This window comes from Streptomyces sp. NPDC001513 (genome assembly GCF_042894695.1).
Taxonomy (GTDB): domain Bacteria; phylum Actinomycetota; class Actinomycetes; order Streptomycetales; family Streptomycetaceae; genus Streptomyces.
Genome location: NZ_JBIAVU010000010.1, coordinates 115,343 through 173,013, shown reverse-complemented (window position 1 = coordinate 173,013; position 57,671 = coordinate 115,343). Strand labels below are relative to the sequence as shown.

Here is a 57,671-nt window from a genome sequence, read left to right as displayed (position 1 = left end):
CGCCTCGGCGTCGGCCAGCTGCGGAACCCACTTGGGGTGCACGAAGCTGGTGGCCTCGACGGTGGTGAGCCCGGCGGCGGCCAGGCGGTGGATGAACTCCGCCTTGACCTCGGTGGGTACGGCGCCCTTCTCGTTCTGCAGCCCGTCGCGGGCGCCGACCTCGTGGATCCGGACCCGGGCCGGGAGGCCGGCAGCCGGGACGGTCATGGGCAGCCTGTTCACGCGGCCCCCTCCTCGTCCTCGTCGGGGGTGACGACGGCCAGGACCTGGTCCATCGCGACCGTGGTCCCGGGGGTCACGTCGAGCTCGGTGACGGTGCCGGCGTGCGGGGCGGAGATGACGTGCTCCATCTTCATGGCCTCGACGACGAGCAGGCTCTGCCCGGCCGTCACCTTGTCGCCGACGGCCACCTTGACGACGGTGACGGTGCCGGGCATGGGGGCGGCCAGTGTGTCGGCGCCGGTCCTGCCACCGCCGCTGAGGTTCGCGGCGACGGGGTCGTACGCCTGGACGTGCCAGCTGTCGCCGTCGCGGCCGAGCCAGGTCCCCTCCGGGGAGGTGGCGTGGCTGAAGCGGTGCGTGACGCCGTCGAGTTCGACGGTGACGAGGTCGGGGGTGCGGGTGAGGATCCGGCCGCGGGCCGGTGTCCCGGGGGCGCTGCCCCCGGACCCCCGCGCCTCAAACGCCGGCGGGGCTGGATTCGGCCCGGCCGAGTCCGAGATCAGCAGCTCGGAGTCCGTCCCCAGAGGGCGAGTACGAACCTGCACCGGATCCTGGCCGGGCAGCCGGAAGTGGTGGACCGTCCAGGCGGGCGTGCCGCCGAGGCGCCAGCCGTTGGCGGCGTCGAAGGGGTCGACCCACCCCTTCAGCCCGTCCGTACCTCCCAGCCCCTCCGGCGTTTGAGGAGCGGGTCCGGGCAGAGCCCGGGGGCCCTGCGCCAGCAGGGCTGCCGTGGCGTACACCTCATCCGGGACCCCCTCCGGCAGGAGGGACGGGAGGTCGCGCTCGACCAGGCCCGTGTCCAGGTCGCCCGACACCACGTCCGGGTGGGCCAGCAGACGACGCAGGAACCCCGCGTTGGTCTGGACACCCAGGATCACGGTGTCCGCCAGCGCCCCCCGCAGCAAGCGCAGCGCACTGGCGCGGTCGGGCCCGTACGCGATGACCTTCGACAGCATCGGGTCGTACGTCGACCCCACCGGCACGCCCGCCGTCAGCCCGGAGTCCGTGCGCACGGCCCCGCCGTCCGGCTCCGAGAGGGCCAGGACCGTGCCGCCGGACGGCAGGAACCCGCGCGCCGGGTCCTCCGCGCAGACGCGGGCCTCGATCGCGTGCCCGGTCAGCGTCACCCCGGACTGGTCGAAGCCCAGCGGGGCGCCGGCCGCCACCCGGAGCTGCTGTTCCACCAGGTCCAGCCCGGTCACCAGCTCCGTCACCGGGTGCTCGACCTGGAGGCGGGTGTTCATCTCCATGAAGTAGTAGGAGGAAGGGTCCACGCCCGGGACGATGAACTCCACCGTGCCCGCGCCGACGTACCCGCAGGAACGGGCCGCGTCGACCGCCGCCGCGCCCATCGCCGCACGGGTCTTCTCGTCGAGCAGGACCGACGGCGCCTCCTCGATCACCTTCTGGTGCCGGCGCTGCAGCGAGCACTCGCGCTCGCCGAGGTGCACCACGTTCCCGTGGGCGTCGGCCAGCACCTGGATCTCGATGTGCCGCGGCCGGTCGATCCACCGCTCCACCAGCAGGGTGTCGTCGCCGAACGAGGACTTCGCCTCGCGGCGGGCCGCCGCGATCTCCTCGGCCAGCACCGCCTCGTCGCGGACCAGCCGCATGCCCTTGCCGCCGCCGCCCGCCGAGGGCTTCAGAAGCACCGGCATGCCGATCTCCTTGGAGGCGGCGACCAGTTCGGCGTCGGTCAGGCCGCTGCCGGAGGAGCCGGGAACCACGGGCACGCCCGCCGCCTTCACCGTCTCCTTCGCGCGGATCTTGTCGCCCATCAGGGAGATGGCGGAGGCCGGCGGCCCGATGAAGGCCAGTCCGGCGTCCGCGCAGGCCTGGGCGAAGGCCGCGTTCTCGGCGAGGAAGCCGTAGCCCGGGTGGACGGCCTCGGCGCCCGTGCGCCGGGCGGCGTCGAGGAGCCGCTCCACGGACAGGTAGCTCTCGGCGGCCGCCGCCGGGCCGATCCGGACGGCCGTGTCGGCCTCCCGTACGTGCCGGGCGTCCGCGTCGGCGTCGCTGAAGACGGCCACGGAGCGGATGCCGAGCTCCCGCAGCGTGCGGATGACCCGGACCGCGATCTCGCCGCGGTTCGCGACCAGAACAGTGCTGAACATCGAAGAGGTCCTCACGTCACATGCGGAAGATGCCGAAAGCGGAGTCGCTCAGGGGAGCGTTCGCGCAAGCCGTCAGGGCCAGCCCCAGCACCTGCCGGGTCTCCATCGGGTCGATGACCCCGTCGTCCCACAGCCGCGCCGTGGCGTAGTAGGCGTTGCCCTGCTCCTCGTACTGCGCGCGGACCGGGGCCTTGAAGGCCTCCTCGTCCTCGGCCGGCCACTCCTGGCCCGCGCCCTCGATCTGGTCGCGCTTGACGGTGGCCAGGACCGAGGCCGCCTGTTCGCCGCCCATCACGGAGATCTTGGCGTTGGGCCACATCCACAGGAACCGCGGCGAGTACGCCCGCCCGCACATCGAGTAGTTGCCCGCGCCGTAGGAGCCGCCGACGACCACCGTCAGCTTCGGCACCCGGGTGCAGGCCACGGCCGTCACCATCTTGGCGCCGTGCTTGGCGATGCCGCCCGCCTCGTAGTCCTTGCCGACCATGAAGCCCGAGATGTTCTGGAGGAAGAGGAGCGGGATGCCGCGCTGGTCGCACAGTTCGATGAAGTGCGCGCCCTTCTGCGCGGATTCGGCGAACAGGATGCCGTTGTTGGCGATGATCCCGACCGGGTGCCCGTGGATCCGGGCGAAGCCGGTGACCAGGGTCTGCCCGAACTCGGACTTGAACTCCTGGAAGCGGGACCCGTCCACGATCCGCGCGATGATCTCGCGGGCGTCGTACGGGGTGCGCGAGTCGACGGGGACCGCGCCGTACAGCCCGTACGGGTCCACCTTGGGCTCCTCCGGAGCCTCGACCGACCAGGGCAGGGCCCCGCGCTCCGGGAGGGTCGCCACGATGTTCCGTACGATCCGCAGCGCGTGCGCGTCGTCCTCCGCGAGGTGGTCGGTCACGCCGGAGATCCGGGAGTGGACCTCGCCGCCGCCGAGCTCCTCGGCCGTGACCACCTCACCGGTGGCGGCCTTCACCAGCGGCGGGCCGCCGAGGAAGATCGTGCCCTGGTTGCGGACGATGACGGCCTCGTCGCTCATGGCCGGTACGTACGCCCCGCCCGCCGTGCAGGAGCCGAGGACGGCGGCGATCTGCGGGATGCCGGCCCCCGACATGCGCGCCTGGTTGTAGAAGATGCGGCCGAAGTGCTCCCGGTCGGGGAAGACCTCGTCCTGCATGGGGAGGAAGGCGCCGCCCGAGTCGACCAGGTAGAGGCAGGGGAGACGGTTCTCCAGGGCCACCTCCTGGGCGCGGAGGTGCTTCTTGACGGTCATCGGGTAGTACGTGCCGCCCTTGACGGTGGCGTCGTTCGCGACGATCACGCACTCGCGGCCGCTGACCCGGCCGATGCCCGCGATGACCCCGGCGGCGGGGGCGGCGCCCCCGTACATGCCCTCGGCGGCCAGCGGGGCCAGCTCCAGGAAGGGCGATCCGGGGTCGAGGAGGGCGTCCACGCGGTCGCGGGGGAGGAGCTTCCCGCGGGCGGTGTGGCGGGCGCGGGCCTTCTCGCCGCCGCCGAGCCGGGCCGCGTCGAGCCGGGCGCGCAGGCCCTCGGTCAGCTCGCGGTGGGCGGCCTCGTTGGTCCGCCAGGCCTCGGACGCCGGGTCCGCGGCGCTCGTCAGCACTGGTGCCTGCTGCATCGGTCGAGCTCCCTTGCTCGGTGCACGCTGTTAATAAGCGTTAACGCATGTACGGCCTAGGTTAACGAGCGCTAACGGCCCTGTCTAGAATGGTTTCCCATGAGCACCAGAGCGGCCGCCCCCACCCGTCGCGAGCAGATCCTCAGTGAGGCCGCCCGCCTCTTTGCCGCGCGCGGATTCCACGGTGTCGGCGTCGACGAGATAGGCGCCGCGGTGGGCATCAGCGGCCCCGGCCTCTACCGGCACTTCGCGGGCAAGGACGCCATGCTCGCCGAGCTGCTCGTCGGCATCAGCGAGCGGCTGCTGACCGGCGGCCGCCACCGGGTCGCGGAGGCGGCGGGCGCCCCGGAGCGGGTCCTGTCCTCCCTCATCGACGGACACATCGACTTCGCGCTCGACGACCGGGCGCTGATCACCGTGCACGACCGGGAGCTCGACCGGCTGCGGGAGGCCGACCGCAAACTCGTACGGCAGCTGCAGCGCCAGTACGTGGAGCTGTGGGTGGAGGTCGTACGGGAACTGCACCCGGAGGTCGTCGAGGCCGAGGTGCGCGTCTCCGTGCACGCGGTCTTCGGCCTGCTGAACTCCACCCCCCACCTGGCGGCCCTGGGCCGGGAGGCGACGGAATCGCTGCTCCGCCGCCTCGCGCACGGGGCGTTCGGGGCGCTGTCGGCATGACCCCGGGCGTCCGCCGACCGGAATGGACGCGCCGCCTCCGCCCCGGCGGCGGCAGAATGGCCCGTATGCCGAAGCCGATAGAGACGCCGAGCCGTGCCGAACTCATCGACCATCTGGTCCGTACGCGGATCGCCGGGCAGGTGGCGACCCCGCGGGAGAACAACCTCTCCCACTACCGCAAGCTCGCCAACGGCGACCGGCACTACTGGCTCGGGCTTGAGCTGGGCGATCGGTGGACGGACGAGCAGGACGTCCTCGCGGTGATGGCGGAGCGGTGCGGTGTCGTGGACGACCCGGCCTTCCGGTACGGCCAGGACACCATCGACCCGGAACTGACCGTGGCCGGCCTGGACCGGCTGGCGGCGCGGCTGCGCAAGGCGGCGCTGGACCGGCAGAGCGTGCTGTTCGCCACCGGCCACCCGGGCGGGCTGCTGGACGTCCACCGGGCCACGGCCGCGGCCCTGCGCGCCGCGGGCTGCGAGATCGTCGTCATCCCCTCGGGCCTGGTCGCCGACGAGGGCTCGGTGTGGCAGTTCGCCGACGTCGCGGTCCTGGAGCGGGGCGCCACGCTCTGGCACACCCACTCCCCGGAGCCGATGGCCGCGATCCTGGACGGCCTGACCGCCGAGAACCGCCCGCAGCCGGACCTGGTGGTCGCCGACCACGGCTGGGCGGGCTGCGCGGCCCAGCGCGGCCTGGACGCGGTCGGCTACGCCGACTGCAACGACCCGGCCCTCTTCCTCGGCGAAGCCGAAGGCACCCTCCAGGTCGCGATCCCCCTGGACGACCACGTCCGCGACCCCCGCTTCTACGACCCGCTGGTCGCGTACCTCCTCAACGCGGCGGGCCTGCAGGGCGCGTAGGGGGCGGCCACGCGAAAGCCCCGACCGGGATTCCCGGCCGGGGCTTTCGGGTTTGCTACTCGGGCCTCCTGAGATCCGTTGAGAGATCGGAGCTACTCGCGTGGTGAAATGCCGGGCCGGAGAGCCTGCCAGATATGTCCCGCGGCCGCCACAATGCACTCCCTCGTTGAGCTCGCATGCGCCAGATCAACTCCACCATGTCTGACACCGCACTGCTCCGCCAACGCAGCGCCCGTGACGGCCCCCGTTCTGCGCGTCACCGTTCCCCGGCATTACCGTCAGCTACTGTCCAGACGCCCCTTAGGTCCTATCAGCCGCGGCTGATAGGACCTAAGGTTTATGTCAGGAGATTTGTGCAGCTCGGATGGAGATCCAATGTCGAAAGGATCGGGCCATTAGATCGCTCAGCGTGAGAATCTTCCCGCCCTCGATAGCCTGGCGCGAATCCCTTTCGTGGCATTCGGCGAATTACGAAATGATGGAACTGTTGACGCTTGACCAATAGATGCGAGCTGCCTGAATGATGGAATCATACTCGGCAGATGCTACGACGGCGACCAATGTAGGGCCTGTCAATGATCCATCCTCGTCGCCTCGCGCCACCACGACTGTGTTCCCCTTGTGTGTATATCCGTGGATCAACCAGTCGTCCAACGACTCCGCGATAGACAAGGTTGTGCGGTCATGGAGCTCTTCCTCGGTCAGCAACGCTGAGAGGATGATGTCCCTGTCCGAGGCGAAGAGGTTAAGTCGATCATCTTCCAGATGGGTCAAGCTTCCCAGCCTGGCCATGGCTGTGCCCAGAATGCATGGTTCGGTGTCGCCGATCAATTGACTGTCGATGATGAGCTGGAACCGGAACATGCCGCGGCCCTTCAGCGGGGAAACAAGAAATCCGAATCGACCGTCGTCGGTCAAGAACCTCACGTCTAGCCTCTCTTGACCTGAATGGGAACGCGGCTCATCGGAATCGGGACCGAGGTGCCCGACTTCGTTACGCCGTTGGTACTGCCACTCCAGTGCCACTTACCGTTTCCGTCGTCGAAGTACCGGTAGTACTCGGCACTCTTGCCGGAGCCGACCTTGGTCCACCTGGTGCCGTCGACGAGGACACTCTTGCCGAATTGTGCCTCAGCGTCATCCGGCAGTACTGCCTTCTTCGGAACATACGGGTTCGGGCCACCCGTCGGGTCATGGTGCCCCGGGTTCTCATACTCAGGGCATGGGCTGCTGTTGTGAACGAGTGTCGGTGTCGAGCCGGCCAGCACATAGTACGTGTGGAAGTCCGCCACGGTGAAGTTGTAGGTTTTGACGTGGTCCGTGAACGCGCGGTTGGCCGTGACGACTGAGGTCGTCCCCTTGTCGGTAGCCAGGGTCATCCCCGGCAGGAGATCGGCAGCATCCACCCAGGACTTCTCGGAAGGTGACCAGAAGGGGTGCTCGTGCGTCGCCGTAATTTCGTCGATGCCGTCGGATGTGGCGATGGAGAGCGCGTTCAATTCGCGATCGCCCTCTGTCCGGATCAGCTTTTCGACAGGTCGGGCTGTTGTCTCTCCGGATATCGGGTCGGTGGCGAGAACGCTGTCACCGACTTCGATTTCCTCGATCTTCTTTCGTGAACCGTCCGCCATCAGGACCAGCGTGCCGGCGAGGAAGCAATTTCCCCCCTTCCTGCCCAGTTTCAGAAACCTGGGGCCGGGCATCAAGAATGTAGCGATGCCGGCTCCGATAGCCTCCGGTGATTCGAGATCGATCCCCTGGTCCGTAACCCAATCGTCGAATTTGTCACCCTCGTTGCAGTCAGGTGAGGTGTTGAGGAAGCATTCGGGGGACATTGTTATTTCGGCACTGAATTCGGCCCCGTGGAGGGCCGAGCTTGCGAATCCTGCGGCCGCGTTTGCAATCGGTTTTCCGTCGATATTTTTCGGCGGGCAGAATCGGACACCGGTGCAGCGTGTGGGCTTCTTCGTCGGCTTGGGGTCTCCGCAGTTCTTGCGGCATACCTTTTCGGTTTTTCCGTATCCCTTGATGTACCTGGTCGAGGCCTCGACGACGCTCTGGGGCGCGGCCTGGAAGCCGGGGTCCTCGTTGCCGCCTACGAAGTACTTGAGGCCGTCCGGGTCGGAGAAGGTGAAGGGGTTGTTCGCGGCGTAGGTGTAGCCGTGGAGCTGCTGAGAGTCGGTGAGGTCCATGATCGGGTCGACGGAGATGAATCGGCCGATCAGCGGGTCGTACTCGCGGGCTCCGATGTGGGTCAGGCCGCTGTCGTTGTCCTTGGTTCCTCCGACGAAGGTCTTCTCGCCGGTCCACGTCGTCGGCTGGGTGCCGCGGGCTTCTCCGAAGAGGCCGGTCTTGCGGCGGGTGACCGTCTGGGTCGTGTCGGCGGTGATCTGCGTGGTGCTGGTGTTGTGGTGGTCGGCGAGGGTGAAGGTGAGCTTGCCACCCGTGCGCATCGCGATGTCGCCGTAGTAGCGGGTCCCGGTGAGCGTCCCCGTCTTGTCGAGCTTCAGCTCGTTGCCGGACGGCAGGTAGAGGGTGGTGGCGTCCTTCTCCTTGCGCAGGATGCGGTTACCGGTCGTGTCGTAGGTGAACGAGTCGGTGGTCGTGCCCTGGATGAGGGACTTGAGGTGCCCTTCGGCGTCCCAGTCGAGGTACTGGGTTTCACCCGTGCCGCTCTTGCGGGTCTTGGTATTGCCGGTGGCGTCGTAGGTGAAGGTCTCCTCATGCGGGTCGGTGCCGGTCTGGGCGACCTTGGGCAGGTCGTGCTTCCCGGCGGTCGACGGCGCGTACGTGCGGACGGTGTCCGCAGTCGGGCCCGAGGCGGTCTTGTGCTTGGTCTCCGTCTTGCGGTTACCGACGGCGTCGTAGGTGTACGTGGTCCAGTACGGGTCCTCGCCACCGATGACGGTCGCCGACGGAGTGGCCGCGCAGGTCTCGCCCTTGTTGGTCCAGGCCTGGGTGATGCGGCGCAGGGCGTCGAGGTTGACGCACTGGGTGTCGGTCGTCCGGGTGACGTCCTGGCCGTATGCGGTGGCGATGGCGGTCAGGTTGCCGACGGGGTCGTTCGTGTACTTGGTGTCCTCGATCCGCTGAGGGGCGAGGTCACGGTCGGCGTAGGCGCGGGTGAGGGCGCCGGTGTGTTCGTCGAACTCGTTGGACCGGTACAGGCGCTGGCCGGACGCGCCGAGCTCCTGGCGGATCGTGCGGCCGTAGTGGTCGTAGGTCATCGCCGACACGAGGCGGCTGTTGCCGGCACCCATGTTGTTCAGCAGGCCGGAGACGGACTTGTAGGTGCTGCCGACCGTCTCGGCCGGGAGACCGCCCATGGCCGGGTGCCTGGTCGTGAGGACCTGGCCGGCGATGTTGTAGGTGTTCGTCCACTTGTACGTGCCGGCCAGGGCGCCGGTGTCGGGGGTGGACGGGACGGTGACCTGGGATTCGAGAGGCTGGTAGAGGTCGTTGTAGGCCAGGACCTCCGAGGTGTACGCCTTGCCGTCTACGTAGCGCGTGGACTTGGCCGGCTGGCCCTTGGCTACGGTGTCGTAGACGGACGAGGTCAGCGTTGTCGCGCCCTGCGTGGTGGCGACGGGTCGGCCGAGGTCGTCGTAGTCGGTGTGCAGGGTGACGCCGCGGGCGTCGGTGACGTCGCTGACGCGGTCACCGGCGTCGTAGGCGGTCTTGGTGACGCCCTTGTCCGGGTCGTTCGCCTCGACCTGGCGGCCGCGGACGTCGTAGGTGTACGTCCACTTGGCGTTGCCTGGGTCGGTGACCTGGCTCAGCTGGCCGAGCTTGTTGTAGGTGTACAGGGTCGACTGCGAGGCGGTGCGAGCCGGGTCGGTGTACTGCCTGGCCTCGACCGTGCGACCCAGCGCGTCGACGACGGTGGTGGTCGTGGTGCCGCCCGGGGGTGGGTTGACCGTGGTGGTGTCGCCGGTGTAGCTGGTCGTGGTGCGCTTGGTCTCGGTGCCGAACTTCTTGGTGATTGCCGCGGTCGGGCGGCCGGCACCGTCGAAGAGGATGTCGGTGGAGGCAGGGTAGTTGAGCTCCTGTCCCGTAACCAGCTCGGGTGAAGGCGTTCCGTCGGCGTAGTACGTACCGGAGGAACGCCACGCCAGGCCGCGGGTGTCGTAGAAGGTCTCCGTGACCAGACGGCCGGCCAGGTCGGGGGACTGGGTCTGTGTCTGGCGTTCGCGCAGCAGACCGTCCTGGATGGAGTGGACGACGGCGTACTTGTAGTCGTGGGTCAGCGTCTTGGACGTGACGACGTTGGGACCGCTGTTGCGGACGGTGTACTCGAACACACGGCTCGGCAGGTCCGGGTTGGCCTCCGCGGTCCAGTTCGGCACCCAGACCTTCGTCACCCGGCCCAGGGCGTCGTACGCCGTCGTGACGACCTTGCCGTTGGGGTCGGTGACCTTGGTGGCCTGACCGCGCAGCGGGTCGAGCTGGCTGGTGACGGTGTGGCCGAGCGCGTTGGTCGCCGTCATCGCGGTCGGGACCTCGCCGGTGGCCGGCGTGTATGCGGTGGAGGTGACCTTTCCGTAGGCGTCGGCGGCCGACAGTGCCCGGCCGTACATGTCGTAGCAGAGCTGGTTCTTGGCCGCACCGCAGGTGGACGGGATGCTCGACGTGGTGTCGTAGCCGTCCCCCTTGCCGTTGATCTTCTCGGTCTTCGTCACCAGACCCGTGCCGGGTACGGTGCCGAGCGTGCCGTTGTCGAAGTAGGTGCGGGTGTCGCTGATGACGTCGGCCGGAGTGCTGCCGGTGGTTTCGCAGGGCAGCGCGACGGTTTCGACGTGGCTCTGCCGGTCCAGGATCCAGGTGGCGGTGTTGCGTGCGTAGGTGGTCCTCGTGCAGGACTCGTCGCCGGTCTTGGCGGAGTCACCGGTGCTCGACTGCCAGTCGGCCATGCCGTAGTCGTCGAAGTGACGGCTGGTCTCGGTCGTGCGGGTGCCACCGGTGACGGTGGTGCGGCTCGACTCCTTCTCGACATTCGTCTTGTACGAGACGAGGTTGGGAAGGCCGGGGCGAAGACGCTTGGCCACCTCACCCGAACGCCACGGCGTGCTGGACGTCGCGCTCACGAGCTTGCCGGTGTCGTCACCCTCGTAAGTGGCCGACTCGCGGACCATGCCGGCGAACTCGGGACGGTCGGTGACCGCGGTCCCGGTGCCGTCCTTGACCGCCTTGCCGTCGAGGCCCCGGAAGTAACGGGTCTCCGAGAGCGTCTTCGGGTCACTGGCCGCACCGGTGCGCGTCTGGACCAGTTCATAGCCGCGCGGCACGGAGTGGACACGGTCCTCGGCCTTGGTGAACTCGCTGGTGTCCTTGTCCCAGGCCGCTACCCCGACGTAGCTGTACGAGGTCACCTTGTCGGGCGTCGCAGCCAGGTTGTCGCCCTCCACGATCTGGGTGACGACGTAGGTGTTGAACCAGTCGATCTTGGCGTCATCGCCCTCCCACGCCCACTTGACAGGGAAGCAGCGTGTGGTGTTCGTCGCATCCGCGGCCGGGAGCGTGGTGGGCGTGCAGTCCTGCTGGGAGTAGGTGACACCGATGGTGCCGCCGGTCTCGGTGTTGACCTGGGACATCCGCAGCCGGATGTACGGGGCCAGGCCGTCCCCGGTCTTGTCCACCCGGTTGGGGCGCGGCTCACCCGCGAAAGTGACGGGATCGAACGGGACGTCCGTGGCGGCGCCCGCCTTGGCGGTACGGGAGATGGACTTCAGCCACATCGGGGTCGAGATGCCGTCGCCCGCCGGCGGGAAGTTCTGGTCCAGGGTCCAGGAGTCGACGTCCTGGTACGCGCCGCCGGTGAGGATCTTGGTGTTGATCCCGGTGAGGCGCATCCGCGACCAGAACGTCGGCGAGAACTGGCTCTTGCACTCCGTGGACCCGTCCTTGCAGAACATGTCGTACGGAGAGTCCGGCCAGTTCGTGGCGTTGGCTTCGTCGAAGGTGCCGCAGGCAGTGAGACAGCGCTCGTTGACGTCGAACTTCACCTGGGCCATGGCCTTGCCGGTGTAGACCGTGTCGGAGCGCAGGCCGTAGTCGATGTGGTCGAGCCAGCCGCCGCGGATGTACGGCGTGACCGTGGCCTTGCCGGTCGTCTCCGAGAAGTTGCGGCCGTAGTTGTTGGTCTCGGTCTTCCAGTAGTACGCCATGGCGCTGCCGCCGGGGGCGACGACGTAGTCGAGCTGCCAGCGCCAGGCCTGCTGGCACCACGCACTCGCGAACGAGGCGTTGTAGCAGGGTTCGCCCGTCTGGTTGCCGAAGACCGGCGCGGTCCAAGTCGAGTTGGTCGTCGGGTCGTCCGGGGCCGTGCCGTTGTCCTTCCAGCCGGGAAGACGGTTCAGGCCGAAGAAGTACTGCGTGCCGTCGGTCGTGGTGATTTTCCAGTGCTCACCCACACCATCGACGCCCGCAGTGCCCTTGTCGCCGTTGGTGGCACCGGTGAGCTTCTCGACCTTCTCGCCCGAGTCCGTGGCCGGGTGCCAACCCTTGCCCTGCTCGTATACGAGTTCGGTCGACTTGCCACCCAGCGACATCGTGGCGTTGTCGTTGAACCAGCACTGGTCGCCGACCTTGGTGGTGTTGGTACCACCGGCCTTGTCGTCGTTGCAGGGCTTGTACTTGCGCTCGATGAAGCCGGGCTCCCAGTTCCAGCCGTCACCGATCCACGAGCTCTGGCTGTTGGATGCGCCCGTGCGGCCGTCGACGGACTGGGAGCTGTAGCCGAGCGAGATCTGAGGGGCCAGTCCGCCGGGCACGGAGGGCGTGGCCACCGGGTAGGACCAGGAGAAGGCGCCGGTCGATCCGCCCGCGCTCCACGAGCCCGACTGCTGGAGCGAGGTCGCCTTGTAGTCACCCGTCGGGCCCGCGTCGCCCGCCGTCGCGGCCAGGACGGTCGCGCCGCCCGGAGCAGCGGAGGCCGACATGGCCTGCGCGCCCGCGGCCTTGGCCGACGGGGTGGTCACCTGGGCCGAGAGCTTGCCCGTGCGCGTGTCATTGTCCGTCTGCAGAGGCTTCTGCGTCCGGCACTCCGCGCGATCGGGAGTCGTCAGCGCACACGCAGGAAGTTCCACCAGGCGCAGCCGGGAGGCGTAGTCGCCGCCGTAGGCGCCCCGGAAGGAGTTGTAGTCCACCTCGACCTTCGCCGACGCGGACTGCGCGGCGCCGTCGGAGCGGCCCACCGACAGGAGGACACCGTCGACGCCCGCCTTGCGCGCCGCGTCCTTGCCGGTGACGGAGACCTTGACCTTCGACGGCGCTTCGGCCGCCTTGCCCGGCGCGACGTAGACGGCGACGGGGAGCTTGCCCGCCTGCGGCGAGCCCGAGCCGACGGCCGGGCCTCGAGCGGCACCCGACAGGAACGACTTCGATGCCGGACCTGAAGCCGAAGCCAGGTCCACCTCCGCCGAACCGGCCGCCGGCCAGGAGACCTTCGGCGCCTTCCACGGAGTCGCGGCCGCGTCATCGGCCTTCTTCGCCCCACCTGCACGGACCGGCTTGACCGGCACCGCCTTCGGCTGCTTGAGCTCCGTGAGTGACGGCTTGGATTTGCTGTCCGCTACGGCAATTGCGCCGGGCAACATGCCTGAGAGAACCACTGTGGCCAACGCCACAGAAAGTCCTCGCACATGAAATTTTCTCACACCCCACCCCATGCTTCTAGAAAGATTTACGGCGCACAGTAACAGGCGGAATTCGCCAATCCGGTATCCCGGAACGAGCCCTAAATGGACCTAGTGGATTTAGTGCCTCAAATGGGGCGACAGGCGTGTGATCTGCATAAAGATGCCAGGTCAGAGGCGTTTGTGTCGAGATTCTGAGTAGAGTCGCCCATGGATATCGGAGAGATGGGGTTTGCGTGAGAAGAAAAGAGGCCCTACCCGGCGCGCCGGGCGGGCGGGGGGTTTTGCGAGTCATTTCCCTGGCTCTGATAAGTGGAATAGTCGCTACCGGATTGGCTGTAATTCATCCATCGGCGACCGCCGTCGCCGCTACCGATCCGGTCGCCGAGGGTTCGATGAGCGCGGCGGACTTCGCGCTCGCCAAGGCCAAAGAGACGGGTCAGCCTTATGAGTTGACGTCCGCGCGGACCGAGACCTCGGACACCTGGGCGCTGCCGACGGGCAAGTGGTCGGTCAAGCGGCACGGGACGACCGTGCGCGTCCGGCGCGCCGGCGGGTGGGTCGCGACCGACCCGACCCTGCAGTTCGCGGCGGACGGGAAGGTGAAGCCGAAGGCATCGGCCGTCTCGATCGCCTTCTCGGGCGGTGGGACCGGCCCGCTGCTGACAGGGGTGCGGAACGGACGCACCCTGTCGCTGACATGGCCCACAGCACTCCCGAAGCCGACGCTCGCCGCGAACGTGGCGACGTACCCGAACGTCCTGCCCGATGTGGACCTGCAGCTGAAGGCCGAAGTCGAGGGCTTCTCCCAGCTGCTGGTGGTCAAGACCGCCGCCGCGGCCAAGCACCCTGACCTCGCCACGCTGAAGTTCAAGCTCGACACCGTCGGCCTGAACGTCACGAGGAACGCGACGACCGGACTGCTGACCGCGGTCAATCCGGCCGGCGAGGTGGTCTTCACCTCCCCGACCCCGGTGATGTGGGACTCCACCACGACGGGGGCTCCTCCCCAGGTACTCGCAGGCGCGGGAGTACTCAGCGCCGGCTCGGGGACGGACCCGGCACCCGCGGACGCCTTTGTGACACCGTCCGGGGCCAAGAACGCCCAGATGCCCACCACCGTCACGGACGGCAACCTGGAGATCAAGCCCGACCAGGCTCTCCTCGCGAGTCCCGAGACGAAGTACCCGGTCTTCATCGACCCGTCGGTGGCATGGGGCGCGCGGCAGAACTGGGCGTGGGTCTACCGCACGTGGAAGGACAACTCCTACTGGAACACCAAGGAGGACGTGCGGGTCGGGTACGAGGACGACACGAAGGGCCTCTCGCGGGCCTACTTCCAGCTCGACACCTCCGCCGTCAAGGGCGCTCAGGTATCGAAGGCGACGTTCCGGATCAGGGAGACCTGGTCCTGGTCCTGCACCAAGACCCCGGTGGAGCTGTGGCGTACCGGCCCCATCTCGAACGAGACGACGTGGAGACACCAGCCCGACAAGGAGGGCGGCGCCTGGCAGGACACAGTCAAGGAAGCCAAGGGGCGCCCTGGATGTGAGGCCGGCAATCTGGAGTTCAACGCCACTGAGGCCGTGCAGCAGTCCGCGTCCAACCATTGGTCGAGCGTGACTCTGGGCCTGTTCGCGTCGGACGAGACCGAAGAGTTCCAGTGGAAGCGCTTCGACGCGAAGACCATGACGCTGGAGATCGAGTACAACAACCCGCCCAACATGCCGTCCGACCTGGGCACCTCACCTTGGGTGCCCTGCGTTCAGGGCGGCTCGATCGGCAATGCCACCATCAGCCTCAACGCGACGATCTCAGACCGCGATTCGGGGAACCTGAGCACCGAGTTCCAGATCTTCAAGGACGGCCAGAGCGCCCTCGCCGCCAGCCAGCACATTCCGGCCAACAACGGCAAGGTCGCGACCTGGAGCGTGCCGGATGCCTCCCTCCCCGACGGGGGCTACACCTGGAAGGCGCGGACGACCGACCAGGACGGTGCGCAGTCGGCCTGGTCGCAGACGTGCAAGTTCACCGTGGACCGGAACCGGCCGGCGGAGGCGCCGAAGATCACCTCCACCGCTTTCCCCGATGGGAGGAACGGTTGGCCCCAAGGCACTGGCAAGGCTCGCCAGGAAGGGGACTTCGTCCTCTCCGCCAACGGTGACAAGGACGTCACCTGGTACGGCTACTACACGGACTGGGACCCGGAGGTGAGGAGCACATCGGTTGCCGCGGGCGCTTCGTTCACCGCGAAGCTCACCCCGCCGGGCGCGGGCCCGCACTTCGTCTACGCCTTCAGCCAGGACGCCGCCGGGAACCGGTCCGACACCGCTGCCTACCAGTTCTACGCGGCGCGCACGGCAACGGTGGACGTGCCCCACGACCTCAACGGCGACGGCTTCCGCGACATCTGGAGCAGCGACCTCTTCGGCAGCCTCCTGACCTACACCGGCCAGGGCAACGGCAAGTTCTCCGCAACGATCAGTTCTGCCGACTCCTTCGCCCGGTCCCAGGTCGCGACCCTGGGGCACTGGGACGATGACGGGTACAACGACCTGCTCAGTCTCGAGCAGAAGCCCGGTATGACCCGCAAGACGCTGTGGGTCTACAGCAACGAAGACGGCCGGGGCGCCGTCAAGGAGGCCATCGAGAAGACCGTGGGCCGGCCCGAGAACGACCACTGGTCCGACGCCGCGCAGATCATCGCCCCCGGCGACCTCAATGGCGACAATGTCGCGGACATCCTCGTCAAGCAGGGAAACAAGCTCTGGGCGTACTTCAACACCACGTACGGCAACCTGGACGACGAAACGCCGCCTGTACTCGTCGGCGGCACCGACTGGGACAAGTACGCGGTCATCGCCCCGGGCGACCTCAACAAGGACGGCGTGCCCGACCTGTGGCTGAGGGACAACGCCAACGGCGACATTCTGCGCACCTACGGCAAGAAGAGCCCGGAAGAGGGCCAGACGGTCGACCTGGCCACGTGGGGCACTCAGACCCGCAGCAGGGTGGGTTCCGGAGTGACCCAGGCCGGCTATCCGGAGGTCGGCTCGGCCAGTGACCTCAACGGTGACGGCATCCCCGACCTGTGGGCCCGCCAGTCCGACAACACCATGGTCGGCTGGCCGGGGAAGCTCTCAACCGACGGCAGCACCGTCGGCTCCTTCACGCCCCGCTTCGAGATCGACGGAGTGCCAGGCGCACGCATCCCCAGCGGCACCACACTGGCCTCGGGGCAAGAGTTCTCCAGCGGCAACTCCAAGCTGCTGATGCAGGCCGACGGCAACCTCGTGCTCTCCAGCAAGGACAACAAGCAGATCTGGGCCACCGGGACCAAGAGCCCGGGCGCCACGGCCCATATGCAGAGCGACGGCAACTTCGCCGTCTACGCGGCCGACGGCAAGACCGAGCTGTGGAGCAGCAAGACCAGCACTCCGTACTCGTACGCGGTTCTTCAGCCCCGCGGCGTGCTCGTCGTCTACAGCGCCTCCGGGCAGAGCCTGTGGACCAGCGGTTCCCAGAGCCGGCCGGACTACAACGGTGACGGCTACACGGACATGGCGCTTCGCGATGCCAACGGTGATTTCTGGATCTATCCCGGCACCGGCGGTAAGGGCACCAGCACGTTCGGCCCCCGGTACTTCGCGGGCAACGGCTGGTGGCGTGATCACTGGACGAACGCGTACACCACGGACCTCAACAACGACGGGTACACCGACATCGTCGGGCGCAACCGTCTCGGGGACCTGTACCTGTACCCGGGCACCGGCGGAACCGGGACCAAATCGTTCACCAATCCCGTCCTGATCGGTACCGGCTGGAACACCTATGTGGACCTGGGATTCGGAGATGTGAACGGCGACGGCCGAACCGACGTCATCGGCCGTGACAGCGGCGGCAAGATGTGGGTTTACCCCCACAGCGGTGGCACAGGCACCCAAGCCCTCGGCGGCCGGGTCATGATCGGTGATGGCTGGTTGACCGCCGACTGGCCCACCTTCCGGGTTGCGGACCTGAACAACGATTACAAGATCGATATTTTGGGGCACCGCAACAACGGAAAGCTCTACCTCTACCCGAACGCCACTAGCGGTGGTTCCATGCGCTTCGGGAACCCCAACATCGTCGGCGAGGGCTGGTGGAACGGCGAATGGAATCCGTTCGCCACCGACCTCAATAGTGACGGTACGCCAGAGCAAGTCGGCGTGACCCGCATGGGGGAGATGTATGACTTCATCGGCAACGGCGGCACTCTGATCGGTAACGGCTTGACCGGATACGACGTCATTCTCTGATCTGGGCCAATCAGTGAGGGGAGTGAGGTCCCACGGGGCCTCACTCCCCTTCGTCGTCCACTGAACGCGGCGGGCCTGTAGGGCGCGTAGGGGGCGTTGTCAGTGGGGGTGGCTAGCGTCGGGTGTATGTCGAAGACGCCGAAGTCGCCGCAGGTGCACCGCTCGTTGGCCGGGCTGGTCGGGGATCCTCAAGGGCTCGCGCTGGGGCTGGAGTTGCCGGCCGGTGGGGTGCTGAGCGTGCGGGGGGAGCCGCTGTTGTGGGTCTCCGACGGGGCCGTGGGGGTCGGGGCGCTCGCCGCGCACCGGAGTCCGGCCCTGGCCGCCGCCGGGTTGCAGGCGGTGCTGTTCCAGGGCCGGCGGGGTCTGGAGGAGTGGTGGCGGGACCGGGAGCTGCGGCCGCAGCGGATGTCCGACCCGGACGACCACCACGTCGAGCCGGTGCTGCGCGAGTTCTGGCACGGTGTGGTCCCCGACGCCGAGGAGGGGGAGGAGGGCGAGGAGCTCATCGCCCCCTTCGGCCGGGACTGGCCGGGGCTCGCGGAGTCCGGGCCGGCGGGTGGGCCGGCAGGTGGGCCGGACGCGGTGGACCCGGAGGCCGCGGCCTGCGCGCTGGCGGACGAGCTGATCGGGAGCGGGTCCCTGCCGAGCCCGCGGCTCGCGCTGGTCCCCGCGGCCCGCGGAGCCGACGTACCCACGGCGATGGGCTGGTGCGGGCCGACCAACCACGAGAACGACACCGCCCGCATCAGCGCCGTCCTGCGGTCCTGGGAGGACCGGTTCGGCGCCCGCGTCGTCGCCCTCGGCTTCGACGAGCTGTACGTGTCGGTCGCGGCCCCGCCGCGTACGGTCGCGGGGGCGCTGCCGGTGGCCGCGGAGCACTTCGCCTTCGCGCCCGACAACATAGGGCAGGGCTGCGGCACCATCCGGGCCTACGCCGACGAGGCGGTCACCGGCAGCAACCTCTGGGGTTTCTGGTGGGACTGAGGCCCGTCAGGCGCGCGGAACGCGGACGACGCCCTCCTGGATGACGGTCACGGCCAGCCGGCCGTCCTGGGTCCAGATGCGGGCCTGGCCGAGGCCCCGGCCCGCGGCCGCCGAGGGCGACTCCTGGTCGTACAGCAGCCACTCATCGGCGCGGAACGGCCGGTGGAACCACATGGCGTGGTCCAGCGAGGCGCCGACCACGTCGCCCACCGCCCAGCCGCCCCGGCCGTGCGCGAGCAGCACCGAGTCCAGCAGGGTCATGTCGGAGACGTAGGTGGCCAGGCAGGTGTGCAGCAGGGGATCGGCGCTGTCCAGCTTGCCGGCGGTCCGGAACCACACCTGGGAGCGCGGCTCCACCGGTTCGCCGACGCTGCCCCAGGGCGGGGTCGTGGCGTACCGGAGGTCCACCGCCTTGCGGGTCTCGATCAGCCGCTCCACCGTGCCCGGGTCGCGGAAGATCTCCCGGTACGCGGGCAGCGACTCGGCCGCGGTGGGCAGGGACTCCGGGTCCGGGGCCGACGGCATCGCGACCTGGTGGTCGAGGCCGTCCTCGTACGTCTGGAACGACGCGGAGAGGTGGAAGATCGGCTGACCGTGCTGGACGGCGACGACCCGGCGCGTGGTGAAGGAGCGCCCGTCACGGATCCGGTCCACCGAATACACGATGGGCGCGCCCGTGTCCCCGGTGCGCAGGAAGTACGAGTGCAGCGAGTGGGCGGTACGGTCCGCGGGGACGGTCCGCCCGGCCGCGACCAGCGCCTGGGCCGCGACCTGACCGCCGAAGACGCGCGGTACCAGCGAAGGACGGCTGGTACCGCGGAAGATGTTCTCCTCGATCTGCTCGAGGTCGAGCAGATCGAGGAGCGACGTCAGTGCCTCGTTCATGGGTGAAGGCTAAGCGCCCGAACTTTCCTAGAGGCCCATGGACTTGGCGATGATGGACTTCATGACCTCGCTGGTGCCGCCGTAGATGCGGTTCACGCGGTTGTCGGCGTACAGGCGGGCGATCGGGTACTCGTTCATGTAGCCGTAACCGCCGTGCAGCTGGAGGCACTTGTCGATGACGCGGTGCGCGACCTCGGTGCAGAACAGCTTCGCGGACGCGGCTTCGGCGGCGGTCAGCTCACCGGCGTCCAGGGCCTCCAGGGCGCGGTCGGCGACGGCCTCGGCGGCGTCCACCTCGGCCTGGCAGGCTGCCAGTTCGAACTTGGTGTTCTGGAAGTGCGCGACCGGCTTGCCGAAGACGGTGCGCTCCGTCACGTACTGCTGGGCGAACCGGATGGCGGCCTTGGCCTGCGCGTACGCGCCGAAGGCGATGCCCCAGCGCTCGGACGGCAGGTTCGCGCCGAGGTAGTAGAAGCCCTTGTTCTCCTCGCCGAGCAGGTCCTCGACCGGGACCTTCACGTCGACGAACGCCAGCTCGGCGGTGTCGGAGGTGCGCAGGCCCAGCTTGTCCAGCTTGCGGCCGATGGAGTAGCCCTCGGACTTGGTGTCCACGGCGAAGAGGGAGATGCCGAAGCGGCGGTCCTCGGCGCTCGGGGCGGAGGTGCGGGCGCAGACGATCACGCGGTCGGCGTGGACGCCACCGGTGATGAAGGTCTTGGAGCCGTTGAGGACGTAGTGCGTGCCGTCCTCGGAGAGCTTGGCGGTGGTCTTCATGCCCGCGACGTCGGAGCCGGTGCCCGGCTCGGTCATCGCCAGCGCCCACATCTCCTCACCGGAGACGAACTTCGGGAGGTAACGCTTCTTCTGCTCATCGTCGGCGAGCATCTTGATGTAGGGCAGGGCGAGCAGCACGTGCACGCCGGAGCCGCCGAAGTTGACGCCCGCGCGCGAGGTCTCCTCGTACAGGACGGCCTCGAACTTGTGGGTGTCCAGGCCCGCGCCGCCGAACTCCTCGGGGACGTTGATGCCGAAGACGCCCAGCTCGCCGAGCTTGTAGTAGAAGTCGCGGGGCGCCTGTCCGGCGGCGAACCACTCGTCGTAGACGGGGACGACCTCGGCCTCGATGAAGGCGCGGATGGTCTCGCGGAACGCCTCGTGGTCCTCGTTGAACACCGTACGGCGCACGGCCGGCTCCCTTCGGTCGCGGCAGTCCGCCGCCTGAATCTAAGCGCTTGCTCAGATTAAGTTACCGGCGAGTTGTCCACCGTGTCCAGAGTGGGTGACCGACCTCATGCGGGGGGCGGCGGCGCTGGCCGGGCGGGCTCAGCCCGGGGCCGGGTCGAGGTGCTCGGCCAGCGCCTCGTGGGTGAGGTGGAGTCCGGCCCGCAGGACCGCGTCGCGGCGGCCGGGATGGGCGGCCCGGTGCCGCAGTTCGAGCTCCCGGGCCAGCCGCAGCCGGTCCGTGCAGTCCTCCCCGCGCAGGGCGGCGTCCAGGGCCGAGGCGGTCGCCCCGACCAGCGGCGCCATGGCGCGCACCGCCCCGCCGGGATCCGGTCCTCCTGCGTCGACGGCGGAGGAGCGGATCTCCAGCTCCCGCGCGAGGAACAGCAGGGCCGGCGCCGTCCGCGCGGCCAGCCGCAGCCGCGGCCGGAGCGTGTCCGCCGCCCCGGCCGGCGCCTGCCGGGGCGGCAGGAGCAACAGGCGTCCCGACCTGCGGTCCAGCGCGGCGGACAGTTCGTACGGGCGGCGCCACCGGGCGAAGGGGTCCGCCGGCGCGGGGCCCGTGGGCCGCCCGGCGGCCGCCCGCGCCGCGATCCGCTCCAGCAGGGCGCCGAGCCCGATGCGGTACTCCTCCAAGCCGCTCAAGGCCTCCCGGTACGGGTCGGGGGGCCACAGCAGCGGGCCGAGGAGCACCACGACGGCGATGCCCACCGCGGTCTCCTCCAGCCGGGCCAGCGGGTACCCGGGCACCGGCGTCGCGTAGATCACCAGGGCGGTGATCAGCACCTGCTGGTTGGGGGAGCCGTCGTGGCGCAGCAGGAACATCCCGGCGCAGGCGCACACGACGAGGACCAGGAACGACAGCGAGCCCGGCGGCAGCCAGTGCAGGACCAGCACGCTCAGCACCACCCCCGCGACCACCCCCACCAGCCGCTCCAGGGCCAGCCGGGGCGCCGCGAACACGTCGTCGCGCAGGATCAGGACGGCGGGCAGGGCCGCGGGCACGGGGGCCGTACTCGTACCGAGCCACACGCACACGAACCAGGGGACCGTCGCGCACACCAGCAGCCGGGCGGCCGGTGCCAGGCGCTCACCGAAGGGGCGGCTCCGCGCCGGTACGGACGTGCTGCCGAGCATGCGGCACATCGTAGGGGCGGCCGCCGTCCCCGGCGGGCCCGCGGGGCGGGCGTCGGGGAGCGTTCAGCCGCCCGGCCCCGGCAGCCCCGGCGCGGGCTCCTCCCAGCGCAGCGCGAACCACAGTTCCATCCGGGTGTCCGGGTCGTCCAGGTCCCGCCCCAGCAGCTCCGCGCAGCGGGCCACGCGCTGGCGGACCGTGTTGCGGTGCACCCCCAGGGCGGCGGCGGTGCGGTCCCACCCGCCGTGGTGCGCCAGCCAGCCCCGCAGGGTCTCCCGCAGGACGGGGGAGAGCGGCGCGAGCAGCGCCGCGGCGTGCGCGCGGGCCTCCGCCTCGCCGACCAGGCCCGAGAAGCCCGGGGCGGCGTGCCGGGCCAGGGGGGTACGGGCCGCCTCGGCGCGCTCCAGGGCCCGCCGGGCCTGCGCATCCGCGGCGGGCAGCCCGCCGGGTGCGGCCGGGGCGCTCACCCCGAGGCGCCAGCCGGGCCGCGCGCCCGGCTCCCGCTCGGTGAGCAGGCGTACGGGATCCCCGCGCGGGTCCACCAGTACGGTGCCCAGCGCGGCCGCCAGGGCCTGCGGGTCGCCCGCCCCGCGGGCGTGCACGACGTGCCAGGGCCCGGGGGACAGGGCCGCGGCGGGGTCGCCGTCGAGGAGCAGCCGGGTCAGGGCCGCCGCCTCCGGTCCGGAGGCGGCGCGGTGCGCGGTGAGCAGGGTCAGCAGCACCGCCGCGACCGAGGCGATCGTGTGGTCGCCGGGGGCGCGGGCCGGGGTGGCCGTCCCGAGCGCCCGCACGGCCTCCGCCCTCGGCTCGGACACGGACGCGGACACGGACTCCGGTGCCGCATCCGCAGCGACCTCCGCGGCCGCCTCCGCCGCGGGCGCCGGGCCGCCCAGGGCGTGGGCCGTGAGGTGCCATCCGCCCGCCTGGTCGGTCGCCGTCGCGGGCCCGCCCGCCCGGCCGACGCGGGCCAGCAGCGCCCGCAGCGCCGCCGCGGCCTCCGCGGGCGGCGGGCTCCCCGCGGAACGGTCGTCCGGCCGGAGCGTGACGTGGCCCCCCAGGCTCGCCGCGAGCCGCGACAGCACCGCCGGGACCGGATCGGGCCGGGCGGCCGCCGCCGCGAGGGACTGCTGGGCCTCGGTGACCCGGCGCAGCTCCCGCGTACGGGCCCCCGCCATCAGCCGCCAGACCGTACGGGCCACCGCACTGAAGGGCGTCCCCGGCGGGACCTCCAGGAGCGGCAGCCCGTGGTGTGCGCAGGCCTCGGCCAGCCCGGCCGGCACCCGCTCGTGCACGGGCGCCACACCGAAGCCGAGGGCCGCCACCCCGGCCTCGGCCAGGCGGGCGACGTAGCCGTCGGGATCCGTGCCGAGCCCGGCCCCCGCCGTCAGCAGCAGCTCGCCGCCCAGCAGGTACGGGGACGGGTCCGCCATCTCGGAGGCGTGCACCCCGTGCACATCGGCCTCGGCCGGGCCCGCGAGGTGGCGCAGCCCCAGCTCCCGGTCGGGCAGCAGCGCGCCGAGCGGGACCGGTGCGGTGGGCGGCGGCGGGGCAGTGGGCGGGGCCTCCATGGATACTCCGTACAGATCAGGGGTCTCCTGTGGATGGTACGTACACTTCGCGCCGGGTGGGCGCCGCCTTACGCTCGAAGAACCGCACTTGTAGGACCTCCAGAAGGGCACCCCCCATGAGCACGCAGCCGCGCGGCCCCGTCGACTCCTCCCGCATCCCGCGCTACGCGGGCCCGGCGACCTTCGCCCGGCTGCCCCGCCTCGACGAGGTCGGCGGCAAGGCGGACGTCGCCGTCGTCGGCGTGCCCTTCGACTCCGGCGTCTCCTACCGCCCCGGCGCCCGCTTCGGCGGCAACGCCATCCGCGAGGCCTCGCGCCTGCTGCGCCCGTACAACCCGGCCCAGGACGCCTCCCCCTTCGCCCTCGCGCAGGTCGCCGACGCCGGTGACATCGCCGCGAACCCCTTCAACATCAACGAGGCCGTCGAGACGATCGAGGCCGCCGCCGACGAGCTGATCGGCAACGGCTCCCGCCTGATGACCCTCGGCGGCGACCACACCATCGCCCTCCCGCTGCTCCGCTCGGTCGCGAAGAAGCACGGCCCGGTGGCCCTGCTCCACTTCGACGCGCACCTGGACACCTGGGACACGTACTTCGGCGCCGAGTACACCCACGGCACGCCGTTCCGCCGGGCGGTGGAGGAGGGCATCCTCGACACCGAGGCGCTCTCGCACGTCGGCACCCGCGGCCCGCTGTACGGCAAGCAGGACCTCGACGACGACGCCAAGATGGGCTTCGGCATCGTCACCTCGGCGGACGTCTACCGGCGCGGCGCCGACGAGGTCGCCGACCAGCTGCGCCAGCGCATCGGCGACCGTCCGCTGTACATCTCCATCGACATCGACGTGCTGGACCCGGCGCACGCGCCCGGCACCGGCACCCCCGAGGCGGGCGGCATGACCTCCCGCGAGCTGCTGGAGATCATCCGCGGCCTGTCCTCCTGCAACCTGGTTTCGGCGGACGTCGTCGAGGTGGCCCCGGCGTACGATCACGCGGAGATCACCTCGGTCGCGGCCTCGCACACCGCGTACGAGCTCACCACGATCATGAGCCGTCAGATCGCTGCCTCCCGGCAGGGCCGATAAACGACAGCGCGGCGGCGAAGGCGAACCCGAAGGGCGAGTAAGCGCACGTGACGCACGACCACGACCTGGTACTCCGTCCCACCGAGGCCCAGACGGCCGCCGCCCTGGCCCCACCGCCGGGGCGGACGGGCGGGGACCTGGTCGTGGAAACGCTGCGCTCGCTCGGCGCCACCACCGTCTTCGGGCTGCCGGGGCAGCACGCCCTCGGCCTCTTCGACGCGGTGGGGCGCTCCGACCTGCACCTCGTCGGACTCCGTACGGAGAACAACGCGGGCTTCGCCGCCGACGCCTACGGCCGGATCACGGGCGAGGCGGTCCCCCTCCTCCTCTCCACCGGCCCGGGCGCGCTCATGGCCCTGCCCGCCCTCGCGGAGGCGGCCGCGGCCTCGGCCCCGGTGCTCGCCATCTCCTCCCAGGTCCCCGTCGCGGGCCTGGGCGGGGGCCGGCGCGGCCACCTGCACGAGCTGCGCGACCAGTCGGCGTCCTTCCGGGACGTGGTGAAGTCCGTCCACAGCGCCCGCACCCCGTCCCAGATCCCCTCCGTCGTCGCGGAGGCCTGGGAGTCGGCGCTGACCGCCCCGCACGGCCCGGTCTGGGTGGAGATCCCGGAGGACGTGCTGCGCGCAGAGACGTTCATTCCGCAGGTCACGGGCATGGACGCGACCCCGCACGAGCTCGCCCCCCGCCCGGAGCTCACCGCCGTGGCCGCGCACTGGCTCTCCTCGGCCGAGCGCCCGGTGATCATCGCGGGCGGCGGGGTCGTCCGCTCCGACGCCGCGGGCAAGCTCAGGCAGCTGGCGGAGCGCCTGGGCGCCCCCGTGGTCACCACCTTCGGCGGCAAGGGCGCCTTCCCGTGGACCCACCCGCTCTCCCTCCAGTCCTGGCTGGAGGACCGCCACATGACGGACTTCCTGGAGGACGCGGACGTCCTGCTCGTCGTCGGCTCGGGCCTCGGGGAACTCTCCTCGAACTACCACACGTTCTTCCCCACGGGCCGGGTCGTCCAGATCGACGCGGACCTCGGCAAGCTGGAGTCCAACCACCCGGCCCTCGGCATCCACGCGGACGCCCGCCTGGCCCTCCAGGCCCTGCTGGAGACGGTGTCCGAGCGCGAGGACCCCGCCGCCCCGGAGCGCGTCCGCCTCGTCCTCGACGACATCGAGGCGCGCCTCGCCACCCAGGACGTCTCCCTGGAGCGCTCGCTGCTGACCTCGATCCGCGCCGCCCTCCCCGCGCGCTCCCCGTCCTTCTGGGACATGACGATCCTGTCCTACTGGGCCTGGTCCGCCTTCGACGCGAAGCACCCCAACACCATGCACTCGGCGCAGGGCGCGGGCGGCCTCGGCTACGCCTTCCCGGCGGCCCTGGGCGCCTGCGTCGCCGAACCGGGCACACCGGTCCTGGCGGTGTCCGGCGACGGCGGCGCGATGTACTCGATCGCGGAACTGGCCACGGCCCGCCAGCACGACCTCGACGTCACCTGGCTGATCGTGGACGACGGCGGCTACGGCATCCTGCGCGAGTACATGACGCAGTCCTTCGGCAGCGCCACCGGCACGGAACTCACCCGCCCCGACTTCGCCGCCCTCGCGGCGTCCTTCGACGTCCCGGCGACCACGACCACCCCGGAATCCCTCGCCTCCGACCTCAAGAAGGCCCTCGCCACCCCGGGCCCCTCGGTGGTCGTCCTCCCGGCCCTCCTCAAGATGTTCGCCCCGACCCACATCTGACCGCGCCCCCGGCCCGCAGCCCCCGCCCCGCCGCCCGTACGGCCCACGTCCGGGCGCTCCCCGCGTGCGCCGGAGCCGCCCTGCGTACACGTTCGAATTGTTGCGGCGGGATGAAATCCGCCGGTCGGGGCGTTGCCGCCTCCGGCAGGACAAGACGAACGGGGAGGCACCACGTGACGGCGGCTGGGGAGAAACAGGGCTGGGGCAAGCGGCTGGCGGCCTACACCTGGCGGTACAGGCGCAACGTGCTGCTCGCGCTCGGCTCCTCGCTGGCCGGCATGGCCGTCCTGGCGCTCGTACCGCTCGTCACCCGGGTGATCATCGACGACGTCATCGGGGACCGGAGCAAGCCCATGGGGCCCTGGGCCGGGCTCCTCATAGCCGCCGCCCTGCTCGTCTACGTGTTCACCTACATACGCCGGTACTACGGCGGGCGACTCGCCCTCGACGTGCAGCACGACCTGCGCACCGACATGTACGCCACCATCGCCCGCCTCGACGGGCGCCGCCAGGACGAGCTGTCCACCGGGCAGGTCGTCGGGCGGGCCACCACCGACCTCCAGCTGATCCAGGGCCTGCTCTTCATGCTGCCCATGACCATCGGGAACTTCCTGCTCTTCGGGATATCCCTCGGGGTCATGCTGTGGCTCTCCCCGCTGCTGACCGTCGTCGCGCTGCTGATGGCCCCCGCCCTCTGGTTCATCGCCAAGCGCAGCCGCAAGAAGCTCTTCCCGGCCACCTGGTGGGCCCAGGGCCAGGCCGCCGCCGTCGCCACCGTCGTCGACGGGGCCGTGACCGGCGTCCGCGTCGTCAAGGGCTTCGGCCAGGAGGAGCAGGAGACCGGGAAGCTGCGCACGGTGAGCCGCCGGCTGTTCGCCGGACGCATGCGCACCATCCGCCTCAACTCCCGCTACACCCCCGCCCTGCAGGCCGTACCCGCCCTCGCCCAGGTCGCCATGCTGGCCCTCGGCGGCTGGATGGCCACCGAGGGGCAGGTCACCCTCGGCACCTTCGTCGCCTTCTCCACCTACCTGGCCCAGCTCGTCGGCCCGGTCCGCATGCTCGCCATGGTCCTCACCGTCGGCCAGCAGGCCCGCGCCGGCGTCGAGCGGGTCTTCGAGCTCATCGACACCGAGCCCGCGATCCAGGAGGGCACCCACGAGCTGCCCGCCGACGCGCCCGCCACCGTCGAATTCGACGACGTCCGCTTCGGCTACGACCCCGAGCGGCCCGTCCTCGACGGGTTCTCGCTCACCGTCGCGGAAGGCGAGACCGTCGCCGTCGTCGGCGCCTCGGGAAGCGGGAAGTCCACCGTCTCGCTGCTGCTGCCCCGCTTCTACGACGTCGACGGCGGAGTGGTCCGCGTCGGCGGGCACGACGTCCGCGAGCTGACCTACTCCTCCCTGCGCTCCGCGATCGGGCTCGTCCCGGAGGACTCCTTCCTCTTCTCCGACACCATCCGCTCCAACATCGCCTACGGTCACCCCGGCGCCACCGACGCGCAGATCGAGGCCGCCGCCCGCGCCGCCCAGGCCGAAGGCTTCATCCAGGACCTGCCCGCCGGGTACGACACCAAGGTCGGCGAGCAGGGGCTCACCCTCTCCGGCGGCCAGCGCCAGCGCATCGCCCTCGCCCGGGCCATCCTCACCGACCCCCGGCTGCTGCTCCTCGACGACGCCACCTCCGCCGTGGACGCCCGCGTCGAGCACGAGATCCACGAGGCCCTGCGCGCCGTCATGGCCGGCCGGACCACCCTGCTGATCGCCCACCGCCGCTCCACGCTCGGGCTGGCCGACCGGATCGCCGTACTCGACCGCGGGCGGCTCGCCGACATCGGGACGCACGAGGAGCTGGAGCGCCGCTCGGCGCTCTACCGCCGGCTGCTCACCGACCCCGACGCGCTCGGCGCCGGTTCGCCGCGGACCCCGGACGCCCCGCTGATGACGGAGTTCGAGCGCGAGCTCGACCGCAAGCTCGAACGGGACATCGAGCTCGAAGCCGAGATCGACTCCGAGCCGGTCAACGCCAAGCGCCGGGTCGCGGCCGGGATCACCCCCGAGCTGTGGCGGCGCCGCGACGAGCAGGGCGGCCAGGCCCCCGCCGCCGCGAGCGGTGCGCCCGCAGCCGTCCACACCATGGCCGGAGCCGTCGCCGGCATGCCGGCGACGCCCGAACTCCTGGCACAGGTGGCCGCGCTGCCGCCCGCCGAGGACGAACCCGACGTGGACGAGACCCGCGCCGCGGCCGCCGAGGAGAGCTACGGCCTGCGCCGCCTGCTCCGCGGCTTCTGGGCGCCCCTCGCCATCAGCCTCGGCCTCGTCGCCGTGGACGCCGGCGCCGGCCTGCTGCTGCCGATCCTGATCCGGCACGGCATCGACAAGGGCGTCGAGCAGGCCGTGCTCGGCGCCGTCTGGGCGGCCGCCGCCCTCGCCCTCGCCCTCGTCGTCGCGCAGTGGGCCGCCCAGTTCGCCGAGACCCGCATGACGGGCCGCACCGGCGAGCGAGTCCTGTACGCCCTGCGCGTCAAGATCTTCGCCCAGCTCCAGCGCCTCGGCCTCGACTACTACGAGCGCGAGCTGACCGGCAAGATCATGACCCGGATGACCACAGACGTCGACTCGCTGAGCTCGTTCCTGCAGACCGGGCTCGTCACCGCCGTCGTCTCCGTCTTCACCTTCTTCGGGATCCTCGTCGCCCTGGTCGTCCTCGACGTCGAGCTCGCGCTGATCGTCTTCGCGACCCTCCCCGTCCTGGTCGTCGGCACGATCATCTTCCGCCGCAGGTCCGTCGCCGCCTACGAGCTCGCCCGCGACCGGGTCAGCCTGGTCAACGCCGACCTCCAGGAGTCCGTCTCGGGCCTGCGCATCGTCCAGGCCTTCCGCCGCGAGGGCTCCGGCGCCGCCCGCTTCGCCGAGCGCAGCGACTCGTACCGCGAGGCACGGGTCCGCGGCCAGTGGCTGATATCCGTCTACTTCCCCTTCGTCCAGCTGCTGTCCTCGGGCGCCGCGGCCGCCGTACTGATCGTCGGCGCGGGCCGGGTGGAGGCCGGGACGCTCACCACCGGCGCGCTCGTCGCGTACCTGCTCTACATCGACCTGTTCTTCGCGCCCGTCCAGCAGCTCTCCCAGGTCTTCGACGGCTACCAGCAGGCCACCGTCTCCCTGGGCCGCATCCAGGGGCTGCTGCGCGAGCCCACCACCACCCCGCTCCCCGAAGCGCCCCGTGAGGTGCCGGAGCTGCGCGGGGAGATCGCCTTCGAGGACGTCCGCTTCCAGTACGGGACGGCGGAGGAGCGTGGCGAGAAGGGGGAGGCGCTGGCCGGCATCAGCCTGCGGATACCCGCCGGGCAGACCGTCGCCTTCGTCGGCGAGACCGGAGCCGGCAAGTCCACGCTGGTCAAGATGGTGGCCCGGTTCTACGACCCGACCTCCGGCCGGATCACCGCCGACGGCGCCGATCTGCGGGAGCTCGACCTGACGGCGTACCGGCACCGCCTGGGCGTCGTCCCCCAGGAGGCCTACCTCTTCCCGGGGACCGTCCGCGACGCCATCGCCTACGGGCGGCCCGAGGCGAGCGACGCCGAGGTCGAGGCGGCCGCCCGCGCGGTCGGCGCCCACGAGATGGTCGCCACCCTCGACGGCGGCTACCTGCACACCGTCGCCGAACGCGGCCGCAACCTCTCCGCCGGCCAGCGCCAGCTGATCGCGCTGGCCCGGGCCGAACTCGTCGACCCGGACGTGCTGCTGCTCGACGAGGCCACCGCCGCCCTGGACCTGGCCACCGAGGCCCAGGTCAACCAGGCGACGGACCGGCTCGCCGGCAAGCGCACCACCCTGGTGGTCGCGCACCGGCTGACCACCGCCGCGCGCGCCGACCGCGTCGTGGTCATGGACCGCGGCCGGGTCGTGGAGGACGGCACCCACGCCGAACTCCTGGCCCGCGGCGGCCGGTACGCCGAGCTGTGGCGCACCTTCGTCGGGGAGGACGAGCGCGCCGCGGCCTGAGCGGGCGCGAAGGGTTCAGAGTTCGCCGAAGAGCAGGTTGCCCGGGGCGTCCTCGTCGGTGCCGGTGTAGTACTCGCGTACCGCGTGGAGGAGCTCGTCCACCGTCAGGGTGCCGTCCCCGTCGGCATCGATCCGCTCGAACAGCCTCTGGGTGTCGGCGGGGCTCAGCTCCGTGCCGAAGGCCTCCTGGGCCTTGTGGAACTCCTCCGGGCTGATGACCCCGTCACCGTCGGTGTCGACGATCGTGAGGATCGCCCGCATCATCGGCCGGAACGACCTGTCGTAGGCGGGTCCGCCCTGCGCGTACAGGCGCGTCATGCCCAGCTTGTACTCCTCGGGCGTGACCTTGCCGTCCCGGTCCATGTCCAGCTCCGTGAACAGGTCCTGCCAGAAGTCGGTCAGACCGCGCATCACCAGTTCGGCCCTGGGCGAGGTGGGCGGCTCGTCGAGGGCCGACAGCAGCCGGGATCCGAGCGCGAAGATGTCGTCGGCCTCGACCACCCCGCTCCCGTCGGCGTCCAGGTGCGTGAAGGCGCGCTCCAGCTTGCGGTCGAGCAGGTCGTCGATCATGTCAGTGCCTTTCACGGCTACGGCTGCGGCGAGCGGGTATGTCGTCACCTACCGTAATGTCCCGCCTGATCGTGAACTCCTGCTCTCCCGCTGGGAAGTTGTGGATGCACCCGTACGAGGGACGAGCGGCGGGCACGGCCCGGCGCGCGAGGGTGTGCCGAGACGCGGTGGGGGTGGCCGGGTCCTTGTGTGCCGCAACCTTCCGTGGGATTTGGGCGTCGTACGTGAGTGCGTATGCAGTGCGTACGACCGAACGGGGGACGGGTTGTTGCAGGGGTGGAGGAGACGGGCCCGTCGGGCCGCGTCCCTGGGCGTCTTCGCGGCGGCGCTGTGGCTCCTCGCCGGCGGACTGTTCGCGGCGCCGCCCGCACAGGCGGCGGCCCACGGCTGCGGGGGCCGGCTGGCGCGGACCATGCCCTTCGAGACGGGCGAGGTGCGCGTCTACAAGAGCCGCAACCAGGCCTGCGCGGTGACCGTGGCCCGCGTCCCCGGTGAGCGGCGACGGATGGCGGTGAGCATCCAGCCGCGCGGCGGGGTCCCCGTCCGCGAAGAGGGGCGATTCACCCGATACGCCGGGCCTGTCACCGTCGGCACGATCAGCCGCTGCGTGTATGTAAGGGGCAGCGTGGGTGCCGGATCGGCCACTTCCGGCTGGATCCTGTGCTGAGGTACCGGCCCAACTAGGTCTGTTCAGCGGCGCGTTGCCCCCGCTAGGTTCACGGCGACCGAAGTGAACTCAAGGGGAGGGTGAATGCGCAAGACGCTCGGATGGCTGCTGTCGCTCGTGGTGCTCATCGGCACCATGGGCGCGGCCGGCTCCACGGCGCAAGCGGCCACAGCCGCGGAACCGCCGGCCGCCACGGACATCAAGGACCAGATCCTCGGCATTCCCGGGATGAGCCTGATCGAGGAGAAGCCGTACCCCGGTTACCGCTTCTTCGTTCTGAACTACGAGCAGCCGGTGGACCACCGGCAGCCGTGGAAGGGCACCTTCAAGCAGCGCCTGACCCTTCTGCACAAGGACGTCTCGCGGCCGTCGGTGTTCTTCACCTCCGGCTACAACGTCAACACCAGCCCGCGCCGCAGCGAGCCGACGACCATCGTCGACGGCAACCAGGTGTCTCTGGAGTATCGATTCTTCACGCCCTCCCGGCCCGACCCGGCCAACTGGGCGAACCTGGACATCTGGCAGGCCGCCAGTGACCAGCACCGCCTCTTCACCGCCCTGAAGAAGATCTACAAGAAGAACTGGCTGGCCACGGGCGGCAGCAAGGGCGGGATGACCGCGACGTACTACGAGCGGTTCTACCCGCGCGACATGGACGGCGTCGTCGCGTACGTCGCGCCCAACGACGTCGTCAATAAGGAGGACTCTGCCTACGACCGGTTCTTCGCCAAGGTCGGCACCAAGGAGTGCCGCGACAGGCTGAACGCGGTCCAGCGCGAGGCGCTCGTGCGCCGCGAGCCGCTGGAGGCCAAGTACGCCGTGGCCGCCGCCGAGAACGGCTGGACCTTCACCACCGTCGGCAACCTCGACAAGGCCTACGAGGCCGTCGTGCTCGACTACGTGTGGGCCTTCTGGCAGTACAGCCTGCTCGCCGACTGCGGCTCCATCCCGACCGCCGCCACCGCGAGCGACCAGGAGATCTGGGACACGATCGACGCGATCTCCGGCTTCTCGGCCTACGCCGACCAGGGCCTGGAGACGTACACGCCGTACTACTACCAGGCGGGTACGCAGCTGGGCTCCCCGGACATCAAGCAGCCGCACCTGGGCAACCTGAGCCGATACGGCTACCAGCCGCCGCGCAACTTCGTGCCCCGGGACATCCCCATGACCTTCCAGCAGGGGGCCATGGCGGACGTGGACAAGTGGGTCCGCAACAACGCCGACCAGATGCTCTTCGTGTACGGGCAGAACGACCCGTGGGGCGCCGAGCCCTTCCGCCTCGGGTACGGGGTCCGCGACAGCCACGTCATGATCGCGCCGGGCGCCAACCACGGGGCCAACGTCGCGAAGCTCCTGGACGGCGAGAAGACCCTCGCCACCGCGAAGATCCTCCAGTGGGCCGGGGTGGCCCCGGCCGCCACGATCGCCGACGAGTCGAAGGCGGCGCCGCTGGCCGCCGCGGACGCGCAGCTCGACCAGCAGGACCTGGAGCGCGAGCCGCAGCTGCGGCCGTAACCGGGCCGGGGGCATCCCGGTCCCGGGCCCGGGCCGCGGGCCGTGGGCCGCAGGCTGACGACGGGAACTACCGCGTCAGCCCGTGGCCCAGCGGGTAGCGGCCCGGCACCGGCACCGGGAGGCGGCCCGCGGGCCGTGCCGCCCCGGTGAGCACCCGGGCCGCCGCCCGCATCTCCACGTCCGTCCACGCGTACGTCGCCAGCTCCGCCGCGCAGGCCGGCAGCCGGGCCGGGTCGTACGGATTGCGGACCGCCAGCAGGATCACCGGGACGCCGGACGCGACCAGGTCCGTCACCAGCCGGCGTTGTGGATCGTCGTCGCCGTCGTCCTTCTGTTCGGGGACGTTGTACGTGCACACCAGTACGGCCGCGTGACCGGGCACCGCGGCCACCGCACGGGCGGGCGGCACCGCCGTGGCCCGGCAGCCCAGAGCCGTCAGCTCCCGCGCCAGTACGGCCGTGGGAGGCCCCGTGGTGCCCGTGGGGGAGGCCGGGTCCGTCCCCGTGACCAGCAGCCGGGGGCCGGCCGTCGCGTCGATCGGCACCAGCCCGCCGGGATTGGCCAGCAGGGTCGTCGTGCCCGCCGCGATCTGGTCGGCGGCGTCCCGGTGCCGGCGGATCCCGACGGTGGCGTCCACCGCCTCGGTCGTGGTGTACGCCTCGTCGAACAGCCCCCGGCGGGACTTCAGTTCCAGGATCCGCAGCACCGACTCCTCGATCCGGGTCTCCGTCAGCTCGCCCGCCTCGACGGCCGCCAGCACACTGCGGTACGCGAGCCCCAGGTCCGGCGGGTTCAGCAGCTGGTCGCAGCCCGCCAGCAGGGCCAGGACGGGGACGCGGTCGTCCCCGTACTTCTGGCGGACCCCGGCCATGTCGAGGGCGTCGGTGACCACCACCCCCTGGAAGCCGAGACGTTCGCGCAGGATGCCCGTGACGATCGGCCGGGAGAGGGTTGCCGGGTCCCCCGACGGGTCGAGCGCGGGGAAGACGATGTGCGCCGTCATGACCGCGTCCACGCCCGCCTTCACCGCGGCGCGGAACGGCGGCTCGTCCAGCTCCTCCCAGGCGGCGCGGGTGTGCCGCATCACCGGCAGGCCCACGTGGCTGTCGGTCTCGGTGTCCCCGTGGCCCGGGAAGTGCTTCGCGGTGGCGGCCACGCCCGCGCCCTGGTAGCCGCGCACCTGGGCGGCCACCAGGGCCGCCACGGCGTGCGGGTCGGAGCCGAAGGACCGTACGCCGATCACGGGGTTGGCCGGGTTGACGTTGACGTCGGCCACCGGTGCGTAGTCCTGCCGGATGCCCAGGGCGGCCAGCTCGGCGCCCGCGATGCGGGCGGCCCGCTGGGCGTCGGCGGTGGAGCCGCCGGCCCCGAGCGCCATCGCCCCAGGGAGCAGGGTGGCGGGGGCGCCGATCCGGGCGACGGCGCCGTGCTCCTGGTCGGTCGAGAGCAGCAGCGGGATCCGGGCGCCGGAGGTGAGGGCGGCCTGCTGGAGGCCGACCGAGAGGGCGGCGATCTGGTGCGGGGTGCGGGTGTTGTGGGCCCAGGCGAAGTAGACGATCCCGCCGAGGTGGTAGCGGGCGACCAGTTCGGCGGCGGTGCGCACGCCGAACAGCGTCTGGTTCTGCTCGGCGTCGGCCGGGTCGGGGTCGGTCGCGGAATGTCCGTACGCCCGCGAGACGAAGAGCTGCCCGACCTTCTCGGCGAGGCTCATCCCGTCCACGAAGCGGCGCAGGCGCGCCCGGTCGGGGCGGCGGCCCGGTGGGCCCCCGGGGGACCTCGGGTCGTCGGGGGTGCCGTGCGTGCCGAGCGTGGCGGCGGCGGCCCCCGCGGCGGTGGCGGCGACCATGGCGGCTGCGGTGAGCAGGGTCCGGCGGGAGGCGTGGTGCGGCACGGGGCGGACCCTACCGGGTGCCCTCCGGGCGGGTCGGCTGTGTGGGGGTGTGTTGGGCAAGTACCGCCGGTTGCCGTGCCTGGCCCTGCGGGGCGGGTGGGGGCGGTTTCGGCGGGGCCGGGTGGGGTGGGGCGGTTTCGGCGGGGTCGGGCGCGCGCCGGGGCGTCTCCTCGGGCGCCGAACGTTTCGAGGGGTCGGAGCGCGGAGGCTTGTTGTGTTCGGCGCCCTGCGGGGATCGCCCCGACACACACCCGGCCCCGCCGAAACCGCCCCGCGTGGCCCCGCCGGAGCCGTTCGGTGCGTGGCCGGCCGCGCCGAAGGCGCCCCGGTGGGGTGTGGGGCTAGGTGGGCCAGTGGGATTGGAGGGTTTTTACGGCTTCCGTGATGGCGGGGCGGCGGGCGGCGCCGGTGCGCCACAGGGCGTACAGGCGGCGTACGGGGCCCGGTTCCAGGGGGACCGCCACCGCGCCCGGCGGCAGCGTGCCGGTGCCCAGGCGGGGGACGACGGCGACGCCCAGGCCGGCCGCGACCAGGGCGACGATGGTGTGGTTCTCCTCGGCCACGTGCGCGATGTCGGGTTCGAAGCCGGCCGTGCGCAGGGTCCGTACCAGCCAGTCGTGGCAGACGCGGCCGGGCGGCTGGCAGACCCAGCGCTCGCCGCCGAGGTCGCTGCGCTGGATGCTCCGGCGCGTGGTGAAGGGGTGGCCGGCCGGGACGACCAGGTCGCAGAGGTCGTCGCCGATGACCGCCTGCTCGATCCCCTCGGGCGCGGGCAGCGGGGCGATGTCCCAGTCGTGGGCCACCGCCAGATCGGTGACCCCCCGTGCCACCAGGTCGACGGACAGGTGCGGGTCCACCTCCGTCAGGCGTACTTCGAGGGCGGGGTGGCGGACGGCCAGATCGGCCAGGACGCCCGGCAGCAGCCCGCGCGCCGCCGAGGCGAACGCGGCCACCGTCAGCAGCCCGCTCGGCTGCCCGCGCCGCTCCTCCAGGGTGGTCTCGGCGTGTTCCACGATCGCCAGCAACTGCTGGGCGGTGTCGGCCAGATGGCGGGCCTCCTCGGTGAGCGCGACCCCGCGCCCGCGCCGCTCCAGCAGGGTGGTGCGGGTCTCCCGCTCCAGCTTGGAGATCTGCTGCGAGACCGCGGAGGGGGTGTAGCCGAGGGCGGCCGCCGCGCCCGCGACCGAGCCGTGGACGGATACGGCGTGCAGGGCGCGCAGCCGGGCGAGATCGAGCATGTCTCTATCGTAAGCACTGCTTCATCGAGTGCGGAAGGGATTCGCGCTGGTGCTACATGGTCGGGGCGACGATGGTTGAAGCATGCGTCCCGTACACACAGCTCTTGCGGTGCTGGTCACCGCCGTTTGGGGCTTCAATTTCGTCGTCATCGAGATTGGGCTCGATCACTTTCCGCCGTTGTTGCTGTCCGCCCTGCGGTTCCTGGTCGCCGCCCTGCCCGCCGTGTTCTTCGTCGGTCCGCCCAAGGTCGCCTGGAAGTGGATCCTCGGGGTCGGGCTGGCCCTCGGCATCGCGAAGTTCGGGCTGCTCTTCACCGGCATGGCCGTCGGGATGCCCGCCGGGCTGTCCTCGCTGGTGCTGCAGATCCAGGCCGTCTTCACCGCCGCGCTGGCCGCGGTGGTGCTGCGCGAACGGCCCGGCCGGGTTCGGGTGTTCGGGATGGGGGTCGCGCTCGCCGGGATCGCGGTGGCGGCGGTGGACGGGGGCGCCGGCGGGCCGGTGCTCGGTTTCGTCCTGGTCGTCGCGGCCGCCGCCTGCTGGGGCGTGTCCAACGTGCTGACCCGCAAGGCCTCGCCGCCCGACGCCCTGAACTTCATGGTGTGGGTGTGCACGGTCCCGGTGCTGCCGCTGTTCGCGCTGTCCCTGGTGTTCGAGGGGCCCGAGCGGGACCTGGCCGCGCTGCGGGGGCTGGACTGGTCCGGGGTGGGCGTCATCGGGTACGTGGCGTGGGTGTCCACCGTGTTCGGGTTCGGGGCCTGGGGCTATCTGCTGCGCCGCTACCCGGCCTCGGCCGTGGCGCCGTTCTCGCTCCTGGTGCCGGTGTTCGGGATGTCCTCGGCGGCCCTGATGCTGGGGGAGTCCGTCTCGGGGCTGCGCTGGCTGGCGGCCGTGCTCCTGGTGGGCGGTGTCGCCCTCACCTCGCTGGCCCCCGCGCGCGCCTTGAACCGTACGGGGGTCGGTTCGGGCGTCAGCGCGGGGAGCCCTCTTGTAGGGGCAGCCGCCAGTCCTGCCCCGTCAGGCTCGCTCCGTACGAGCGGTGCGGCCGCTCCGCGATCAGGGTGAACCCGGCCTTCAGGTAGAGGTCGCGGGCGTCGGTGAGCACGTCGTTGGTCCACAGCACCAGCTCGCGGTAGCCGACCGAGCGGGCGAAGGCGACGACGGTGTCGACGAGCAGGGTGCCGATGCCGCGGCCGCGGCCCTCCGGGTCGACCAGGAGCAGACGGAGCCGGGCGGTGCCGGGGGCGCCGTCCTCGCGCACGCACATCACCGAGCCGACCGGGCGGCCGGCCAGCTCCGCGATCCACACCCGTTCCAGGTAGGGGTCGTGGTCCTGGGCGAAGTCCGCGACGATCCGGGCGACCAGCCCCTCGAAGTCGCTGTTCCAGCCGTACTCGGCGGCGTACAGCGCACCGTGGCGCTGCACGATCCACCCCAGGTCGCCCGGTTCCGGGTCCCGCAGCCGCACGCTCTCAGCCATGGCCCAACTCTAGGGGGGCGGGCCCCCGAACGGGTTACTTCTTGCCGCCGCCGAGGATCTGGCCCAAGAGGTCGCCCAGACCGCCGCCGTCCGCCGCGGCCGGGGTGGTGCCGGGGGCCGCGCCCGGGGTGCCAGCGGCCTTGCCGGCGGCCGCGCGCTTGGCGAAGACGGCCAGCAGGACCGGGATCAGCAGCTCGATGACCCGGGCGATGGTGGGGGCGGGGATGCCGGTCTTCTTCGAGAGGGCGTTGGCCACGGGCTTGCTCACCTTGGCCAGCACCCCGGCCATCATTCCGCCGCCGAGCATGCCGCCGAGGCCGCCGCCGAGGGTGGCCACGCCCTGCAGCGGCGGCTCGGCCACCTCCGCGAAGGCCTGGCGCACCTCCACGCCGTCGTCGTCATCGGCGCCGGCCTTCTGCCTGAGGTCGCCGGTCAGCGCGCCGACCGTCTGCGCGACGGTGTCCCGGGCGCCGGCGGTGTCGGTTTCGAGGAGTCCGGCGATCTCGGTCAGCTTCTCGTCGTCGAGCTCTTGGAGCACGTCGTCCTGGAATGAGGATTCGCTCATGCCGGAAACGCTACTTGTGTGATGATTTGGCGGCACCTTGAGTAGGCATCCGGTAACGGAAAAGTAAAGCTGTGACTCCGGATGCAACCCTGCGGGGGTATCGCGGGTCGTATGTTGCGTCGGTGCTTCCGGGGAGGGATCTGGGGGGATCGGGAAGTCCGACACGGGAGGGGTAACCGTGAGGGGGTCCGGCCGCGAGGCGGGACCCCCTTCGCGCTGTCCACAGGCCTGACGCGTTGTCGGCGCGGCCCGGTAGTTTCGGGGCATGGCAACAGACGGGGCACGGGTGGTTCCGGTGCAACTGGCGGTGGTCGAGGGGGTGCTCGAGCGCATCACCTACGCCAACGAGGAGAGCGGGTACACGGTCGCCCGTGTCGACACCGGCCGCGGCAGCGGTGACCTGCTCACCGTGGTCGGCTCGCTGCTGGGCGCGCAGCCGGGCGAATCGCTGCGCATGGAGGGCCGCTGGGGCTCCCACGCGCAGTACGGCAGGCAGTTCACCGTGGAGAACTACAAGACCGTGCTGCCCGCGACCATCCAGGGCATCCGCCGGTATCTCGGGTCGGGTCTGATCAAGGGCATCGGGCCGAAGATCGCCGACCGCATCGTGGAGCACTTCGGGACGGACACCCTCGACGTCATCGAGGCCGAGCCGAAGCGGCTGATCGAGGTGCCCGGGCTCGGGCCCAAGCGGACGAAGCTGATCGGCGCCGCCTGGGAGGAGCAGAAGGCCATCAAGGAGGTCATGGTCTTCCTCCAGGGCGTCGGCGTCTCCACCTCCATCGCGGTCCGCATCTACAAGAAGTACGGGGACGCCTCCATCTCGGTGGTGAAGAACCAGCCGTACCGGCTCGCCGCCGACGTCTGGGGCATCGGGTTCCTCACCGCCGACCGGATCGCCCAGGCCGTCGGCATCCCGCACGACAGCCCCGAGCGGGTGAAGGCCGGCCTCCAGTACGCGCTGTCCCAGTCCACCGACCAGGGGCACTGCTTCCTGCCCGAGGACCGCCTCATCGCCGACGGGGTCAAGCTGCTCCAGGTGGACACCGGGCTGGTGATCGACTGCCTGGCCGAGCTCGCCGCCGACCCGGAAGGGGTCGTACGGGAGCCCGTACCGGATCCGCAGGGCGGGCCGGACCCGCTGACCGCGGTGTACCTGGTGCCCTTCCACCGGGCCGAGCTGTCGCTGGTGGGGCAGGTGCGCCGGCTCCTGAACGCCGAGGACGACCGGATGCCGGCGTTCCGGGACGTGGACTGGGACAAGGCGCTGGGCTGGCTCGCCGGGCGGACCGGAGCCACCCTCGCCCCCGAGCAGCGGGACGCGGTCCGGCTCGCGCTGACCCGCAAGGTCGCCGTCATGACCGGCGGTCCCGGCTGCGGAAAGTCCTTCACCGTGCGCTCGATCGTCGAGCTGGCCCGGGCGAAGAAGGCCAAGGTGGTGCTGGCCGCGCCCACCGGCCGGGCGGCGAAGCGGCTGTCCGAGCTGACCGGGGCCGAGGCCTCCACGGTGCACCGGCTGCTGGAGCTCAAGCCGGGCGGAGACGCGGCGTACGACCGGGAACGGCCGCTGGACGCGGACCTGGTCGTGGTCGACGAGGCCTCGATGCTCGACCTGCTGCTCGCCAACAAGCTGGTCAAGGCGGTGGCGCCGGGGGCGCACCTGCTGCTGGTCGGCGATGTGGACCAGCTGCCCTCGGTCGGCGCCGGGGAGGTGCTGCGGGACCTGCTGGCCGAGGGCGGTCCGGTGCCCGCGGTCCGCCTCACCCGGATCTTCCGGCAGGCCCAGCAGTCGGGGGTGGTCACCAACGCCCACCGGATCAACACCGGGCTGCCGCCGATCACGGACGGGCTCCCGGACTTCTTCCTCTTCGCGGAGGAGGACACCGAGGCGGCCGGGGTGCTCGCCGTGGATGTGGCGGCGCGCAGGATTCCGGCCAGGTTCGGGCTCGACCCGCGGCGGGACGTCCAGGTGCTCGCGCCCATGCACCGCGGCCCGGCCGGCGCCGGGAACCTCAACGGGCTGCTCCAGCAGGCGATGACGCCGGCCCGGCCGAACCTGCCGGAGAAGCGGTTCGGCGGCCGGGTCTTCCGGGTCGGCGACAAGGTGACCCAGGTCCGCAACAACTACGACAAGGGCGCGAACGGCGTCTTCAACGGCACGGTCGGCGTGGTCACCGGGCTCGACGTGGACGAACAGCGCCTGACGGTGCGTACGGAGGAGGACGAGGAGATCGGGTACGAGTTCGCGGAGCTCGACGAGCTGGCCCACGCGTACGCCGTCACCATCCACCGTTCACAGGGGAGTGAATATCCCGCGGTCGTGATCCCGGTCACCACCGGGGCCTGGATGATGCTCCAGCGCAACTTGCTCTACACGGCGGTGACCAGGGCGAAGAAACTGGTCGTCCTCGTCGGGTCCCGCAAGGCCCTCGGCCAGGCGGTGCGTACCGTTTCCGCAGGCAGGAGGTACACGGCGGTCGCGCCCAGGCTGTCCGGCCGGATACCGGTGGGAAACATCACCTAGATGATCGATCATTTGGGGTTCCACCACCGGTGCGGAGGGGGCAGGATGAGCAGCTTGACGGCACTCAGTGCCGTCAAAAGCACCAAAGGCCGACCCCGAGTGCACTCTCCTGCGCCAAATGGGGGAAGGTAGAGGCAGTCAGGGCACCTCGAAGAAGAGGCACTACGTCGGTGAGGGATGACGTGAGCGACAACTCTGTAGTACTCCGGTACGCGGACGGTGAATACACCTACCCGGTGGTCGAGAGCACCGTCGGTGACCAGGGCTTCGACATCTCGAAGCTGCGGGCCCAGACCGGGCTCGTCACCTTGGACAGTGGCTACGGCAACACCGCGGCCTACAAGTCCGCGATCACCTACCTCGACGGTGAGCAGGGCATCCTGCGTTACCGCGGCTACCCGATCGAGCAGCTGGCCGAGCGTTCGACCTTCATCGAGGTCGCGTACCTGCTGATCAACGGCGAGCTGCCGACCGTCGACCAGCTCGCGTCGTTCCGCAACGAGATCACCCAGCACACGCTGCTCCACGAGGACGTGAAGCGCTTCTACGACGGCTTCCCGCGTGACGCGCACCCGATGGCGATGCTGTCCTCCGTGGTCAGCGCGCTGTCGACGTTCTACCAGGACAGCCACAACCCGTTCGACGAGAAGCAGCGCCACCTCTCGACGATCCGGCTGCTGGCCAAGCTCCCGACGATCGCGGCCTACGCCTACAAGAAGTCGGTCGGCCACCCGGTGGTCTACCCGCGCAACGACCTCGGCTACGTCGAGAACTTCCTGCGCATGACCTTCTCCGTGCCGGCCCAGGAGTACGACCTGGACCCGGTCGTGGTCTCGGCGCTCGACAAGCTGCTGATCCTGCACGCGGACCACGAGCAGAACTGCTCCACCTCCACCGTGCGTTTGGTCGGCTCCTCGCAGGCGAACATGTTCGCCTCGATCTCCGCCGGCATCTCGGCCCTGTGGGGTCCGCTGCACGGTGGCGCCAACCAGTCCGTCCTCGAGATGCTGGAAGGCATCAAGAACGACGGCGGCGACGTCGACGCCTTCATCCGCAAGGTGAAGAACAAGGAAGACGGCGTCCGCCTCATGGGCTTCGGACACCGCGTCTACAAGAGCTTCGACCCCCGGGCGAAGATCATCAAGGCCGCGGCGCACGACGTCCTCTCGGCGCTCGGCAAGAGCGACGAGCTGCTCGACATCGCGCTCAAGCTGGAAGAGCACGCGCTGGCCGACGAGTACTTCGTCTCGCGCAACCTCTACCCGAACGTGGACTTCTACACCGGTCTGATCTACCGGGCCATGGGCTTCCCGACCGAGATGTTCACCGTGCTCTTCGCGATCGGCCGGCTCCCCGGCTGGATCGCCCAGTGGCACGAGATGATCAAGGAGCCGGGATCCCGCATCGGCCGCCCGCGCCAGATCTACACGGGCGAGGTCCTGCGCGACTTCGTGCCCGTCGAGTCCCGCTGAACAGAGTTTCGCTGAACCGAGGTTCGCTGACCGAGTCCCGCTGACCCGAGGCTCTCCACCGCGCGGCGTGCGGCCGCGCGGGCAGCACCGCAGGTAACCCCCAGGCGTACGAAAAGCGCCCCGCCGTCGATCCCCCCACGGGTCGGCGGTCGGGGCGCTTTCCTTTTCCCCGAAACGGATTCCCCCCACGGGACCCGAGTCGGGGCGTCAGTGTGCCGGGACCCGTTCTGATCGGGAGGGCCGCTCAAAGCCTCCCGCGGGCACGTGTCCCGGCCGGCTGATGCCACGGAAGTCCCCCAGGGCTTCCGTTAAACGTCCCCCAAGACGTTCTTGGCATCGCCCCATTAGACCCATGACGACCCCGGATGGTTACGTTGCGGTCACTGTGATCTGCGTCTCCCGTGAAGAAACTGTGTGCGTGGTGCGGAGGAGATCCACTAGCGGAAGGAGCGCAACCGGAGGCTGTTGGTCACCACGAAGACCGAGGAGAAGGCCATCGCGGCCCCCGCGATCATCGGGTTGAGCAGGCCGGCGGCGGCCAGCGGCAGGGCCGCCACGTTGTATCCGAAGGCCCAGAAGAGATTGCCCTTGATGATGGCCAGGGTCCGGCGGGAGAGCCGGATCGCGTCCGCCGCCACCCGCAGGTCGCCCCGTACGAGGGTCAGGTCCCCCGCCTCGATGGCCGCGTCGGTACCGGTGCCCATGGCCAGCCCCAGGTCCGCCTGGGCCAGCGCCGCCGCGTCGTTGACCCCGTCGCCGACCATGGCGACCGTACGGCCCTGCGCCTGCAGGCGGCGTACGACGTCCACCTTGTCCTGCGGGAGCACCTCGGCGATCACCTCGTCGATGCCCACCTCGCGGGCCACCGTCTCGGCGACGGCCTTGTTGTCGCCGGTCAGCAGGACCGGGGTGAGGCCCAGCGCCCGCAGCCGGGCGACCGCCTCGGCGCTGGTCTCCTTGACCGCGTCGGCCACGGTCAGCACCCCGCGCGCCGCCCCGTCCCAGGCCACCAGGACCGCGGTGCCGCCCTCGGCCTCGGCGGCCGCCCTGGCCGCGGCGAGCCCGGCCGGCAGCACGATCGACCAGTCGGCGAGGAGCCGTTCGCGGCCCACCAGCACGGCGTGTCCGTCGACGACGCCCTGGACGCCGAGGCCGGCGAGGTTCTCGAAGCCCTCCGGGACCGGCAGGGCGCCGGCCCTCTCGGCCGCCGCGGTGGCGATGGCCCGGGCGATCGGGTGCTCCGAGGCGTGCTCCAGGGACCCGGCCAGGCGCAGGAGTTCGCGCTCGTCGACGCCCTCGGCGGCGTGGACGCCGGTGAGGGTCATCCGGCCGGTGGTGACGGTGCCGGTCTTGTCCAGGACGACGGTGTCCACGCGGCGGGTGGACTCCAGCACCTCGGGTCCCTTGATCAGGATGCCGAGCTGCGCGCCCCGCCCGGTGCCGACCATCAGCGCGGTCGGGGTGGCCAGGCCCAGCGCGCAGGGGCAGGCGATGATCAGGACGGCCACGGCGGCGGTGAAGGCGGCGGTGGGGTCGTCGGTGATCAGCATCCAGCTGACCCAGGTGCCGAGCGCGAGGACCAGTACGACGGGCACGAAGATCCCGGAGATCCGGTCGGCGAGGCGCTGCACCTCGGCCTTGCCGTTCTGGGCCTCTTCCACCATCCGGGCCATCCGGGCCAGTTGGGTGTCGGCGCCGACGCGGGTGGCCTCGACGACCAGCCGCCCGGAGGCGTTGACGGTGGCTCCGGTGACGGAGTCCCCGACGGACACCTCCACGGGGACGGACTCGCCGGTCAGCATGGAGGCGTCCACGGCGGAACTGCCCTCGACGACCGTGCCGTCGGTGGCGATCTTCTCGCCGGGACGGACGACGAAGCGGTCGCCGGCCGTGAGTGCGCCCACCGGGATGAGGACCTCCCGGCCCGCGCGCAGGACGGTGACGTCCTTCGCGCCGAGCTCCAGCAGGGCCTTGAGGGCAGCGCCCGCCTTCCGCTTGGAGCGGGCCTCCAGGTAGCGGCCGAGCAGGATGAAGCCGACGACGCCGGCGGCGACCTCCAGGTAGAGGGCCGAGGAGCCGTCCGTACGGGAGATGGTGAGGTCGAAGCCGTGCCGCATGCCCGGCATCCCGGCGTGGCCGAAGAACAGGGCCCACAGCGACCAGGTGAAGGCGGCCAGCGTGCCGACCGAGACCAGGGTGTCCATGGTGGCGGCGCCGTGCCGGGCGTTGGTCCAGGCGGCCTTGTGGAAGGGGAGGCCGCCCCAGACGACGACGGGGGCGGCGAGGGTCAGCGAGAGCCACTGCCAGTTGTCGAACTGCAGGGCCGGAACCATCGACAGCAGGATGACGGGCAGGGCGAGGGCGGCGGAGACCAGCAGCCGCTGGCGCAGCGCGGACAGTGCCGGGTCGGGGGCCTCGGCCTGCGCCTGCCCCTGCGCTCCTGCCGCGTCCTCCGCGGGGGCCGGGGCCGGGGCGGGCGGCGGGGGCTCCTCGGCGGTGTAGCCGGTCTTGACGACGGTCGCGATCAGGTCCGCGACCCGCACGTCACCGGTGTAGGAGACGCGGGCCTTCTCGGTGGCGTAGTTCACCGTGGCCTCGACGCCGTCCATCCGGTTGAGCTTCTTCTCGATGCGGGCCGCGCAGGAGGCGCAGGTCATCCCGCCGATCGAGAGTTCGACCGCCGTTATCGGTCCGTCGTGCACTGTGCTGCTCATGTTCCGGCTCCAGGGGGATGGCCGGGCCGTACGGGACCAGTATGAGCTGGCCGGCACGGCCCGGCAGGGTACCGCGGGTGCCGGAGTGGTGCGGGCTGCCGCGGGTGCTGCCGAAGGAGGGGGAGCTCAGACCTGTCCGGCGAACTCGTAGCCGGCCTCGTCCACGGCGGCGCGGACGTCCTCGTCGGCGAGCGGGGCGGCGGAGACCACGGTGACCTCGCCGGTCGCGGCGACGGCCTTGACCGTGCTGACGCCCTCGAGGGCGGAGATCTCGTTGGTCACCGCGCCCTCGCAGTGGCCGCAGGTCATGCCGGTCACCCGGTAGACGGTGGTGGTCTGGGTGTCCGTCTCGGCGGTCATGTCGTTCTCCTCTTCAGGGGCGTGTCCGGTCACCGGGAGGTGTGGCCGATGAGTCCACGGTGCTCCCGACTCTTCGAGACTATACCCCTGGGGGGTATGAAAGCGAGCCTCGACACCCAGCGCGTCGGTCGAAGCGGTCGGATTCAGCCGGAGTGGGGCGTGGTGATCATCGGGTCGAGGTAGCGCAGCAGGACGGTCTTCAGCTCCGCGATGTACGCCTCGCGCTCGGCACCCTCGTGGACCAGGATCAGGTCCAGTGAGGCCTTGAAGATGCCCAGGATCATGTTCGAGGTGTGGGCGAGCTCGGCGGGCGAGGACTCCGGGCAGAAGGCGTGCAGCACGCTCTCGATCCGGCCGAGCAGGCTGGAGTGCAGCTTCCAGTGCTCCTGGTCGATGGCGCCCGGAATGCCGGAGCCGTGCATGAGCGCCCAGAAGGCCGGGTTCTCGCAGTTGAAGGCGATGACCGGGTCCAGGACGGCGTCCAGCAGCTCCGGCAGCGGCCGCTGGAGGTTCTCGGGCAGGAAGGCCTGCCCGTGCATCTCGTGGGCCTGCTGGAGCAGCTGCCCGCCGAGCTCGACCGCGATGGCCTCCTTGTTCGGGAAGAACTGGTAGAGCGTGCCGGGCGAGACGCCGGCCTCGCGGGCGATGGCGTTGGTGCTGGCCGCGGCGTAGCCCGTACGGCAGAACACCCCGGCGGCGGCGGCCAGGAGCTGCGAGACGCGGCGCTCACCCCGTGCCTGGCGGCGGCGCGGTGCGGCGCCTTCACCGGCCCCACTGGTCTCACCGGTTCCACCGGTTTCGGCTGCTTTGCCCTTAGGTGTCCCCGGCATTCCAATCCCTTGCTTCCCGTGGGCGATTGACAAACGCGAGTGGTCGCTCGCATTCTGGTGAAACGCGAGCGACTGCTCGTGTTTGCCAGTCTATGTGGCCTGGCAATCACGGTGAAGGGGACACCGAGTGATGTCCGAAGTCAAGAATCCGCCGTCGTCCGGGGAGAGCGGCAGGTGGACCCGGTTCGTCACGGCCCGGCCGCGGCTCTCGCTGCTGCTCGCCCTGGTGGTCACGGCCCTGGCCGTGTTCGCGGGCGGCGGCGCCGCCGAACGGATGGGCAGTGGCGGCTGGGAGGACCCGGGCGCCCAGTCCACCTACGCGGCCGAGGCCCTGGAGCGCGAGTTCCCGGCCTCCCAGCCCAATCTGCTGCTGCTCGTCGATGCCGGCCCGGGAACCGCCGGGGTGGACGACCCCGCCGTCGCGGCCGAGGCGGAGCGGCTGACGGCGCGGCTCGCCACCGAGCAGGGAGTCGTCGGCGTCGGCTCGTACTGGCGCACGCAGCTGCCCGCCCTGCGCTCCGAGGACGGCCGGCAGGCCCTCATCGCCGCCCGGGTCCTCGGCGACGAGAAGACCACCACCGCGGTGCTGGACCGGATAGACCCGCACTACCGGGGTGAGCGCGGCCCGGTGCGGGTCTCCTTCGGCGGGCCGGTCGCGGTCCAGCGCGAGGTGACCACCACCATCCAGGAGGACCTGCTGCGCGCCGAGATGATCGCGCTGCCGGTCACCCTCGTCCTGCTCATCCTCGTCTTCGGCAGCGCCGTCGCCGCCCTGCTGCCCCTCGGCGTCGGCATCGTGGCCATCCTCGGCACCAACGCGGTGCTGCGCGGCCTCACCGAGTTCACCGACGTCTCCGTCTTCGCCCAGAACCTGACCACCGCGCTGGGGCTCGGGCTCGCCATCGACTACGCCCTGTTCATCGTCCGCCGGTTCCGCGAGGAGCTCGCCGCCGGACGTGATCCGGTGGCCGCCGTCGGGGCCACCCTGCGCACCGCCGGGCGCACCGTGCTGTTCTCGGCGCTGACCGTCGCGGTCTCGCTCTCGGCGATGCTCTTCTTCCCGATGTACTTCCTGCGCTCCTTCGCCTACGCCGGCGTGGCGGTGGTCCTGCTCGCCGCGGGGGCCGCGCTGATCCTGCTTCCGGCGGCCCTGGTGCTGCTCGGCGAGCGGGTCAACTCCCTGGACCTGCGCAGGCTGTGGCGGCGCGGGCGGCCGGCCGGGGTCCCGGCCTCGGTCGAACCGGGGCGGGGCTGGGCGCGCGCGGCCCATCTGGTGATGCGCCGGGCTCCCGTCTTCGCGGTGGCCACGACGGCCGGACTGCTGCTCCTCGGACTGCCCTTCCTCGGCGTGAAGTTCGGCACGGTGGACGACCGGCAGCTGCCGAAGACCGCGGAGTCGCATGTGGTCCAGCAGCAGATCCGGGACTCCTTCCCGGGCAGCCCCGGCGGAACGCTCACCGTCCTCACCGAGGACGCCGCCGGGCCCGCCGAGCTCGCCGCCTACCGGGAACGCCTGGCCCTCCTGCCAGGGGTGGTCCGGGTCGACGGGCCGGTGAGTTCCACGAACACCGCGCGGTACGCCTACTTCTCGCTCACCACCGAAGGCGAGGCGGTGGGGCAGCAGGCCCAGGACCTGGTCGGCGAGGTGCGCGAGGTGGACGCGGACTTCCGGACCTCCGTGACCGGAGAGGCGGCACGGCTCGTCGACTCGCAGAAGGCGATAGCCGGGAAGCTGCCCCTGTCGCTGGCCGTGGTGGTGCTCGCCACGCTGCTGCTGGTGTTCCTGCTCACCGGGAGCGTGCTCATACCGATCCAGGCGGTCCTGCTCAACGCCCTGAGCCTGACCGCGATGTTCGGGGCGGTGGTGTGGGTCTTCCAGGAGGGCAACCTCTCCGGACTGCTCTCCTTCACCTCCACCGGCGACATCGAGACCAACCTGCCGGTCCTGATGTTCTGCATCGCCTTCGGACTCTCGATGGACTACGGGGTGTTCCTCATATCCCGGATCAAGGAGGAGTACGACCGGACCGGGGACCACGAGGGGGCCGTGCGCACCGGACTGGCCCGCACCGGCGGGCTGATCACCGCGGCGGCCGTGATCCTGGCCGTGGTGATGGTGGCCATCGGCACCTCGCGCGTGACCAACACCAAGATGCTGGGGCTCGGGATCGCGCTGGCGGTGCTGATGGACGCCATGGTCGTACGCAGCCTCCTCGTCCCGGCGGTCATGAAGCTGACCGGGAAGGCCACCTGGTGGGCGCCGGGCCCCCTGCGCAGGCTGCACGAGCGGTTCGGACTGAGCGAGGGGGAGTCCCTGCCGACGGCGGCCGAGCCGAAGGCGGAGCCGGACTCGAAGCCGGACTCGAAGGCGGAGTCGGAGTCGGATCCCGAGGCGGAGAGGGTGCCCGCAGGGACCGCCTAGCCGGCGGCCGGGGGTGCGGGGCGGGGCCAGGGTGGCCCCGCCCCGCACCGGGGAGGTGTCAGTCCTCGCGGCGCCCCCGGTTGCCGGGGCGGCGGGCCACCCAGGCCCGGACGGTGTCGGCGTACCAGTACGGCTTGCCGGCCTCCACATGGTCGGGCGGGGGGAGCAGGCCGTGTTTGCGGTAGGAGCGCACGGTGTCCGGCTGGACCCGGATGTGAGCGGCGATCTCTTTGTACGACCACAGCTGTCGGTCGCTCATGCGGGACACCTCCTTGTCCACACGGCAGGGGCGGCCGGGAGGCCGTCGGGGGAGCCGACGCGTGGACAGTGACGATCACTGACGATCACTCGGGTTCTGCCCGGGGAACGACGTGGAGTGACGGCAGGGGAGGGGCTGTCGACCGGCTGTGACGGAAAACCCGCGTAATGCGGATATGCGTGACACAAGGGTGACCCCTGTGACAGATGCGGCACAGGGGTCGGTTGCGGGGCAGGGCGGCGGTCAGCGGTACAGGGCCGGCCGTTCCGTCAGCTCCACGAGGGTGCGTACGCCGCTGCGCGCGGCCGCGAGGCCCGCCTCCGAGACGGCGGCCGCCGCATAGCCGTCCCAGGCGTCCGGACCCGCCACCCGGCCGCGCGCGGCCGCGGCCACCCAGCGCCGCAGCTGCCGGTCGTAGGCGTCGGCGAAGCGCACCGTGAAGTCCTGGACGATCTCGCCGCCCCACCGGCCCGCCGACTGGACCACCATCGCGTGGCCGTCGCCGATCCGGGCGCTGCCCGCCTCGCCGACCGCCTCGCACTGCACCTGGTAGCCGAAACCGCAGTTGACGAAGATCTCCACATCGACGACGGCCCCGCCGGAGGTCTCCAGCAGCACCATCCGGGGATCCTGCAGCCCCTCGGGGGCGGCCGCCGTGGGCCGGGGGGAGAGCACGGTCACCGCGGTGATCTCCTGCCCCAGCAGCCAGCGCGCCGCGTCCACCTCGTGCACCACCGAATCGCTGATGAGCATGTCGCTGGTGAAGAAGGACGGCGAGGAGGCGTTGCGGTGCCGGCAGTGCAGGAAGAGGGGGCGCCCGATCCCGCCCGTGTCCAGCAGCTCCTTCAGCCGCTCGTACTCCGCGTCGAACCGCCGCATGAACCCCACCTGCACCAGCCGCCGGCCCAGCCGCCGTTCGGCCTCCATGACGCGCAGGGCCCCCGCCGGGTCCGGGGTCAGCGGCTTCTCGCACAGCACCGGCAGCTCCCGTTCCAGAGCGTGCAGGATCGCTTCCTCGTGGGCGGGCCCCGGGGAGGCGATCAGTACGGCCTCGACCCCCGGCGCGGCTATGGCGGCCGCCGGATCGGTGTGCGCGCTCACCCCGTCGAGGGCGCCCGCGACCTCCTTGACCCGGTCCCCGTCCGGATCGGCCACGGCCACCACCCGGGCCCCGCCCACGGTCCGCCCGATCCGGCGCACGTGGTCGGCGCCCATCTTCCCGGTGCCGATGACGGCGATGCCGAGCGTGTTGGTCATGTCGTGTTCCCTCCGGGAGTCAGCGGGCGCCGCAGGAGCGCAGGTAGGCGCGGGTGCGCCGGGCGATCGGCAGCGGCTGGTCGGGCGGACACGGGTACATGTCCTGCTCCACGATGGCGAAGAGGTCCACGTCCAGCCGCTGGGCCGCCGCCAGTACGGGTTCCAGCGCGGGCACCCCCGACGGCGGCTCGCACATCACCCCGCGGCCCACGGCCGGACCGAAGGGCAGCTCCTCCGCGAGGACTTCGGCGAGGATCCGCGGGTCCACCTGCTTCAGGTGGAGGTAGCCGATCCGCTCGGCGAACGTCTCGATCGCCCGGACGCTGTCGCCGCCGCAGTACGCGTAGTGCCCGGTGTCCAGGCAGAGTGAGACGAGACCGGGATCGGTCGCGTCCAGGAAGCGGGCCACGTTCTCCGGGGTGTCGATGTGGGTGTCGGCGTGCGGGTGGACGACGATCCGCAGCCCGTACCGGTCCTGGACCTCCCGGCCCAGCCGCTCGGTCTGGGAGGTCAGTTCACGCCATTGGGCCGGGGTCAGGACGCGGTCCTCCCGTACCTCCCCGGTCTTGTCGTCCCGCCAGAAGGAGGGGATGACGACGAGATGGGCCGCGCCCATGGCCTGGGTCAGCGCCGCGATCCGCGACACGTGCTCCCAGGTGTCCTCCCACACGGCGGGCCCGTGATGGAGTCCGGTGAAGACGGTTCCGGCCGAGACCCGCAGTCCGCGCTTGGCCGTTTCCTCGGCGAGTCGGGCGGGATCGGTGGGCAGATAGCCGTAGGGGCCGAGCTCGATCCACTCGTACCCCGCGTCGGCGACCTCGTCGAGGAAACGCTCCCAAGGGGTCTGCCGGGGGTCGTCGGGAAACCAGACACCCCAGGAGTCCGGAGCCGAACCGATGCGGATACGGGTCAACGCGGGCGGGGAGGACGTCATAGCGGCCACCTTAGGCGGGAGACGAGGGAGACGAGTGGGAGGAGTGACTGTGACCGGCACCGGCGATCCGTCCGCGTTCGACCTGATCACGATGGGCCGTATCGGGGTGGATCTCTACCCGTTGACGACCGGCGTACCACTGGCCGAGGCGGAGACCTTCGGGAAGTTCCTGGGCGGCTCCCCGGCCAACGTGGCCGTCGCGGCCGCCCGGCTCGGACGGCGGGTGGCGGTGATCACCCGGACCGGCGCGGACCCCTTCGGCACGTATCTGCGCTCCGAACTGCGGGGGTTCGGGGTGGACGACCGGTGGGCGACCGAGGTGGCCGGCCTGCCCACGCCGATCACCTTCTGCGAGATCTTCCCGCCGGACCACTTCCCGCTGTACTTCTACCGGCTGCCGAAGGCCCCGGACCTGGAGATCGCCCCGGACGAGGTGGACCTGGAGGCGGTACGGGCGGCCCGCGTGTTCTGGATGACGGGCACCGGCCTGAGCGAGGAGCCCTCGCGGGCGGCGACGCTGGCGGCGCTGGAGGCCAGGGCGGGCGCCGGGGCCGGGGCCGGGACTACGGTGTTCGACCTGGACTGGCGGCCGATGCTGTGGCGGGAGAAACCCGGGCCGTACTACGAGCGGGCGCTGGAGTCGGCGACGGTGGCCGTCGGGAACGCCGAGGAGTGCGAGATCGCCACGGGCGAGTCCGAGCCCTACGCGGCGGCGCGGGCGCTGCTCGCCGCCGGGGTGGAACTGGCCGTGGTCAAACGGGGCCCGGAGGGCGTGCTGGCCGTCCACCGCGACGGGACGGTGGCGGAGGTGCCGCCGGTTCCCGTCCGGGTGGTGAACGGGCTCGGGGCGGGGGACGCGTTCGGGGGCGCGCTGTGCCACGGGTTGTTGGCGGGGTGGGAACTGGGCCGCGTCGTGCGGTACGCGAACGCGGCGGGGGCGATCGTCGCCTCGCGGCTGGCGTGCTCGACCGCGATGCCGTTCTCTCACGAGGTGGAGGAGGTGTTGGGGCGTGCCGGTGGTGTCTGAGTGGGGGATGTCCTGGACGAGGCTGGCCGTGCTCGAACTGGCGCCGGGGGAGGTGTACGCGCACGAGTGCGGGGAGTCGGAGTGGATCGTGCTCCCGCTCGCGGGCGGCTGCGAGGTCCGTTCCCGGGGCTCCGCCCCAGACCCCGCGCCTCAAACGCCGGCGGGGCTGGAACACCGGGGCGGAGCCCCCGACACTCAACCGGAGGTGTTCGAACTGCGGGGGCGTCCGGGGGTGTTCGCCGGAGCCACCGACTTCGCGTACCTGCCCCGGGACGCGCACGCGGAGATCCGCTCGGCCGCCGGCGGGCGCTTCGCGCTCGCGGGGGCCCGGTGCCGGCGGCGGCTCCCCGCTCGGTACGGCCCCGCCGGCGGGGTGCCCGTGGAGCTGCGTGGCGCGGGCCGGTGCTCCCGGCAGGTCAACAACTTCGCGGCGGCCGACGCGTTCCCCGCCGACCGGCTGATCGCCGTAGAGGTGCTCACCCCCGGCGGGAACTGGTCCTCGTACCCGCCCCACAAGCACGACGAGCACCACCCCGGCGAGGAGTCCCGCTTGGAGGAGATCTACTACTTCGAGATCGCCCCGCACGGGAACACCCCCGGGTTCGGCTACCAGCGGGTCTCGCCTTCCCCCGCCGGGAAGACCGACGTCCTCGCCGAGGTGCGGACCGGGGACGCCGTGCTGATCCCCGACGGCTGGCACGGGCCGTCCGTCGCCGCCCCCGGGCACGACATGTACTACCTGAACGTGATGGCCGGGCCGGGCGAGACCCGGGAGTGGCTGATCCGGGACCACCCCGACCACGGCTGGATCCGCGGCAGCTGGGACGGTCAGGACATCGACCCCCGGCTCCCCTTCCCCTCCGAGGAGGCCACCCGGTGAGGCTCACCGTCGCCCAGGCGCTCGTACGGTTCCTGGCCCGCCAGTACACCGAGCGCGACGGCCACAGGCAGCGCCTGATCGCCGCCACCTGGGGCATCTTCGGGCACGGGAACGTCGCCGGGATCGGGCAGGCGCTGCTGGAGGCCGGGCCGGACGCCATGCCCTTCCTCCAGGGGCGCAACGAGCAGGCCATGGTGCACGCCGCCGTCGGGTACGCCCGCCAGCGCGGCCGGCTCTCGGCCCACGCCGTCACCACCTCCATTGGACCCGGCGCCACCAACCTCGTCACCGGCGCCGCCCTCGCCACGATCAACCGGATCCCGGTGCTCCTGCTGCCCGGGGACACCTTCGCGACCCGGCCCGCCGATCCCGTGCTCCAGCAGCTGGAGGTCCCCTACGCGGGGGACCTGTCGGTCAACGACACCCTGCGGCCCGTCTCTCGCCACTTCGACCGGATCTCCCGCCCCGAGGCCCTGATCCCGGCCGCCCTCCAGGCCGTACGGGTGCTGACCGATCCCGTCCTGACCGGAGCCGTCACCCTGGCGCTGCCGCAGGACGTGCAGGCGGAGGCGTACGACTGGCCCGAGGAGTTCTTCGCCGAGCGCGTGTGGGGCGTACGGCGCCCCCGGCCCGACCGCGCGGAGCTCGCCGCGGCCGCCGGGGCCGTACGGGGCTCCGCGCGCCCCCTGATCGTCGCCGGCGGCGGGATCCGGCACAGCGGGGCCCAGGCAGCCCTCGCCGCCTTCGCCGACGCCACCGGGATCCCGGTGGCCGTCACCCAGGCGGGCAAGGGCGTGCTCCCGTACGACCACCCGGCCGAGGTGGGCGGGATCGGCCACACCGGCACCGCCACCGCCGACGAGCTGGCCCGGGAGGCCGATCTGGTGATCGCCGCCGGGACCCGGCTGACCGATTTCACCACCGCCTCCGCGACCCTGTTCCAGAATCCGGCCGTCCGGTTCATCGGCCTCAACCTGGACCCGTACGACGCCCACAAACTCGCCGCCCGCCCGCTGGTCGCCGACGCGCGCGAGGGGCTCGACGAGCTCCGGGAGGCGGTCGCCGGGTACCGGGTGGACCCCGCGTACGAGAGCGCGTACGCCCGGCGCAAGGGCGCGTGGGAGGGCCGCGTCGACCAGGCGTACGCCGTGTCCGCGGCCGACGAGGACCTCCCGCCCACCCAGGCACAGGTGCTCGGGCTGCTCGACGGGCTGGTCGACGGCACCGACGTCCTGGTCAACGCGGCCGGATCGCTCCCCGGCGACCTGCACAAGCTGTGGCGGGCCCGGTCCGCGGACCAGTACCACGTGGAGTACGGGTACTCCTGCATGGGCTACGAGATCCCGGCCGCGATCGGCGTGGGCATGGCCGCGCCCGGCCGGCCGGTGTGGGCGCTGGTCGGCGACGGGACGTACCTGATGAACCCGACCGAGATCGTCACGGCCGTCCAGGAGGGGATCCCGATCAAGGTTGTGGTCCTCGACAACCACGGCTACGCCTCCATCGGCGGCCTGTCGGGGGCGGTCGGCGGCGAGGGCTTCGGCACCGGATACCGCTTCCGGGCGCCCGACGCCTCGTACACGGGGGACCCCCTTCCGGTGGACCTGGCGGCCAACGCGGCTTCCCTCGGAATGGCCGTGATCCGCGCCCGCACCGTACGTGACCTGCGCGAAGCCCTCGCCGAGGCCCGCTCGGCGACGCGTCCCACATGTGTCTACACACAGACCCGAACGCCCGACACTGTGTCGGGCCCACCCCCGGCACAGGCGTGGTGGGATGTTCCTGTGGCCGAGACCGCGACCCGCAAGGCGGCGGCCCAGGCCCGTGAAGAGTACGACCGGCAAGCCGCTCAGCGACGTCGCCATCTGTGAAGGAGCAAGGCAATGAAGACCGTCAACCACTGGATCGGTGGCAAGACCGTCGAGGGCGCGTCGGGCAACTACGGCCCGGTCACCGACCCGGCCACCGGCGAGGTCACCACGCAGGTCGCGCTCGCCTCGGCCGAGGAGGTCGACGCGGCGGTACAGGTCGCCAAGGAGGCCTACCTGAGCTGGGGCCAGTCCTCGCTGGCCGCCCGCACCAAGGTGCTGTTCGCCTACCGCGCCCTGCTGGACGCCAACCGCGACGCCATCGCCGAGCTGATCACCGCCGAGCACGGCAAGGTCCACTCCGACGCGCTGGGCGAGGTCGCGCGCGGCCTGGAGATCGTCGAGCTGGCCTGTGGGATCACCACCCAGCTCAAGGGCGAGCTGTCCACCTCGGTCTCCAACCGGGTCGACGTCTCCGCCATCCGCCAGCCGCTCGGCGTCGTCGCCGGCATCACCCCCTTCAACTTCCCGGCGATGGTGCCGATGTGGATGTTCCCGCTGGCCGTGGCCTGCGGAAACACCTTCATCCTCAAGCCGAGCGAGAAGGACCCGTCGGCCTCCAACAAGCTGGCCGAGCTGGCGACCGAGGCCGGTCTGCCGGCGGGCGTGCTGAACGTGGTCCACGGTGACAAGGTCGCCGTCGACGCGCTGCTGGCCCACCCCGACATCGCGGCCGTCTCCTTCGTCGGTTCGACCCCGATCGCCCGCCACATCCACACCACCGCCTCCGCCAACGGCAAGCGCGTGCAGGCGCTGGGCGGCGCCAAGAACCACATGCTGGTGCTCCCGGACGCCGACCTGGACGCGGCCGCCGACGCGGCGGTCTCCGCCGCCTACGGCTCGGCCGGCGAGCGCTGCATGGCGATCTCGGCGGTCGTGGCCGTCGGCGCCATCGCCGACACCCTCGTCGACAAGATCCGCGAGCGCGCCGAGAAGATCAAGATCGGCCCCGGCAACGACCCGACCTCCGAGATGGGCCCGCTCATCACGGCCGCCCACCGCGACAAGGTCGCCTCGTACGTCAAGGGCGCGGCCGCCCAGGGCGCCGACGTGGTCCTGGACGGCACCGGCTACACGGTCGAGGGCAACGAGAACGGCCACTGGATCGGCCTCTCCCTGCTCGACAACGTGAAGACCGACTCCGACGCCTACCGCGACGAGATCTTCGGACCGGTGCTGTGCGTGCTGCGCACGGAGACCTACGAGGAGGGCGTGGCGCTCATCAACGCCTCGCCGTTCGGCAACGGCACCGCGATCTTCACCCGCGACGGCGGCGCCGCCCGCCGCTTCCAGCTGGAGATCCAGGCCGGCATGGTCGGCGTCAACGTCCCGATCCCGGTGCCGGTGGGCTACCACTCCTTCGGTGGCTGGAAGGACTCGCTCTTCGGCGACCACCACATCTACGGGAACGACGGCATCCACTTCTACACCCGCGGCAAGGTCGTCACGACCCGCTGGCCGGACCCCTCGGACGCGCCGGCCGGCGTGGACCTGGGCTTCCCCCGCAACCACTGACCGCTGATCGCGCGCAAGCGCCGTAGGCCCGGCTCGCCCCCCGCACACCTCACCGCGGGGGGCGAGCCGCGTTTCAGAGCTGCGACCAGACGTCCTTCGCCGCCCCCGTGCCCCAGACCGCGTCGCCGTGGCCGTAGCCCGGGACCACCGTGAAGGCGACGCGGTCGTTGCCGGCCGCGCGGATCAGCTCCGCGCCGCGCGGCTGGTCACCGCGGCCCAGTTCGGTGTTGACCCAGGCCACCTCGGCGCGGATCCGGTCCCAGGCGATCCCGTACGTGGCGTCGTCGCCCGCCCAGACCGCGGCGAGGTCCCGCATCAGCGCGGTCGGCAGGAGCCCGCTCCCGAGGGCGGCGGTGGCCGCGTGCCAGGTGGCCAGCGGGGTGTGGGTGAGGGCGAACCGGTCCTCGGCCGGGCCGGCGCCGAAGGTGTAGGTCCCGGCGCTGTGACCCTGGGCGTAGATCCAGTTCGCCGGCCCCGGGAGGGCGGCCGTGCGGATCAGCGCGAAGTGGGCGAGCCCGGCGTGGGTGAAGCGCCGGGTCGGGTCCGGCGGCCAGGGCGCCGGGGAGACGCCGTCCGGATCGGCCACCGCCTTGGCGATCACGGCCGCGAGCCCCGGATCGACGACGTGGCCGCCCTGCGCGAGCTGCGTGGCGTACGCGTCCCGGGTGTCGGCCGCGCGCTCCGCCAGATCACCGGTGTACGGGCCGGTGGTGTCCAGGACCAGCACCCGGCGCAGCCGCGGCGAGGTGTCGTGCGAGGCCGCGTCCAGGGCGAGGGCGGCCCCGGCGGAATGCCCGGCGTACTGGTAGGGCAGCCCCAGTACGGAGTCCAGCGCGTCCACCACCCGGGCCAGGTCCCGGCGGTGCGCCGCGAGCCCCCAGTCGGCGGTGATGTCGGCGGCGGCCGCCGCGTCCTCGCGCGGGGTGACCCCGACCACGAGCAGGCCGCGGCGGCGCAGTGCGTGCGCGAGGTTGCGGTCGTCCGGGCCGCCCGGGGTGAAGAACTCCGCCGCGAAGTTCAGCCCGCCGCCGGGCAGCAGGTACGCGATCCCCCGCGGCGCCCGTGTGGTGTCCGCGATCACGTCCACCGTGACGGGGGCCGGGCCGCCGTCGTCGAGCGGGAGGGTGAGCCGGATCCAGCCGTCGCCCGGCACGTAGACGGCGGTGCCCGTGCCCAGCGCGCGCTCGATGCGGGTCAGCAGACCCGTTCCCTTGGCCGCGTCGCCGTGCTGTCGTTCCATCGAAGGTGCCTCCCCGCCCCAGGGTGATGGCCGAATACCGTCACCCTGGGACACCTTCGCCGGTCAGCGCGCCTGAGCCAAGTCCGGGGCGGGTTCGAGCGGTTCGTGTTCCGCGCGGCGCCGGCGGCGCAGCACCCACAGGGTGACCCCGGCGCCCGCCAGGACCAGGAACAGGCCCACGGCCGGCCAGGGGACGGCGATGAAGTCGGTCTCGGACCGCGAGACCAGATCGGGGTGGGCGGTCGCGCCCGCCGTGATCCTGACGGTCACCCAGTCGGACTGGGGGGCGTCCGGCCAGGGTTCGGTCAGCTCGATGCGCTGCCCGGGCAGCAGGGTCAGCCTCAGCTCGCGGGCCGGCCGGTCCAGCACCCGGCGCCCGAACAGGCCC

General features: G+C 71.3%; 38 protein-coding genes and 1 pseudogene (2 of these 39 running past the window's edge). 17 read left to right on the top strand and 22 right to left on the bottom strand.

All coding sequences use genetic code 11. The annotated features are described in order from the left end of the window. The 3 genes in view from ACFYZ4_RS23230 to ACFYZ4_RS23220 are tightly spaced (at most 16 nt apart) and all read right to left on the bottom strand, a layout consistent with a single transcriptional unit that may run on beyond the window. Nucleotides 1-207, bottom strand: partial view of a hydroxymethylglutaryl-CoA lyase gene (locus tag ACFYZ4_RS23230; RefSeq protein WP_351588184.1) — the beginning only. Its footprint begins 714 nt before the window's first position; 207 of the gene's 921 nt are visible here — the first part of the coding sequence; the start codon lies at nucleotides 205-207; the stop codon falls past the left edge of the window. A gap of 11 nt (nucleotides 208-218) precedes the next feature. Then, nucleotides 219-2,336, bottom strand: coding sequence for a biotin carboxylase N-terminal domain-containing protein (locus tag ACFYZ4_RS23225; protein ID WP_390784724.1), 2,118 nt, complete (start codon nucleotides 2,334-2,336; stop codon nucleotides 219-221). A gap of 16 nt (nucleotides 2,337-2,352) precedes the next feature. Then, complete coding sequence (locus tag ACFYZ4_RS23220) at nucleotides 2,353-3,969, bottom strand: carboxyl transferase domain-containing protein (protein WP_351296172.1); 1,617 nt, start codon at nucleotides 3,967-3,969, stop codon at nucleotides 2,353-2,355. A gap of 99 nt (nucleotides 3,970-4,068) precedes the next feature. Between ACFYZ4_RS23220 and ACFYZ4_RS23215 the strand changes: the two genes are divergently transcribed. Both ACFYZ4_RS23215 and ACFYZ4_RS23210 read left to right on the top strand, forming a co-directional pair. Next, entirely contained in the window at nucleotides 4,069-4,647 is a 579-nt protein-coding gene (locus tag ACFYZ4_RS23215) for a TetR/AcrR family transcriptional regulator (protein WP_390784723.1), read from the top strand. 56 nt (nucleotides 4,648-4,703) lie between these two features. After that, nucleotides 4,704-5,510, top strand: a complete 807-nt coding sequence (locus tag ACFYZ4_RS23210) for a phosphatase (RefSeq protein ID WP_384343497.1) — start codon at nucleotides 4,704-4,706, stop codon at nucleotides 5,508-5,510. A 468-nt stretch (nucleotides 5,511-5,978) separates the two neighbouring features. On the opposite strand, the gene ACFYZ4_RS23205 is transcribed toward ACFYZ4_RS23210, so the two are convergent. Both ACFYZ4_RS23205 and ACFYZ4_RS23200 read right to left on the bottom strand, forming a co-directional pair. Beyond that, the gene (locus tag ACFYZ4_RS23205) at nucleotides 5,979-6,428 is read right to left on the bottom strand and encodes a hypothetical protein (RefSeq protein WP_390784722.1); all 450 of its coding nucleotides are present in this window, start codon (nucleotides 6,426-6,428) and stop codon (nucleotides 5,979-5,981) included. Between the two features lie 11 nt (nucleotides 6,429-6,439). Further along, entirely contained in the window at nucleotides 6,440-13,105 is a 6,666-nt protein-coding gene (locus tag ACFYZ4_RS23200; protein ID WP_390784721.1) for a polymorphic toxin-type HINT domain-containing protein, read from the bottom strand. 434 nt (nucleotides 13,106-13,539) lie between these two features. On the opposite strand from ACFYZ4_RS23200, the gene ACFYZ4_RS23195 reads away from it, so the two are divergent. Next, nucleotides 13,540-17,442 (top strand): FG-GAP-like repeat-containing protein, encoded by a 3,903-nt coding sequence (locus tag ACFYZ4_RS23195; protein ID WP_390784720.1) that lies wholly within the window; start codon nucleotides 13,540-13,542, stop codon nucleotides 17,440-17,442. Between the two features lie 126 nt (nucleotides 17,443-17,568). Next, nucleotides 17,569-18,426, top strand: a complete 858-nt coding sequence (locus ACFYZ4_RS23190) for a DUF4253 domain-containing protein (RefSeq protein ID WP_390784719.1) — start codon at nucleotides 17,569-17,571, stop codon at nucleotides 18,424-18,426. Nucleotides 18,427-18,432: 6 nt separating this feature from the next. Here the strand turns inward: ACFYZ4_RS23190 and tesB are convergent, their stop codons facing one another. The 4 genes from tesB to ACFYZ4_RS23170 all read right to left on the bottom strand — a co-directional run bounded on the left by tesB (nucleotide 18,433) and on the right by ACFYZ4_RS23170 (nucleotide 23,235). Next, nucleotides 18,433-19,311: an acyl-CoA thioesterase II gene (gene tesB, locus ACFYZ4_RS23185; RefSeq protein WP_351296156.1), complete on the bottom strand. Its 879-nt coding sequence runs from the start codon at nucleotides 19,309-19,311 to the stop codon at nucleotides 18,433-18,435. A gap of 27 nt (nucleotides 19,312-19,338) precedes the next feature. Beyond that, on the bottom strand, nucleotides 19,339-20,496 hold the full coding sequence (locus ACFYZ4_RS23180) for an acyl-CoA dehydrogenase family protein (protein ID WP_351296153.1): 1,158 nt from the start codon (nucleotides 20,494-20,496) through the stop codon (nucleotides 19,339-19,341). A gap of 138 nt (nucleotides 20,497-20,634) precedes the next feature. Further along, nucleotides 20,635-21,669 carry an FUSC family protein gene (locus tag ACFYZ4_RS23175; RefSeq protein ID WP_390784718.1) on the bottom strand — a complete coding sequence of 345 codons (1,035 nt, stop codon included), beginning with the start codon at nucleotides 21,667-21,669 and terminating at the stop codon, nucleotides 20,635-20,637. A gap of 63 nt (nucleotides 21,670-21,732) precedes the next feature. Then, nucleotides 21,733-23,235: a helix-turn-helix domain-containing protein gene (locus tag ACFYZ4_RS23170; protein ID WP_390784717.1), complete on the bottom strand. Its 1,503-nt coding sequence runs from the start codon at nucleotides 23,233-23,235 to the stop codon at nucleotides 21,733-21,735. 116 nt (nucleotides 23,236-23,351) lie between these two features. On the opposite strand from ACFYZ4_RS23170, the gene speB reads away from it, so the two are divergent. From speB to ACFYZ4_RS23155, 3 genes are all read left to right on the top strand, one after another. Then, a complete protein-coding gene (gene speB / locus ACFYZ4_RS23165) occupies nucleotides 23,352-24,320 on the top strand; it encodes an agmatinase (protein WP_351296144.1) in 969 nt (322 codons plus the stop codon). Between the two features lie 47 nt (nucleotides 24,321-24,367). Beyond that, nucleotides 24,368-26,050 (top strand): thiamine pyrophosphate-binding protein, encoded by a 1,683-nt coding sequence (locus ACFYZ4_RS23160; protein ID WP_390784716.1) that lies wholly within the window; start codon nucleotides 24,368-24,370, stop codon nucleotides 26,048-26,050. A gap of 110 nt (nucleotides 26,051-26,160) precedes the next feature. Continuing rightward, on the top strand, nucleotides 26,161-30,054 hold the full coding sequence (locus tag ACFYZ4_RS23155) for an ABC transporter ATP-binding protein (protein ID WP_390784715.1): 3,894 nt from the start codon (nucleotides 26,161-26,163) through the stop codon (nucleotides 30,052-30,054). Nucleotides 30,055-30,069: 15 nt separating this feature from the next. On the opposite strand, the gene ACFYZ4_RS23150 is transcribed toward ACFYZ4_RS23155, so the two are convergent. Continuing rightward, entirely contained in the window at nucleotides 30,070-30,624 is a 555-nt protein-coding gene (locus tag ACFYZ4_RS23150) for an EF-hand domain-containing protein (protein WP_351296135.1), read from the bottom strand. Nucleotides 30,625-31,036: 412 nt separating this feature from the next. On the opposite strand from ACFYZ4_RS23150, the gene ACFYZ4_RS23145 reads away from it, so the two are divergent. Both ACFYZ4_RS23145 and ACFYZ4_RS23140 read left to right on the top strand, forming a co-directional pair. Beyond that, nucleotides 31,037-31,291, top strand: coding sequence for a hypothetical protein (locus tag ACFYZ4_RS23145; protein WP_390784714.1), 255 nt, complete (start codon nucleotides 31,037-31,039; stop codon nucleotides 31,289-31,291). 84 nt (nucleotides 31,292-31,375) lie between these two features. Beyond that, nucleotides 31,376-32,809 carry a S28 family serine protease gene (locus ACFYZ4_RS23140; RefSeq protein ID WP_390784713.1) on the top strand — a complete coding sequence of 478 codons (1,434 nt, stop codon included), beginning with the start codon at nucleotides 31,376-31,378 and terminating at the stop codon, nucleotides 32,807-32,809. Nucleotides 32,810-32,876: 67 nt separating this feature from the next. On the opposite strand, the gene ACFYZ4_RS23135 is transcribed toward ACFYZ4_RS23140, so the two are convergent. Beyond that, nucleotides 32,877-34,700 carry a glycoside hydrolase family 3 protein gene (locus ACFYZ4_RS23135; RefSeq protein WP_390784712.1) on the bottom strand — a complete coding sequence of 608 codons (1,824 nt, stop codon included), beginning with the start codon at nucleotides 34,698-34,700 and terminating at the stop codon, nucleotides 32,877-32,879. A gap of 341 nt (nucleotides 34,701-35,041) precedes the next feature. Next, entirely contained in the window at nucleotides 35,042-35,938 is an 897-nt protein-coding gene (locus ACFYZ4_RS23130) for a LysR family transcriptional regulator (protein WP_351301432.1), read from the bottom strand. Between the two features lie 82 nt (nucleotides 35,939-36,020). Here ACFYZ4_RS23130 and ACFYZ4_RS23125 point away from each other — a divergent pair, with 82 nt between their 5' ends. Then, the gene (locus tag ACFYZ4_RS23125; RefSeq protein ID WP_351588092.1) at nucleotides 36,021-37,001 is read left to right on the top strand and encodes an EamA family transporter; all 981 of its coding nucleotides are present in this window, start codon (nucleotides 36,021-36,023) and stop codon (nucleotides 36,999-37,001) included. Here ACFYZ4_RS23125 and ACFYZ4_RS23120 read toward each other — a convergent pair. Together ACFYZ4_RS23120 and ACFYZ4_RS23115 are read right to left on the bottom strand one after the other, a co-directional pair. Next, a pseudogene (locus tag ACFYZ4_RS23120) lies at nucleotides 36,907-37,410 on the bottom strand (GNAT family N-acetyltransferase); the annotation flags it as partial. The gene ACFYZ4_RS23125 and the pseudogene ACFYZ4_RS23120 overlap by 95 nt on opposite strands. A 40-nt stretch (nucleotides 37,411-37,450) precedes the next feature. Next, the gene (locus ACFYZ4_RS23115) at nucleotides 37,451-37,981 is read right to left on the bottom strand and encodes a DUF937 domain-containing protein (protein ID WP_351301426.1); all 531 of its coding nucleotides are present in this window, start codon (nucleotides 37,979-37,981) and stop codon (nucleotides 37,451-37,453) included. A 265-nt stretch (nucleotides 37,982-38,246) separates the two neighbouring features. Between ACFYZ4_RS23115 and ACFYZ4_RS23110 the strand changes: the two genes are divergently transcribed. Further along, the gene (locus ACFYZ4_RS23110) at nucleotides 38,247-40,505 is read left to right on the top strand and encodes an ATP-dependent RecD-like DNA helicase (protein ID WP_351301423.1); all 2,259 of its coding nucleotides are present in this window, start codon (nucleotides 38,247-38,249) and stop codon (nucleotides 40,503-40,505) included. A 182-nt stretch (nucleotides 40,506-40,687) separates the two neighbouring features. Further along, nucleotides 40,688-41,977: a citrate synthase gene (locus ACFYZ4_RS23105; RefSeq protein ID WP_267718657.1), complete on the top strand. Its 1,290-nt coding sequence runs from the start codon at nucleotides 40,688-40,690 to the stop codon at nucleotides 41,975-41,977. A gap of 437 nt (nucleotides 41,978-42,414) precedes the next feature. Here ACFYZ4_RS23105 and ACFYZ4_RS23100 read toward each other — a convergent pair whose 3' ends face one another. The 3 genes from ACFYZ4_RS23100 to ACFYZ4_RS23090 all read right to left on the bottom strand — a co-directional run bounded on the left by ACFYZ4_RS23100 (nucleotide 42,415) and on the right by ACFYZ4_RS23090 (nucleotide 45,881). Next, nucleotides 42,415-44,691, bottom strand: a complete 2,277-nt coding sequence (locus tag ACFYZ4_RS23100) for a heavy metal translocating P-type ATPase (protein ID WP_390784711.1) — start codon at nucleotides 44,689-44,691, stop codon at nucleotides 42,415-42,417. A gap of 126 nt (nucleotides 44,692-44,817) precedes the next feature. Then, nucleotides 44,818-45,051: a heavy-metal-associated domain-containing protein gene (locus ACFYZ4_RS23095; protein WP_351301417.1), complete on the bottom strand. Its 234-nt coding sequence runs from the start codon at nucleotides 45,049-45,051 to the stop codon at nucleotides 44,818-44,820. Between the two features lie 143 nt (nucleotides 45,052-45,194). After that, entirely contained in the window at nucleotides 45,195-45,881 is a 687-nt protein-coding gene (locus tag ACFYZ4_RS23090; protein ID WP_351301414.1) for a TetR/AcrR family transcriptional regulator, read from the bottom strand. A gap of 130 nt (nucleotides 45,882-46,011) precedes the next feature. Between ACFYZ4_RS23090 and ACFYZ4_RS23085 the strand changes: the two genes are divergently transcribed. Continuing rightward, nucleotides 46,012-48,303, top strand: a complete 2,292-nt coding sequence (locus ACFYZ4_RS23085; protein ID WP_390784710.1) for an MMPL family transporter — start codon at nucleotides 46,012-46,014, stop codon at nucleotides 48,301-48,303. A gap of 58 nt (nucleotides 48,304-48,361) precedes the next feature. Here ACFYZ4_RS23085 and ACFYZ4_RS23080 read toward each other — a convergent pair whose 3' ends face one another. The 3 genes from ACFYZ4_RS23080 to ACFYZ4_RS23070 form a co-directional block, all read right to left on the bottom strand. Continuing rightward, nucleotides 48,362-48,562, bottom strand: coding sequence for a MerR family transcriptional regulator (locus ACFYZ4_RS23080; RefSeq protein WP_351301408.1), 201 nt, complete (start codon nucleotides 48,560-48,562; stop codon nucleotides 48,362-48,364). A 243-nt stretch (nucleotides 48,563-48,805) separates the two neighbouring features. Further along, nucleotides 48,806-49,819, bottom strand: a complete 1,014-nt coding sequence (locus ACFYZ4_RS23075; RefSeq protein WP_351301405.1) for a Gfo/Idh/MocA family oxidoreductase — start codon at nucleotides 49,817-49,819, stop codon at nucleotides 48,806-48,808. 19 nt (nucleotides 49,820-49,838) lie between these two features. Then, entirely contained in the window at nucleotides 49,839-50,753 is a 915-nt protein-coding gene (locus ACFYZ4_RS23070) for a sugar phosphate isomerase/epimerase family protein (protein ID WP_384351585.1), read from the bottom strand. Between the two features lie 49 nt (nucleotides 50,754-50,802). Between ACFYZ4_RS23070 and iolC the strand changes: the two genes are divergently transcribed. The 4 genes from iolC to ACFYZ4_RS23050 are packed head-to-tail and all read left to right on the top strand — an operon-like array spanning nucleotide 50,803 to nucleotide 56,043. Beyond that, nucleotides 50,803-51,780 (top strand): 5-dehydro-2-deoxygluconokinase, encoded by a 978-nt coding sequence (gene iolC / locus ACFYZ4_RS23065; RefSeq protein WP_351301399.1) that lies wholly within the window; start codon nucleotides 50,803-50,805, stop codon nucleotides 51,778-51,780. Between the two features lie 7 nt (nucleotides 51,781-51,787). Continuing rightward, nucleotides 51,788-52,660, top strand: a complete 873-nt coding sequence (iolB, locus tag ACFYZ4_RS23060; protein ID WP_390784799.1) for a 5-deoxy-glucuronate isomerase — start codon at nucleotides 51,788-51,790, stop codon at nucleotides 52,658-52,660. Then, nucleotides 52,657-54,531, top strand: a complete 1,875-nt coding sequence (gene iolD / locus ACFYZ4_RS23055) for a 3D-(3,5/4)-trihydroxycyclohexane-1,2-dione acylhydrolase (decyclizing) (RefSeq protein WP_390784709.1) — start codon at nucleotides 52,657-52,659, stop codon at nucleotides 54,529-54,531. The genes iolB and iolD overlap by 4 nt, the downstream gene beginning before the upstream one ends. A gap of 12 nt (nucleotides 54,532-54,543) precedes the next feature. Next, complete coding sequence (locus tag ACFYZ4_RS23050; RefSeq protein WP_351304742.1) at nucleotides 54,544-56,043, top strand: CoA-acylating methylmalonate-semialdehyde dehydrogenase; 1,500 nt, start codon at nucleotides 54,544-54,546, stop codon at nucleotides 56,041-56,043. Nucleotides 56,044-56,116: 73 nt separating this feature from the next. On the opposite strand, the gene ACFYZ4_RS23045 is transcribed toward ACFYZ4_RS23050, so the two are convergent. Continuing rightward, nucleotides 56,117-57,283: a hypothetical protein gene (locus ACFYZ4_RS23045; RefSeq protein ID WP_390784708.1), complete on the bottom strand. Its 1,167-nt coding sequence runs from the start codon at nucleotides 57,281-57,283 to the stop codon at nucleotides 56,117-56,119. Nucleotides 57,284-57,346: 63 nt separating this feature from the next. Continuing rightward, nucleotides 57,347-57,671: the 3' portion of a WxL protein peptidoglycan domain-containing protein gene (locus ACFYZ4_RS23040; RefSeq protein WP_390784707.1), read on the bottom strand. The gene runs 740 nt beyond the window's last position; only the last 325 of its 1,065 coding nucleotides appear in the window; its start codon lies off the right edge, out of view — the gene reads right to left on this strand; the stop codon is at nucleotides 57,347-57,349.

Excerpts from the sequence above, each read along its gene's own strand:
- ACFYZ4_RS23155 (WP_390784715.1), top strand. The coding sequence starts at position 26,161 with ATGAAATCCGCCGGTCGGGGCGTTGCCGCCTCCGGCAGGACAAGACGA.
- ACFYZ4_RS23080 (WP_351301408.1), bottom strand. The coding sequence starts at position 48,562 with ATGAGCGACCGACAGCTGTGGTCGTACAAAGAGATCGCCGCTCACATC.
- ACFYZ4_RS23225 (WP_390784724.1), bottom strand. The coding sequence starts at position 2,336 with ATGTTCAGCACTGTTCTGGTCGCGAACCGCGGCGAGATCGCGGTCCGG.
- ACFYZ4_RS23215 (WP_390784723.1), top strand. The coding sequence starts at position 4,069 with ATGAGCACCAGAGCGGCCGCCCCCACCCGTCGCGAGCAGATCCTCAGT.
- ACFYZ4_RS23070 (WP_384351585.1), bottom strand. The coding sequence starts at position 50,753 with ATGACGTCCTCCCCGCCCGCGTTGACCCGTATCCGCATCGGTTCGGCT.
- ACFYZ4_RS23085 (WP_390784710.1), top strand. The coding sequence starts at position 46,012 with ATGTCCGAAGTCAAGAATCCGCCGTCGTCCGGGGAGAGCGGCAGGTGG.
- ACFYZ4_RS23095 (WP_351301417.1), bottom strand. The coding sequence starts at position 45,051 with ATGACCGCCGAGACGGACACCCAGACCACCACCGTCTACCGGGTGACC.
- tesB (WP_351296156.1), bottom strand. The coding sequence starts at position 19,311 with ATGAACGAGGCACTGACGTCGCTCCTCGATCTGCTCGACCTCGAGCAG.
- ACFYZ4_RS23220 (WP_351296172.1), bottom strand. The coding sequence starts at position 3,969 with ATGCAGCAGGCACCAGTGCTGACGAGCGCCGCGGACCCGGCGTCCGAG.
- ACFYZ4_RS23170 (WP_390784717.1), bottom strand. The coding sequence starts at position 23,235 with ATGGAGGCCCCGCCCACTGCCCCGCCGCCGCCCACCGCACCGGTCCCG.
- ACFYZ4_RS23100 (WP_390784711.1), bottom strand. The coding sequence starts at position 44,691 with ATGAGCAGCACAGTGCACGACGGACCGATAACGGCGGTCGAACTCTCG.
- ACFYZ4_RS23195 (WP_390784720.1), top strand. The coding sequence starts at position 13,540 with ATGAGCGCGGCGGACTTCGCGCTCGCCAAGGCCAAAGAGACGGGTCAG.
- ACFYZ4_RS23145 (WP_390784714.1), top strand. The coding sequence starts at position 31,037 with ATGCCCTTCGAGACGGGCGAGGTGCGCGTCTACAAGAGCCGCAACCAG.
- ACFYZ4_RS23125 (WP_351588092.1), top strand. The coding sequence starts at position 36,021 with ATGCGTCCCGTACACACAGCTCTTGCGGTGCTGGTCACCGCCGTTTGG.
- ACFYZ4_RS23090 (WP_351301414.1), bottom strand. The coding sequence starts at position 45,881 with ATGCCGGGGACACCTAAGGGCAAAGCAGCCGAAACCGGTGGAACCGGT.
- ACFYZ4_RS23210 (WP_384343497.1), top strand. The coding sequence starts at position 4,704 with ATGGCCCGTATGCCGAAGCCGATAGAGACGCCGAGCCGTGCCGAACTC.
- ACFYZ4_RS23200 (WP_390784721.1), bottom strand. The coding sequence starts at position 13,105 with ATGTTGCCCGGCGCAATTGCCGTAGCGGACAGCAAATCCAAGCCGTCA.
- ACFYZ4_RS23190 (WP_390784719.1), top strand. The coding sequence starts at position 17,569 with ATGTCGAAGACGCCGAAGTCGCCGCAGGTGCACCGCTCGTTGGCCGGG.
- ACFYZ4_RS23150 (WP_351296135.1), bottom strand. The coding sequence starts at position 30,624 with ATGATCGACGACCTGCTCGACCGCAAGCTGGAGCGCGCCTTCACGCAC.
- ACFYZ4_RS23115 (WP_351301426.1), bottom strand. The coding sequence starts at position 37,981 with ATGAGCGAATCCTCATTCCAGGACGACGTGCTCCAAGAGCTCGACGAC.
- ACFYZ4_RS23050 (WP_351304742.1), top strand. The coding sequence starts at position 54,544 with ATGAAGACCGTCAACCACTGGATCGGTGGCAAGACCGTCGAGGGCGCG.
- ACFYZ4_RS23110 (WP_351301423.1), top strand. The coding sequence starts at position 38,247 with ATGGCAACAGACGGGGCACGGGTGGTTCCGGTGCAACTGGCGGTGGTC.
- ACFYZ4_RS23075 (WP_351301405.1), bottom strand. The coding sequence starts at position 49,819 with ATGACCAACACGCTCGGCATCGCCGTCATCGGCACCGGGAAGATGGGC.
- iolB (WP_390784799.1), top strand. The coding sequence starts at position 51,788 with ATGTCCTGGACGAGGCTGGCCGTGCTCGAACTGGCGCCGGGGGAGGTG.
- speB (WP_351296144.1), top strand. The coding sequence starts at position 23,352 with ATGAGCACGCAGCCGCGCGGCCCCGTCGACTCCTCCCGCATCCCGCGC.
- ACFYZ4_RS23140 (WP_390784713.1), top strand. The coding sequence starts at position 31,376 with ATGCGCAAGACGCTCGGATGGCTGCTGTCGCTCGTGGTGCTCATCGGC.
- ACFYZ4_RS23045 (WP_390784708.1), bottom strand. The coding sequence starts at position 57,283 with ATGGAACGACAGCACGGCGACGCGGCCAAGGGAACGGGTCTGCTGACC.
- ACFYZ4_RS23130 (WP_351301432.1), bottom strand. The coding sequence starts at position 35,938 with ATGCTCGATCTCGCCCGGCTGCGCGCCCTGCACGCCGTATCCGTCCAC.
- ACFYZ4_RS23175 (WP_390784718.1), bottom strand. The coding sequence starts at position 21,669 with ATGCTCGGCAGCACGTCCGTACCGGCGCGGAGCCGCCCCTTCGGTGAG.